This window comes from Egicoccus sp. AB-alg2, assembly GCF_041821065.1.
In the GTDB taxonomy this organism is placed as follows: domain Bacteria; phylum Actinomycetota; class Nitriliruptoria; order Nitriliruptorales; family Nitriliruptoraceae; genus Egicoccus.
The window spans coordinates 1-57,671 of sequence record NZ_JBGUAX010000010.1 but is presented as its reverse complement, the minus strand read 5'-3'; the positions used below and the strand labels follow the sequence as shown (position 1 = coordinate 57,671).

General features: G+C 71.3%; 48 protein-coding genes (1 of these 48 running past the window's edge). 28 read left to right on the top strand and 20 right to left on the bottom strand.

What is annotated here, in order from left to right:
* Both ACERM0_RS18990 and aceE read right to left on the bottom strand, forming a co-directional pair.
* On the bottom strand, window positions 1-1,163 hold the 5' portion of the coding sequence (locus ACERM0_RS18990) for a sulfotransferase (RefSeq protein WP_373680206.1). Its footprint begins 196 nt before the window's first position; 1,163 of the gene's 1,359 nt are visible here — the first part of the coding sequence; it begins with the start codon at window positions 1,161-1,163; its stop codon lies beyond the left edge, outside the window.
* Between the two features lie 55 nt (window positions 1,164-1,218).
* Window positions 1,219-3,984, bottom strand: a complete 2,766-nt coding sequence (aceE, locus tag ACERM0_RS18985; protein ID WP_373680299.1) for a pyruvate dehydrogenase (acetyl-transferring), homodimeric type — start codon at window positions 3,982-3,984, stop codon at window positions 1,219-1,221.
* A 328-nt stretch (window positions 3,985-4,312) separates the two neighbouring features.
* On the opposite strand from aceE, the gene ACERM0_RS18980 reads away from it, so the two are divergent.
* Genes ACERM0_RS18980 through ACERM0_RS18965 form a run of 4 tightly spaced genes read left to right on the top strand, consistent with a single transcriptional unit; the run spans window position 4,313 to window position 6,722 of the window.
* Window positions 4,313-4,639 (top strand): hypothetical protein, encoded by a 327-nt coding sequence (locus ACERM0_RS18980; protein ID WP_373680205.1) that lies wholly within the window; start codon window positions 4,313-4,315, stop codon window positions 4,637-4,639.
* 6 nt (window positions 4,640-4,645) lie between these two features.
* Window positions 4,646-5,221 (top strand): DUF1990 family protein, encoded by a 576-nt coding sequence (locus ACERM0_RS18975; RefSeq protein WP_373680204.1) that lies wholly within the window; start codon window positions 4,646-4,648, stop codon window positions 5,219-5,221.
* A 59-nt stretch (window positions 5,222-5,280) separates the two neighbouring features.
* Complete coding sequence (locus ACERM0_RS18970; RefSeq protein ID WP_373680203.1) at window positions 5,281-5,748, top strand: hypothetical protein; 468 nt, start codon at window positions 5,281-5,283, stop codon at window positions 5,746-5,748.
* Window positions 5,745-6,722 carry a pyridoxal-phosphate dependent enzyme gene (locus ACERM0_RS18965; RefSeq protein WP_373680202.1) on the top strand — a complete coding sequence of 326 codons (978 nt, stop codon included), beginning with the start codon at window positions 5,745-5,747 and terminating at the stop codon, window positions 6,720-6,722. Before ACERM0_RS18970 ends, ACERM0_RS18965 begins: the two co-directional genes overlap by 4 nt.
* Before the next feature lie 540 nt (window positions 6,723-7,262).
* Here the strand turns inward: ACERM0_RS18965 and ACERM0_RS18960 are convergent.
* The 4 genes from ACERM0_RS18960 to ACERM0_RS18945 all read right to left on the bottom strand — a co-directional run bounded on the left by ACERM0_RS18960 (window position 7,263) and on the right by ACERM0_RS18945 (window position 12,198).
* The gene (locus ACERM0_RS18960; RefSeq protein WP_373680201.1) at window positions 7,263-9,485 is read right to left on the bottom strand and encodes an S-layer homology domain-containing protein; all 2,223 of its coding nucleotides are present in this window, start codon (window positions 9,483-9,485) and stop codon (window positions 7,263-7,265) included.
* 340 nt (window positions 9,486-9,825) lie between these two features.
* A complete protein-coding gene (locus tag ACERM0_RS18955; RefSeq protein WP_373680200.1) occupies window positions 9,826-10,029 on the bottom strand; it encodes a BldC family transcriptional regulator in 204 nt (67 codons plus the stop codon).
* Window positions 10,030-10,172: 143 nt separating this feature from the next.
* Window positions 10,173-10,997 (bottom strand): hypothetical protein, encoded by an 825-nt coding sequence (locus ACERM0_RS18950; RefSeq protein ID WP_373680199.1) that lies wholly within the window; start codon window positions 10,995-10,997, stop codon window positions 10,173-10,175.
* 94 nt (window positions 10,998-11,091) lie between these two features.
* A complete protein-coding gene (locus ACERM0_RS18945; protein ID WP_373680198.1) occupies window positions 11,092-12,198 on the bottom strand; it encodes a hypothetical protein in 1,107 nt (368 codons plus the stop codon).
* A 239-nt stretch (window positions 12,199-12,437) separates the two neighbouring features.
* Between ACERM0_RS18945 and ACERM0_RS18940 the strand changes: the two genes are divergently transcribed.
* Window positions 12,438-13,508 (top strand): Glu/Leu/Phe/Val dehydrogenase, encoded by a 1,071-nt coding sequence (locus ACERM0_RS18940; RefSeq protein WP_373680197.1) that lies wholly within the window; start codon window positions 12,438-12,440, stop codon window positions 13,506-13,508.
* 22 nt (window positions 13,509-13,530) lie between these two features.
* Here ACERM0_RS18940 and purM read toward each other — a convergent pair whose 3' ends face one another.
* Window positions 13,531-14,571 (bottom strand): phosphoribosylformylglycinamidine cyclo-ligase, encoded by a 1,041-nt coding sequence (purM, locus tag ACERM0_RS18935; RefSeq protein ID WP_373680196.1) that lies wholly within the window; start codon window positions 14,569-14,571, stop codon window positions 13,531-13,533.
* Between the two features lie 204 nt (window positions 14,572-14,775).
* Window positions 14,776-15,195, bottom strand: coding sequence for a hypothetical protein (locus tag ACERM0_RS18930; protein ID WP_373680195.1), 420 nt, complete (start codon window positions 15,193-15,195; stop codon window positions 14,776-14,778).
* A 228-nt stretch (window positions 15,196-15,423) separates the two neighbouring features.
* Between ACERM0_RS18930 and ACERM0_RS18925 the strand changes: the two genes are divergently transcribed.
* Window positions 15,424-19,083, top strand: a complete 3,660-nt coding sequence (locus ACERM0_RS18925) for a homocysteine S-methyltransferase family protein (protein WP_373680194.1) — start codon at window positions 15,424-15,426, stop codon at window positions 19,081-19,083.
* A gap of 980 nt (window positions 19,084-20,063) precedes the next feature.
* Here the strand turns inward: ACERM0_RS18925 and ACERM0_RS18920 are convergent.
* Window positions 20,064-20,252, bottom strand: a complete 189-nt coding sequence (locus ACERM0_RS18920; RefSeq protein WP_373680193.1) for a hypothetical protein — start codon at window positions 20,250-20,252, stop codon at window positions 20,064-20,066.
* Window positions 20,253-20,474: 222 nt separating this feature from the next.
* A complete protein-coding gene (locus tag ACERM0_RS18915; protein ID WP_373680192.1) occupies window positions 20,475-20,597 on the bottom strand; it encodes a hypothetical protein in 123 nt (40 codons plus the stop codon).
* A 751-nt stretch (window positions 20,598-21,348) separates the two neighbouring features.
* Here ACERM0_RS18915 and ACERM0_RS18910 point away from each other — a divergent pair.
* The gene (locus ACERM0_RS18910) at window positions 21,349-21,561 is read left to right on the top strand and encodes a hypothetical protein (protein ID WP_373680191.1); all 213 of its coding nucleotides are present in this window, start codon (window positions 21,349-21,351) and stop codon (window positions 21,559-21,561) included.
* A 117-nt stretch (window positions 21,562-21,678) separates the two neighbouring features.
* On the opposite strand, the gene ACERM0_RS18905 is transcribed toward ACERM0_RS18910, so the two are convergent.
* Entirely contained in the window at window positions 21,679-21,885 is a 207-nt protein-coding gene (locus ACERM0_RS18905; RefSeq protein ID WP_373680190.1) for a CsbD family protein, read from the bottom strand.
* Between the two features lie 302 nt (window positions 21,886-22,187).
* Here ACERM0_RS18905 and ACERM0_RS18900 point away from each other — a divergent pair, with 302 nt between their 5' ends.
* Complete coding sequence (locus tag ACERM0_RS18900; RefSeq protein WP_373680189.1) at window positions 22,188-22,859, top strand: flavin reductase family protein; 672 nt, start codon at window positions 22,188-22,190, stop codon at window positions 22,857-22,859.
* Window positions 22,860-22,878: 19 nt separating this feature from the next.
* On the opposite strand, the gene ACERM0_RS18895 is transcribed toward ACERM0_RS18900, so the two are convergent.
* Complete coding sequence (locus ACERM0_RS18895; RefSeq protein WP_373680188.1) at window positions 22,879-23,514, bottom strand: hypothetical protein; 636 nt, start codon at window positions 23,512-23,514, stop codon at window positions 22,879-22,881.
* A 221-nt stretch (window positions 23,515-23,735) separates the two neighbouring features.
* Between ACERM0_RS18895 and ACERM0_RS18890 the strand changes: the two genes are divergently transcribed.
* Both ACERM0_RS18890 and ACERM0_RS18885 read left to right on the top strand, forming a co-directional pair.
* Window positions 23,736-26,417, top strand: a complete 2,682-nt coding sequence (locus ACERM0_RS18890) for a GNAT family N-acetyltransferase (protein WP_373680187.1) — start codon at window positions 23,736-23,738, stop codon at window positions 26,415-26,417.
* 124 nt (window positions 26,418-26,541) lie between these two features.
* On the top strand, window positions 26,542-27,408 hold the full coding sequence (locus ACERM0_RS18885) for a methylenetetrahydrofolate reductase (protein ID WP_373680186.1): 867 nt from the start codon (window positions 26,542-26,544) through the stop codon (window positions 27,406-27,408).
* A gap of 64 nt (window positions 27,409-27,472) precedes the next feature.
* Here ACERM0_RS18885 and ACERM0_RS18880 read toward each other — a convergent pair whose 3' ends face one another.
* Both ACERM0_RS18880 and ACERM0_RS18875 read right to left on the bottom strand, forming a co-directional pair.
* Window positions 27,473-28,933, bottom strand: a complete 1,461-nt coding sequence (locus tag ACERM0_RS18880; protein WP_373680185.1) for an aspartate aminotransferase family protein — start codon at window positions 28,931-28,933, stop codon at window positions 27,473-27,475.
* Window positions 28,934-29,023: 90 nt separating this feature from the next.
* Window positions 29,024-29,977 carry a UDP-glucuronic acid decarboxylase family protein gene (locus ACERM0_RS18875; RefSeq protein ID WP_373680184.1) on the bottom strand — a complete coding sequence of 318 codons (954 nt, stop codon included), beginning with the start codon at window positions 29,975-29,977 and terminating at the stop codon, window positions 29,024-29,026.
* 199 nt (window positions 29,978-30,176) lie between these two features.
* On the opposite strand from ACERM0_RS18875, the gene cysC reads away from it, so the two are divergent.
* Together cysC and ACERM0_RS18865 are read left to right on the top strand one after the other, a co-directional pair.
* Entirely contained in the window at window positions 30,177-31,538 is a 1,362-nt protein-coding gene (gene cysC, locus ACERM0_RS18870; protein WP_373680183.1) for an adenylyl-sulfate kinase, read from the top strand.
* Between the two features lie 110 nt (window positions 31,539-31,648).
* Window positions 31,649-32,074 carry a hypothetical protein gene (locus tag ACERM0_RS18865; RefSeq protein WP_373680182.1) on the top strand — a complete coding sequence of 142 codons (426 nt, stop codon included), beginning with the start codon at window positions 31,649-31,651 and terminating at the stop codon, window positions 32,072-32,074.
* On the opposite strand, the gene ACERM0_RS18860 is transcribed toward ACERM0_RS18865, so the two are convergent.
* Together ACERM0_RS18860 and ACERM0_RS18855 are read right to left on the bottom strand one after the other, a co-directional pair.
* Window positions 32,049-32,600 (bottom strand): GNAT family N-acetyltransferase, encoded by a 552-nt coding sequence (locus ACERM0_RS18860; RefSeq protein ID WP_373680181.1) that lies wholly within the window; start codon window positions 32,598-32,600, stop codon window positions 32,049-32,051. The genes ACERM0_RS18865 and ACERM0_RS18860 overlap by 26 nt on opposite strands.
* Window positions 32,601-32,677: 77 nt before the next feature.
* Window positions 32,678-33,016, bottom strand: coding sequence for a YciI family protein (locus ACERM0_RS18855; RefSeq protein ID WP_373680180.1), 339 nt, complete (start codon window positions 33,014-33,016; stop codon window positions 32,678-32,680).
* 242 nt (window positions 33,017-33,258) lie between these two features.
* Here ACERM0_RS18855 and ACERM0_RS18850 point away from each other — a divergent pair, with 242 nt between their 5' ends.
* Window positions 33,259-34,050 carry a hypothetical protein gene (locus ACERM0_RS18850; RefSeq protein WP_373680179.1) on the top strand — a complete coding sequence of 264 codons (792 nt, stop codon included), beginning with the start codon at window positions 33,259-33,261 and terminating at the stop codon, window positions 34,048-34,050.
* Window positions 34,051-34,093: 43 nt separating this feature from the next.
* Here the strand turns inward: ACERM0_RS18850 and ACERM0_RS18845 are convergent, their stop codons facing one another.
* Together ACERM0_RS18845 and ACERM0_RS18840 are read right to left on the bottom strand one after the other, a co-directional pair.
* A complete protein-coding gene (locus tag ACERM0_RS18845) occupies window positions 34,094-34,501 on the bottom strand; it encodes a hypothetical protein (protein ID WP_373680178.1) in 408 nt (135 codons plus the stop codon).
* Window positions 34,498-34,773 carry a hypothetical protein gene (locus ACERM0_RS18840; RefSeq protein WP_373680177.1) on the bottom strand — a complete coding sequence of 92 codons (276 nt, stop codon included), beginning with the start codon at window positions 34,771-34,773 and terminating at the stop codon, window positions 34,498-34,500. Before ACERM0_RS18840 ends, ACERM0_RS18845 begins: the two co-directional genes overlap by 4 nt.
* Window positions 34,774-34,936: 163 nt before the next feature.
* Between ACERM0_RS18840 and ACERM0_RS18835 the strand changes: the two genes are divergently transcribed.
* The 3 genes from ACERM0_RS18835 to ACERM0_RS18825 all read left to right on the top strand — a co-directional run bounded on the left by ACERM0_RS18835 (window position 34,937) and on the right by ACERM0_RS18825 (window position 35,864).
* Window positions 34,937-35,275 carry a nuclear transport factor 2 family protein gene (locus ACERM0_RS18835; protein ID WP_373680176.1) on the top strand — a complete coding sequence of 113 codons (339 nt, stop codon included), beginning with the start codon at window positions 34,937-34,939 and terminating at the stop codon, window positions 35,273-35,275.
* Window positions 35,227-35,361, top strand: coding sequence for a hypothetical protein (locus ACERM0_RS18830; protein WP_373680175.1), 135 nt, complete (start codon window positions 35,227-35,229; stop codon window positions 35,359-35,361). The genes ACERM0_RS18835 and ACERM0_RS18830 overlap by 49 nt, the downstream gene beginning before the upstream one ends.
* 74 nt (window positions 35,362-35,435) lie before the next feature.
* Window positions 35,436-35,864 carry a VOC family protein gene (locus ACERM0_RS18825; RefSeq protein ID WP_373680174.1) on the top strand — a complete coding sequence of 143 codons (429 nt, stop codon included), beginning with the start codon at window positions 35,436-35,438 and terminating at the stop codon, window positions 35,862-35,864.
* Between the two features lie 314 nt (window positions 35,865-36,178).
* Here the strand turns inward: ACERM0_RS18825 and ACERM0_RS18820 are convergent, their stop codons facing one another.
* Window positions 36,179-37,306: a diguanylate cyclase gene (locus ACERM0_RS18820; RefSeq protein ID WP_373680173.1), complete on the bottom strand. Its 1,128-nt coding sequence runs from the start codon at window positions 37,304-37,306 to the stop codon at window positions 36,179-36,181.
* 1,428 nt (window positions 37,307-38,734) lie between these two features.
* Here ACERM0_RS18820 and ACERM0_RS18815 point away from each other — a divergent pair.
* From ACERM0_RS18815 to ACERM0_RS18785, 7 genes are all read left to right on the top strand, one after another.
* Window positions 38,735-40,576, top strand: coding sequence for an NADPH-dependent assimilatory sulfite reductase hemoprotein subunit (locus ACERM0_RS18815; RefSeq protein WP_373680172.1), 1,842 nt, complete (start codon window positions 38,735-38,737; stop codon window positions 40,574-40,576).
* Window positions 40,573-41,427 carry a phosphoadenylyl-sulfate reductase gene (locus ACERM0_RS18810; RefSeq protein ID WP_373680171.1) on the top strand — a complete coding sequence of 285 codons (855 nt, stop codon included), beginning with the start codon at window positions 40,573-40,575 and terminating at the stop codon, window positions 41,425-41,427. The genes ACERM0_RS18815 and ACERM0_RS18810 overlap by 4 nt, the downstream gene beginning before the upstream one ends.
* A 10-nt stretch (window positions 41,428-41,437) precedes the next feature.
* Window positions 41,438-42,082: a bifunctional precorrin-2 dehydrogenase/sirohydrochlorin ferrochelatase gene (locus tag ACERM0_RS18805; protein ID WP_373680170.1), complete on the top strand. Its 645-nt coding sequence runs from the start codon at window positions 41,438-41,440 to the stop codon at window positions 42,080-42,082.
* Window positions 42,079-42,921: a uroporphyrinogen-III C-methyltransferase gene (cobA, locus tag ACERM0_RS18800; RefSeq protein ID WP_373680169.1), complete on the top strand. Its 843-nt coding sequence runs from the start codon at window positions 42,079-42,081 to the stop codon at window positions 42,919-42,921. The genes ACERM0_RS18805 and cobA overlap by 4 nt, the downstream gene beginning before the upstream one ends.
* A 219-nt stretch (window positions 42,922-43,140) precedes the next feature.
* The gene (locus ACERM0_RS18795; protein WP_373680168.1) at window positions 43,141-44,490 is read left to right on the top strand and encodes an S-layer homology domain-containing protein; all 1,350 of its coding nucleotides are present in this window, start codon (window positions 43,141-43,143) and stop codon (window positions 44,488-44,490) included.
* 282 nt (window positions 44,491-44,772) lie between these two features.
* Window positions 44,773-46,140: an S-layer homology domain-containing protein gene (locus ACERM0_RS18790; RefSeq protein ID WP_373680167.1), complete on the top strand. Its 1,368-nt coding sequence runs from the start codon at window positions 44,773-44,775 to the stop codon at window positions 46,138-46,140.
* A gap of 238 nt (window positions 46,141-46,378) precedes the next feature.
* Window positions 46,379-47,074 (top strand): low molecular weight phosphatase family protein, encoded by a 696-nt coding sequence (locus ACERM0_RS18785; RefSeq protein ID WP_373680166.1) that lies wholly within the window; start codon window positions 46,379-46,381, stop codon window positions 47,072-47,074.
* Here ACERM0_RS18785 and ACERM0_RS18780 read toward each other — a convergent pair.
* Window positions 46,974-48,752 (bottom strand): polysaccharide biosynthesis tyrosine autokinase, encoded by a 1,779-nt coding sequence (locus tag ACERM0_RS18780; protein ID WP_373680165.1) that lies wholly within the window; start codon window positions 48,750-48,752, stop codon window positions 46,974-46,976. The two genes, ACERM0_RS18785 and ACERM0_RS18780, sit on opposite strands and share 101 nt — an antisense overlap.
* 249 nt (window positions 48,753-49,001) lie before the next feature.
* Between ACERM0_RS18780 and ACERM0_RS18775 the strand changes: the two genes are divergently transcribed.
* The 5 genes from ACERM0_RS18775 to ACERM0_RS18755 all read left to right on the top strand — a co-directional run bounded on the left by ACERM0_RS18775 (window position 49,002) and on the right by ACERM0_RS18755 (window position 57,628).
* Complete coding sequence (locus ACERM0_RS18775) at window positions 49,002-50,873, top strand: polysaccharide biosynthesis protein (protein WP_373680164.1); 1,872 nt, start codon at window positions 49,002-49,004, stop codon at window positions 50,871-50,873.
* A 332-nt stretch (window positions 50,874-51,205) separates the two neighbouring features.
* Window positions 51,206-52,537: a polysaccharide pyruvyl transferase family protein gene (locus tag ACERM0_RS18770; protein ID WP_373680163.1), complete on the top strand. Its 1,332-nt coding sequence runs from the start codon at window positions 51,206-51,208 to the stop codon at window positions 52,535-52,537.
* Complete coding sequence (locus ACERM0_RS18765; RefSeq protein WP_373680162.1) at window positions 52,530-53,672, top strand: glycosyltransferase; 1,143 nt, start codon at window positions 52,530-52,532, stop codon at window positions 53,670-53,672. Before ACERM0_RS18770 ends, ACERM0_RS18765 begins: the two co-directional genes overlap by 8 nt.
* A gap of 1,456 nt (window positions 53,673-55,128) precedes the next feature.
* Window positions 55,129-56,199, top strand: coding sequence for a lipopolysaccharide biosynthesis protein (locus ACERM0_RS18760; protein WP_373680298.1), 1,071 nt, complete (start codon window positions 55,129-55,131; stop codon window positions 56,197-56,199).
* 196 nt (window positions 56,200-56,395) lie between these two features.
* Complete coding sequence (locus ACERM0_RS18755; protein ID WP_373680161.1) at window positions 56,396-57,628, top strand: IS256 family transposase; 1,233 nt, start codon at window positions 56,396-56,398, stop codon at window positions 57,626-57,628.
* The last annotated feature ends 43 nt before the right edge of the window (window positions 57,629-57,671 follow it).

The following is a 57,671-nucleotide window of genomic DNA, read 5'->3' as shown; positions in this document are numbered from 1 at the left end:
AAGTAGGCCCGCATCGGCTTGTCGTCCTCGAAGCCGGTGAAGGACACCAGCCGCTCGAGCTGCCGGTCGCGGTCGAGGTGGACGAGCTCCTCCAGCCGCACCCGCAGCAGGCGCGACTGGTCGGCGCCCACGGTGCCGAGGTGCCCGGCCCAGACCCGGCCGGCCCACCAGTCGAGGGCCCGCTCGATCGAGTTCGGCCCCCACGGCATCTTGGCCACAGAGGCCGCCACGTCGCGGCCATCGCGGATCGTGTGGATCAGCTTCGCCTTCGGCAGCACCGTCAGCAGCGCATCCGCGACCCGGACGTTGCCGGGCGTGGTCTCCGACCAGCCCAGGCCCTCACGGCCGCGCACGAACGGCTCCACGACCTCGAGCAGCAGTTGCCCGAGCGCGTCGGCGACGTCCGACTCCGCCCGCTGCACGAACCGCTGCAGCGCACGCCGTACCTCGCCGCCGCCCGCGACGACCTGCAGCCCCTTCGGCTTGCCGGACGGCCCGATGACGTCGAGGAACGTCGCGCTCACCCGCTCCGCGAACGCCTCCGGGGTCTCCCGGCCGGCGAGGACGTCGACGATCCCGGGCCCGTCCGCCTGGTAGCGCAGCTCGGTGTGGATCGTCACCCAGGCCGGGTGGGCGTGGAGCAGCCGGCCGATGACCCACGTGCCGCTCCGCCCGGTCCCCCCGACGAAGATGGGCCCGTCCGGCACGGCGCCGACGTCGCCGTGGTCGGTGGGGGTGATCTGTGGGCGCCGGCGGCTGACCGCCTGCTCGCCCGGGGCCGGGAAACTCGGTCGCTCGGTCACCTCGAAGGTGGGCAGCTCGGCGACGCCACGGGCAGCCGGCACCGCTGCGGTGGAAGGCTCCGGTGCGCCCGCCGTGCCGGCCGGCACCGCGGCGCCCGCGGGGCCCGCGGCGGGATCCGCGCCACCTGGACGGCGCGCCCGGATGCGGTCCACCACCGAGGTCGGCAGCACACGCTGCGCCGTGCCGACGATCGTCTCGCCGACCCGCAGTGCCGTGCTGGATCGCAGGGCATCGAGCTTGCGCTGCAGGCGCGCGTTCTGGCGCTCGAGCGCCGCGATCCGGTCTCGCTCCGACATGCCCACCACGCCACCTTCCACGCCGGGAGATCGGATGCGCACCGTGCCGGTGACCCCCGGCATGGCCCGGCACCGCCAGCCTAGGCGGTGCCGGGCGCGGGGTTCACCGTCGCACCCGCTAGCGGGTGATGTCGTCCGACTCGCCCGGCTGACCGAAGAACGGGACCCGGTCGAAGGACAGCTCGTACTGCTCGATCGCCTTGGTCAGCACCGCCGCGTCCAGCTTGCCCACCTTCACCAGCTCCGCCAGCACGCAGTAGGCGATCGAGTGGGCGTCCACGCGGTGGAACTTGCGCAGGGCGTCGCGGGTGTCGGAGCGTCCGAACCCGTCGGTGCCCAGTGCGGCGAAAGGACCCGGGATCCAGTCCGCGATCTGGAACGGCGTGGCGCGCATCCAGTCCGAGACCGCGACGTAGGGACCCTCGGTCTCCTCGAGGATGCGGGTGACCAGCGGCACGCGCGGCTCGGCCTCGGGGTTGGTGCGGTTCCAGGACTCGACCGCGGCGCCGTCGCGAAGCAGCCGGTTCCAGCCCGGCGCCGACCACACGTCGGTGCGCACGTCCCAGTCCTCGGCGAGCAGGTCCTGCGCCTTCAGCGCCTCGTGCATGATCGTGCCGGAGGCGAAGACGTGGGCGGTGTGCTCGCCCTTCTCGCCGGCCTTGAAGCGGTACAGCCCGTCGATGATCTGCTGGTCGTCGACGTGGTCGGGCATGGCGGGCTGGACGACCGGCTCGTTGTAGACGGTCAGGTAGTAGATGACGTCCTCGCCCGGCGTGCCGTCGCCACCGTGCGCCTCGGCCGAGTACATCCGCCGCAGGCCGTCCTCGACCAGCACCGCGATCTCGTAGGCGAACGAGGGGTCGTAGGCCTCCACCGCCGGGTTGGACTGCGCCATCAGCAACGAGTGGCGGTCCTGGTGCTGCAGGCCCTCGCCGTTGAGGGTGGTGCCGCCGGCGGTCGCCCCGATCAGGAACCCGCGCGAACGCTGGTCGGCCGCCGACCAGATCGAGTCCGCAGTGCGCTGGAAGCCGAACATCGAGTAGAAGATGTACAGCGGGATCATCGGCTCGCCGTGGGTGGCGTAGCTGCTCCCGGCGGCGTGGAAGGTGCCGACCGAACCGGCCTCGGTGATCCCCTCGTGGATGATCTGGCCGTCCTTGGCCTGCTTGTAGGTCAGCAGCAGGTCCCGGTCGACCGGCTCGTAGGTCTGGCCGAGCCGGTCGTAGATCTTGGCGGTCGGGAACCACGAGTCCATGCCGAAGGTGCGCGCCTCGTCCGGGATGATCGGCACGATGCGCTTGCCCCACTGCTTGTCGCGCAGCAGGTCCTTGAACAGGCGCACGAGCGCCATCGTGGTGGCGACCTCCTGCTTGCCCGAGCCCTTCTTCAGCGAGCCGTAGAGGTCCGACGACGGCAGCTCGGGCACCTGGAAGGCGACCCGCCGCTCCGGCACGAACCCGCCGAGCGCCTGGCGCCGCTCCTTGAGGTACTGCACCTCCTCGGAGTCCTCGCCGGGGTGCGAGTACGGGGGCAGGTCGCCCTCGAGTTCCTCGTCGGAGACGTCGAGGCCGAGCCGGTCGCGGAACGACTTCAGCGCGTCCGACGACAGCTTCTTCATCTGGTGCACGGCGTTGCGGGCCTCGAAGTCCGGCCCGAGCGTCCAGCCCTTGATGGTCTGGGCCAGGATGACGGTCGGGGCGCCGTTGGTCTCCGTCGCGGCCTTGAAGGCGGCGTACACCTTGCGGTAGTCGTGCCCGCCCCGCGAGAGCTTGGTCAGCTGGTCGTCGGAGAGGTGCTCGACGAGCTTGCGCAGCCGGGCGTCCTTGCCGAAGAAGTCCTCGCGGATGAAGTCGCCGGGCTTGGCGGTGTAGGTCTGGAACTGCCCGTCCGGGACCTCGTTCATCCGGTTGACGAGCACGCCGTCGACGTCGCGGGCGAGCAGTTCGTCCCAGTCGCGGCCCCACACGACCTTGATGACGTTCCAGCCGGCGCCGCGGAAGACGCCTTCGAGCTCCTGGATGATCTTGCCGTTGCCGCGCACCGGCCCGTCGAGCTGCTGCAGGTTGCAGTTGATGACGAACGTGAGGTTGTCCAGGCCCTCACGGCTGGCGACCGCCAGGGCGCCCAGGGTCTCGGGCTCGGCGGTCTCGCCGTCGCCACCGAAGAACCACACGCGCTGGTCGGAGGTGTCCTTGAACCCCCGGTCGTGCAGGTAGCGGTTGAAGCGGGCCTGGTAGATCGCGTTCAGGGGGCCGAGCCCCATCGAGACGGTCGGGAACTCCCAGAAGTCCGGCATCAGCCGCGGGTGGGGATAGCTCGACAGCCCGCCCGGCTCGACCTCCTGCCGGAAGCGGTCGAGGCGCGACTCGTCCATGCGCCCCTCGAGGTAGGCACGCGCATAGATCCCGGGCGAGGCGTGCCCCTGGAAGAAGACCTGGTCGCCACCGCCCGGGGCGTCCTTGCCACGGAAGAAGTGGTTGAACCCGACCTCGTAGAGCGACGCCGCCGACGCGTACGAGCCGATGTGCCCGCCGGTGCCGCGCTCCACGTTGGTGCGGTGCACCATCACGGCCGCGTTCCAGCGGATGTGGTGGCGGATGCGCCGCTCGATGGCCTCGTCGCCGGGGAACCGCGGCTCGCGCTCCGGCGGGATGGTGTTGAGGTAGTCGGTCGTCGTGAGCGACGGGACGCCTATGTTGCGCTGCCGGGCCCGCTCGAGGATCTTCAGCAGCAGGAAGCGGCCCCGGGCCTTGCCGGAGGCCTCCACGACGGCGTCGAAGGACTCGAGCCACTCCGTCGTCTCGGTCTCGTCGATGTCGGGGTACTGGGCCGGCAGGCCGTCGGTGATGATCGGGCTGGAGGCGAACTGCTGTTGCTCTCGCATCTCGGACACGACGTGGGCTCCCGCGAAAGAGGGTCGGGGACGAACCGGCGTCGGGGGCCGGCCCGTCGGTGTCGGACCGGACCGTCGGACTGGGAGGCGACAGGCACACCTGCCGGCGGGCGGACCCGACGCTGCTGTCAACACGGTAATGGCTCGGGCCACGTCCTGCCCTGCCCGGCCCGCCTCCGGGCCGTCCGACGACGTCCTGCCCGCGGTGGCGACCACCTCCGCACGGTCACCAACGGTCGTGAACCTGGCCGGTTCACCTCGATAGAGTCCGGGTGTGTTGCGGCGTCGTCTTTCAGCCACCCTGCTGGCCCTGCTCGTCATGAGCGGGGCCTGTTCGAGTCTGCAGGAACGCGTCGACGACGTCCGGTCCGGGGCCCAGGACCTGACCGAGCGGGGCCGCTTCTGCCTCAGCGTGGCGCGCGCCGCCAACGCCCTGGAGGGCGGCAACTACGAGACCGCCGCCGACGCCGCCCAGGAGGCGCTCGCGCAGGCGCCGGAGGACCTGCGCGGCGACGCCCGCCGACTCGCCGACGCCGCAGAGGCCGTCCGGGCCGGGGACCGCAGCGTGCTGCAGGATCCCGAGGTGGTCGCGGCGGCGGAGCGTCTGCGCGACGACACCCGCGCGATGTGCGATCCGACGGGCTGAGCCACCGTGCGTCTCACGACCCCGCGCCGACGTCAGGGCTGGCTGCGGCGGCTGGGATCGGCGACGTTCAACTACCCGGACGTGGGCGCGACCGGCGGACGCCTGCCGGACGGCTACCGCCACCTGCATCGTGACGTGCGGGTTGGGCGTGGACGGGCCGCGTTCGAACGTGCCGGCGAAGGGCTGCTGACCTGGGACCTGCACCGTCGGACCGGCCTGCACGTCGACACTGTCGGTCCGCGGGTCGTGCCGGGGCAGGACGTGCTGCTGACGCTCGGGCCGGCCGGGTACGGCGTCACGGTGCCGTGCCGGGTCATCGCCGTCACCGACGAGTCCGACCGCCGCGGCTTCGTCTACGGCAGCCTGCCGGGACACGTGGAGGCGGGCGAGGCCGGCTTCGAGGTGCGCCACGAGGTGGACGGCGACGTCCGCTTCCGGCTGGTGGCGTTCGCCCGCCCCGACACCCTCGCCCTGCGGCTGGCCGGCCCAGTCGGTGATGCCCTGTTGTCGCTGGTCGGCGACGGCTACGTGGCCGCCTGCCGACGGCTGGCCCTGGGCGTCGTCCCGCCCCGACGGGGCTAGGCTCGTCGGAAGAAGCGGACGACACGGACGTGGGGCACGTCCCCGGCGGGAGGTCGGTCATGGTCAACACGCAGTACAAACCGGTCGCACCCGACCAACGCGCACGTGACCTGACCAAGGAACTCACGCTGCTCGAGCGGGAGGAGGCGGGCCCGGATCGCGCGGCACGGCTCGCGACGTTCGTGCGCGCCGCCCACGTGGAGCGACAGCTCAACCTCGCCATGCACGCGGCCAACCTCTGCCTCGCCGAGGACCCGGATGCGCCGACGATGCTGATCGACGCCTACGCGACCGACACGGACCCGGAGGAGCGGCTGCGCACCCTGGGCGACCTGCGCGACCTCGCCCGCTACGTCGAGCGGCCGGACGTGGTCGAGTTCGCCGACCGCCAACTGCGGGCCGAGGCGATGGAGTGGGTACGGGCCGGCGAGGAACACGAGCGCCGCCACCGCCTGCGCACCGTCCAGAACGCGACCAACCGGACGGTCGCCGACCAGATCCGCGACGAGCTCGCCTTCCTGTCGTGAGCACGGCCACCGACGCCCTGCCCGTCGTGTTCGAGGACGTGCGGCGGGCGGCCGAGCGGCTGGCCGGCGTGGCCCACCGGACGCCGGTGCTGACCTCTCGGACGCTGGACGCGGCCACGGGCGCCACGGTGTTCTGCAAGGCCGAGCACCTACAGCGCATCGGCGCGTTCAAGTTCCGCGGCGCGTACAACGCGCTCGCCGCCCTCGACCCGCACGAGCGCGCCCGCGGCGTGGTCGCGTTCTCGTCGGGCAACCACGCCCAGGCGGTGGCGCTGGCCGCCCGCCTGCTGGCGGTGCCGGCCACGATCGTCATGCCGCTGGACGCCCCGCCCGTCAAGGTGGCCGCCACTCGCGACTACGGCGCCGAGGTCGTCACCTACGACCGCTACACCGAGGACCGGCGCGCCATCGGCGAGGCCATCGCCACCGAACGCGGCGCCACCGTCGTCCCGCCCTACGACCATCCCGACGTCATCGCCGGGCAGGGCACGGCCGCCCTCGAACTGCTGGAGGACGTGCCCGACCTCGACGCGCTGGTCGTGCCGATCGGTGGTGGTGGGCTACTCGCCGGCAGCGCCGTGTCCATGCGCGCCGTGCGGCCCGAGGCGACGGTGCTCGGCGTGGAACCTGCGGGCCGTCGCGCCGCCCGGGACGCCATGCAGCGCGGCGAGGTCGTCCAGGTCCCCGTCGGGCGCACCCTCCTCGACGGCCAGCAGACCCCCGAGGTCGGCGTCCGCAACCTCGCGCTCCTCCGCGCGCACGTCGACCGGGTCGAGGGGGTCGACGACGACGAGGCGCTCGCGGCCATGCGGCTGCTGGCCACCCGCATGAAGCAGGTCGTCGAGCCGTCCGGCGCCAGCGCCCTGGGCGCCCTGCTGGCCGGACGCTTCCCGGACCTGCGGGGCGCGCGGGTCGGGGTGCTGCTGTCCGGAGGCAACGTCACCCCCGAGGTGCTGGCCCGCGCCCTGGCCTGAGCGCCGGTCCGACCCTCGACCCGCCCGGCCTCGCCGCACCGCGGTGACCGGGGCCTGTCGAGCGCGAGGTCGGCCGGGTGACGCACGGTCGGCCCAGCGCCGCACCCATGCGTCACTGGCTCGACCAAGCGCCACCGCCTCGACCAAGCGGCGCCGGCTCGACCAAGCGCCACCGCCTCGACCAAGCGTCACTGGCTCGACCAAGCGCCGGCCCGACCCTCGCCCCGCCCGGCACGTCGCACCGCGGTGACCGATCCATCGCGCACGAGGTCGGCCGAGTGACGCACGGTCGGTCCAGCGCCGCACCGATGCGTCGCAGGCTCGACCGAGCATCAGTGCCTCGACCGTGCGTCGCAGGCTCGACCAAGCGCCTCCGCCTCGACCCTGCGCCGCAGACCCGACCAAGCGCCACCGCCTCGACCAAGCGTCGCAGGCTCGACCAAGCGCTCATCGGGCCGGGAACGAGGTGTGGCCCCGACCGCGGGTGCGGTCGGGGCCACGTGGCGTCGCATCCGCGCGCCGATCAGCCGGTCACGACGCTCACGCGTCGCCGGACGGCACGTCCTCGTCGGCCAGGTCGCTGGCCGGCAGCGCGCAGGACCAGCCGAAGACCGGGTCCGCGACGAGGTCCTCCTCGAAGGCCGCCTGCTGCGCGGTCATCGGCGGAGCCAGCACCTCGGTGCGGGTCGAGGCGGCGTGGGCCGCGTCCCCGTCCAGCGTCAGGATGTGGATCCCGTGACGCGTGTCGTTGGCGTAGATCACCTCGCCGATCCAGTGGACCGACCAGCCGCTGCCCTGGTTCGGGCGGTAGTAGGCGATCTGGATCGGGTCGGTCGGGTCGGTGACGTCCAGGAAGCGGAAGCCCTGGCCGTACCAACCGCCGGCGACGATCCCGTCCTTCATGTTGAAGTAGTGCGCCGAGCAGCTCGAGTTGGGATTGTTGGTCCCCTCCTTGCCCGCGACGCTCCACCGGCCGATCTCGTCGAGCTCGAACGGCCCCTCCTCGGCCACCTCGTCCGCGGTGCGCCAGGCCTGACCCTGGTCGGCGCCCTTGAGCGAGGCGATGTAGAACTTGCCCGAGTCGGTGCACGGCGCCGTGAAGTTCTCGTCGACGACGTAGACCAGCTCGCCCGGTGCGTAGTCGCCACCGGGGGTGGCGCCGTCGCCGGCGCCGGGCCGACGCGGACGCTCCGAGTCCAGCCAGGCCGAGTCGCCGTCGGGACCGTCGACCGGCCGCTCCAGGTTGTGGATCGCACCGTTCATGCGGCGCGCGTCGCCTGCCGGCAGGCCGGTGTACTCGCCGACCTCGCCGCCGGCGTAGGGCACCGGGTTGTGGGCGAAGGCGGTGCGCTCGCGGCCCAGGAGCGGGTCGAAGTGGCGTCCCTCGGTCCAGTAGCCGCGGATGCCGCCGCGCCCGGAGACCCAGGCGACACCCTGCTGGTCGACCTGGACGTCGTGGGCGTAGTCGGTGATCCCGCGGTAGCGGCCGATGTCGACCGGGTCCTTGTAGGTGAAGACGCTCTCCAGCCCGACGATCTCGCCGTCGACGCGCTCGACGCCCGAGACGTCGCTGACGAAGATCGGCCGCGCGATCCAGTCCTCGGGGTCGGTCGTCGCGCGCGACGGCCCACCACTCCACAGCTGCTGGCAGCTGTTGACGCAGGTGGTCGTGTGGCCGGCCCCGACCTGCTGGAAGTGCAGGACCTCGGGGGCGGTGGGGTCGGCGATGTCGATGATGTAGAAGCCCGACGGCCCGGAGGTCTGCGGGTTCGAGAAGGCACGCGGGTCACGCGAGAGGAACGCGAGCATCCGCTGCTTGTCGATGTTCATCGACTCGGACGAGTGGTAGTTGCGGGTCGGGTCGTCGCCCGGCAGCGCCAGCTCCGCGCGGGGCAGTTCGCCCAGCAGCTTCGGCGCGTACGGGTCGCGCACGTCGTAGATCCGCAGCCCGAACGAACCGCTGGTGACCAGCGCCTCGCCGTGCTCGTAGCGGACCGGGTTCACCCCCGAGGTGCCACCGGCGAGGTTGAGCGTCGCGTCGGGGTTCTCCGGGTTCGGGGCGCCGTGGTCGGGGTGCACGATCGTGCCGTGGTAGCTGACACCGGAGATGTCACCCTCCGGCATCTCGGTGCGCAGCGCGTCGCGGCCGATCTCGTCCCACGGGTTGGGGCCGGTCGGCTCGAGCGACTTCAGGTAGCGCAGGCCACGGAAGACCATCGACGCACTCTGGTCGCGTCGCACCTTGGCGGCCGGGTCGAAGGTGCGGTCGTTCTTGCCGTACACGACGTCGACCTCGGCCAGGGCGTTGATCGCGGCGGCGTGCGTGGTCAGGTGCAGGTCCGAGAACGCGGCGCGGTCGGCCGCGGGGGGGCGTAGCCACCGGTACAGCATCGCGGCGACCTGGTCGCGCTGGATGGTCGCGCCCGGCCGGAACTTGCCGTCCTTGTAGCCGAGGATGATGCCCGCGTCGGCGGCGGCGGCGATGTTCTTCGCGTGCGGCCCGCCGGTCACGTCCGGGAACGGCGTGGCGTCGGACGACTCCAGGCCGGCGGCGCGCGCGACGATCGACGCGAACTGGGCGCGGGTCAGCCGGCCGGACGGGTCGAAGCTGCCGTCGACGCGCCCCTCGATGATCTTCTGCTCGGCGAGGGCCGTGATGGCCTCGGCGTGCGGCGAGTCGTCGTAGTCGACGTCGTCGAAGATCGGGGCGGCGGCCGCCCCGACGGTCGTCGTCACGAGACTCGCGGCGGACAGCAGCGCCACCACCCGGGTCCGTCGTGCGACGCGGCCTCGGCGAGGCCGCACGTGGTCATGGACTGTCACAGGATTCTGCTCCCCTTCACGAAGCCGTCGAGCCTCCCTGGTCGACGGTCGTCGAACGCTAGAGCATGACCGTCCGAACAAAGGACGTTCGTCCATGGCGTCGTGCGGGAGACGTGATGCGGCCGGCCACTCGGCCGTTTCCGCCGCTCCGGCGATCTCTGGCGCGCGCACGGCGCCGGGCGGGCACGGCGAAACGGACCCCCGCGTGCTCGGCGAGGGTCCGTGGACGGGTGACCGGGACGCGGCTGCGGTTGCTCAGGCGCGCACGAGGACCCGCGCGTCAGGCCGGCTGAGGGCCGAACTCGCGCAGCAGCGCGTGCACCTCGTCGGCGCGGTAGCGCCGGTGGCCGCCCAGGGTCCGCTGCGGCGTCAGCTTGCCCGCCGATGCCCAGCGCGTGACCGTCTTCGGGTCGACCCCGAACAGGCGTGCGACCTCCCCGGGTGTCAGCCAGGCGTCCTGGTTGTCGGCGCCTTGCCCCTCCACGTTGCTCGTCCTTCCCCACCCCGTCGTCATGACCTTGTCCAGTACGACGCTAGTAGGTGACCGCGTCGCGTGCCCGCTCGGCGTGCACGCAGCGTCACGGAGCGTGTTTCGACCGGGATCGTCACACCGCGCCGGCGACGCCGTCAGCTCGCGTGCTGCTTGGCGCGACGGTGCGTCCACCGTGATCGCGCCACACCGTAGTAGGCGGCGGCGCCGAGCAGGTCCCCCGAGCTCAACGCGTCCACGGCCTGCCACAACTCGGCGCAGGTCTGGTCCGCATGCAGCTCGTCGCGACTCAGCAGCCGCGACACCCCGCCGTAGTCGAGCTCGAGCAGCGACCCCGGATCGAAGGCGTCGACCCAGGCCGCCACGCTGGCCAGCGCCCCGAGCACGTCGTCGCCGTCCTCGACCGTGGCCTCGACGACCTCGATCGCGCGCTCGAGCCGCTGGGCGGCCTGGTCGCAGGTCGTGAGGTAGGTCACCCGTGGGCCGGCGCCCTCCGGCGGGTCGGTGAACCGTCGCTCCTTGGGGTCGAAGCACACGAACCAGTGCAGCGGCACCGCCCACGGCTCGTCGAGGATGTGCGGCACCCGACCCGAGGCTGACAGGTCGTCGAGCCGGTCCAGAGCACGGTGGTCGGGGACGAACGCGTCGATGAGCAGGTCCGGCACCGTGCGGCGGAAGGCGGCCATGGCCATGGCGGCCCGCAGGTCGAGCTGCAACGGGCACAGCAGGATGCGGTTGCCGGCCCGCCGGACCAGTGCCGCGTCGTCGCCCAGGGCGGCCGCCCCGGTCAGCGTGGAACGGCCCGTCAGCAGCCGGGCGGCCGTCGCGCCTGCCTCGGCGTCGGCGACCTGGCGCCGGTTGAGTCCGTGGCCGGCGGCGACGTAGGCCGACCACCGCTCGCGTTCCCGCGGGGGGAACGCCTCCAGCGGCGTGAACACCCGTAGTTGTGCGACCGGGACCATGGGCGCGACCGTAGCGGACGACACGACCTCCGCGAGGCCGACGCGGCCCCCGACCGGCGTGGCCGTCGGACGGGGCACGGTCGGACCGGGGCGGTCACACCGGGGCCACGGGCAGGCCCACCCGTCCGAGTGCCGCCTCGACGACGTCACGCGGGAACGGCAGGTCCCGGTGCTCGCCGTGGAGGATCCAGTAGAAGTCGTTGACGACCGTGGCCACCTCGGCGTGGCGCTGCACGAACCGCCGGGTCGCAGGCGGCAACACCCCCGGTGCGTCACCGGCTGCCGCGCGGCGCACGATCGCGTTGCGGTCCGCGGGGCTGCGGACCCCCGTGTAGGTCCGGACCGCCCAGTTCACGAGTTGTGCGACGGTGTAGGCGACGTCGTGGGCACGGTTGCGGGCGAGGAACGCCACCTCGGCGTCGGTCAGGTCGAAGTCGCTCGCCAGGGCCAGACCGAAGTCGGCGAGGTGGATCCGCGCACCGTCGGTGAGAACGTTCTGCAGGTGGCTGTCGAAGTGCCACACCCCGGCTCGGTTCATGTGTGCGACGGCGTCCAGCAGGTCGCCGCCCAGGCCGGTGAACGCCGCGTCCGCGCCGTCGGGGTCCGCGTCGGCACGCGCCGTCAGCCAGTCGTGCAGGGTGTCCGGCACGTACTCCAGGAACAGCAGCAGACACCCGGTGGCGTCGGCGTTCGCCTCCAGGCGGGCCCGGACCGCGGCCGAGCCGTGCCAGAAGGCGACCAGCCCGTCGATGTCCTCGCGTGCCACCCGGTCGCGCGCGGGCGGCCCGACGGTCGGTGCCTCGGCGAGGAAGCGCCAGTGGTGGAGCAGCGGGAAGCCGGCACAGGTGTCGGTCAGGACCCAGGCGTTGGCGCGCTCGTGCACGGCCAGCTCCCGCCAGACGTTGAGCCCGGGCGAGCCGACGCCGTAGTGGCAGAACGCCGGCAGGCCGTAGGGGTTGCCCGTCGCACGGCGTAGGTCCGCACGCGACTCGCGCGCGTTGACCGGCACCTGCTTCACGAACACGGGCGCGTCCGCCACCGTCAGCCGCCGTGCGTGACCGCCGATGCCGGACCCGACCACCTGCGACGCCGACACCAGCTGCCGCAGTTGCCCGTCGGTCAGGGCGGTGAGCGCGGTCGCGACGCTCGCGTGCACGGCCGACCGCCGCGCGTGGACGGACATGGCCGCCGGATCGTCCACGTCGCCTCGCTGGTCGGCCCCGGGTCGCCACCCTAGGTGGCGTCGTCTCCGGCGGGTGCCGGCGCCCGTGATCGCCGCGACGCAGCACGCTCCGGGGGCGGACCCCGTTAGGCTGGCAGTCGGCGGAGCGCGCGACCCGTGCCTGCCGACCTTCGATAGGGAGCGCGTCCGGACAGCGGCACCGGACCGGGACCGACCGTCCCGGCGGCCGCGGGCGCACGACGTGAGAGGAGCACGCGGTGGAGGGACCCTTCGCCCGTTTCATGGGCCACGAACAGGTCGTCTTCGGCAGCGACGACGAGACCGGGCTGCGGTGCATCATCGCCCTGCACTCGACCCGGCTCGGCCCGGCGCTGGGCGGTACCCGCTTCTACCCCTACGCGACCGAGGACGAGGCCCTCACCGACGTGCTGCGCCTGTCACGCGCCATGTCCTACAAGGCCGCGTGCGCCGGGCTCGACCTCGGCGGTGGCAAGGCCGTCATCATCGGTGACCCGGCGCAGCTGCGCTCCGAGGCGCTGCTGCGCGCCTACGGCCGGCTCATCGAGTCGCTCGGCGGGCGCTACGTCACCGCCTGCGACGTCGGCACCACCCCGGCCGACATGGCCATCGTGCGCCGCGAGACCCGCTGGGCGACCGGCGCCGACGAGGTCCACGGCGGCTCCGGCGACTCCGGCGTGTTGACCGCCTACGGGGTCTACCTCGGCATGAAGGCCGCCGCGCGGGCCGCGTTCGGCACCGACGCGTTGGGCGGCCGTCACGTCGCCGTGCAGGGGCTCGGCAAGGTCGGCGCCCGGCTGGTCGGCCACCTCGTCGACGAAGGCGCCAAGGTCACGGCCGCCGACGTCGCCCCCGCGGCCACGGAGCGGGTCGCGTCGCTGCCCGGCGTGGAGATCGTCGACGTCGAGGACGTGCTGCTCGTCGACGCCGACATCGTCTCGCCCAACGCCCTCGGTGGCGTGCTGGACGCCGACACCATCGCCCAACTGCAGGCCAAGGTCGTCTGCGGCGGCGCCAACAACCAGCTGTGCACCGAGGAGGACGGCGACCGGCTCCAGGAGCGCGGCATCTTCTACGCCCCCGACTTCGTCGTGAACGCCGGCGGGCTGATCAACGTCTCCGACGAGCTCGAGCCCGGCGGCTACTCCGAGGCCCGCGCCCACCAGCGCGCCGACGCCATCCCGCGCACGCTGCTGGAGATCATCGCCGAGTCGCGCGAGCAGCGGGTGTCGACCGAGCACGCCGCGGTCACGGTCGCCGAGCGGCGCATCGCCGCGGTCGGCGGCCTGCGCCGCTTCTGGCTGCCCTGACCGACGGCGCGGCGCTCCGGCGTCACCCCGCGAGCGTCACGCGCGTCGCGCCACCGGCCGTCTCCTCGACGACGCCCATGACCCACGCCTCGACGGCGCGCTCCTCCAGCACGGCGAGCGCGTCGTCGGCGGCGTCCGGCGGGACGGCGGCCACCATGCCGACCCCGCAGTTGAACGCCCGCCACATCTCCTCGTCGGCGACCGGCCCCTCGTCGCGCAGCCAGCGGAAGATCTCGGGCCACTGCCAGGTCGCGGTGTCGACGGTGGCGCCGAGCGTGTCCGGCAGCACGCGCGGGAGGTTGCCCGGCAGCCCGCCGCCGGTGACGTGGCAGAAGGCGTGCACCTCGACGGCGTCGCGCAGGGCGAGGCAGTCCAGCGCGTAGATGCGCGTCGGCTCCAGCAGCTCCTCGCCCAGCGGGCGCGACAGGCCGTGGTTCGCGGTCAGGTTGCGGCCCCCGACGATGCGCCGTACGAGGCTGTAGCCGTTGCTGTGCAGGCCCGACGAGGCCATCGCGATCAGCCGGTCGCCGGGCCGGACACGCTCGGGGCCGAGCAGTTGGTCGCGTTCGACGACGCCGACGCCGAAGCCGGCGAGGTCGAACTCGTCCTCGCCCAGCAGCCCGGGATGCTCGGCGGTCTCGCCGCCGACGAGCGCGCAGTTCGCGAGGCTGCAGCCGTCGGCGATGCCGCGCACGATCGCGGCGACGCGGTCGGGATGGAGCTCGCCGACGGAGATGTAGTCGTTGAAGAACAACGGCTCGGCGCCCGGCACGACGAGGTCGTCGACGACCATCGCGACCAGGTCCTGCCCGATCGTGTCGAGGCGGTCCAGTCGCCGGGCGAAGTCGATCTTCGTCCCGACGCCGTCGGTCCCGGACACCAGCACCGGCTCGCGGTAGCGCGAGGGGTCGAAGGCGAACAGGCCCCCGAACCCGCCGATCCCGCTGAGCACCTCGGGGCGGTGGGTACGGCGGACCGCGTCACCGATCAACTCGACGCTGCGGTCCGCGGCATCGAGGTTCACACCGGCGTCGGCGTAGGAGATGGGCTCCGGTCCGGGCATCGTGGCGGCCTCGCGATGAGCGGCGTCGTCGCCCGCATCCTCGCACGCCCGGCCCCCGGGCGGAAGCCGAGGTCCCACCGCGCCGGCGAACCCGGCAGCGGCCGCCTCGGGGAGGACCACGACCCTCCGGCCGACTCGTCGTGATCGGGCGTGCTCCGCCGCGCTCAGCGGCGATCGGGGACGCTCAGCCGCGCGCGAGCACGCTCAGACGCGCTCGCGGGGCAGGCGCCACTGCCGCCGGAAGGCGCGTTCGGCGTCGGCGAAGCTGTCGAGCGGGTCGATGACCGACTGGCAGGCCTCGAGCAACTCCTCGAGCTCGCGCGTGGAGGCCGCCACCTCGTCCACTTCGTCGGCGCCCTCGACGGCCTCGTCGAGGGCGCGGGCGCAGTCCTGCCACTCCGGCTCGACCTCCGCGACCCGCCAGGCCGGCATCCAGGTGCGCGCATCCGCGATGGCCTGGCGTACCGCGTCGGTGCCGACCGCGATCGGTGCCGGCTCCACCCGGCCCGTCGGCAGGGTGCCCAGCAGCACGCGGCGGCCGCCCTCGATCACGTCCGCGCAGTCGAGGAACGCCCACCACGCGTCGCGGTGGGACTCGGGCAGGTCGGGCTTGCGTCGGAACATGGCGCGGAACGCTACCCGCTCCCCGCGGCGACCCGGGCCGCGGACGGGCCGCGGACAGGCCGCGGACGGGCCGCAGGCCCTGCGCTTCGAGGGCCCTTCCGCACCGGGAGCGGTTGCTTCCTGCACTGGATCGGTTCCGCCGCCGGCGGGTGAAGGAAGCAACCGGCTCTGCACCGTTGGCATTGGTGGGGTCGGAACCGGGCGACGACGAGCGTACGCTGGCGTGCCATGACTGCCGTGCCGCTCCCGCCCCTGTCCAAGCATCCCTTCCTCGACGCGCTGCGTGAGCGCGTCGTCGTCTTCGACGGCGCCATGGGCACCATGCTCCAGGACGCCGGGTTGACGGCCGACGACTTCGGCGGCGACGACCTCGAGGGCTGCAACGAGGTACTGGTCCGCAGCCGCCCCGACGTGGTCGCCGGTATCCACCGCGCCTTCCTCGAGGTGGGCGTCGACGCGGTCCAGACCAACACCTTCGGTGGGGCCCCGTGGGTCCTCGACGAGTACGGCCTCGGCGACGAGGCAGAAGCGCTCAACCGCCGCGCCGCCGAGATCGCCCGCGAGACCGCCGACGCGTACGCGACCTCCGACCGCCCGGCCTGGGTGGTCGGTTCGATCGGTCCCGGTACCCGCGCACCGACGCTGTCGCTGGGCAAGGACCCGGCGACGACCAAGGACTTCATCGACGTCGCCACGATGGAGGACGGCTACCGGCGCCAGGTGCGCGGCCTCCTCGACGGCGGCTGCGACGTGCTGCTGATCGAGACGTCGTTCGACCTGCTGCAGATCAAGGCGGCGGTGGCCGCCTGCAACGACGTGTTCGTCGAGCGCGGCGCCCGCGTCCCGCTCATGGTGCAGTTCACGGTCGAGAAGGACATCAACACGATGCTGCTGGGGACCGAGCCCCTGGCGGCCATCGCGGCGCTCGATCCGCTGCCCATCGACGTGCTGGGCATGAACTGCGCCACCGGTCCGGAGGACATGCGCGAGCACGTGCGCACGCTCGCGCGCCAGTCGCGGCTGCCGATCAGCGTGATCCCGAACGCCGGGATCCCCCATCTGGAGGACGGCCACACGGTCTACCCGCTTGGCCCCGCGGGGCTGGCGGAGGCGCAGCGCGAGTTCGTCACCGACTTCGGGGTCAACGTCGTCGGCGGCTGTTGCGGCACCACGCCGGCCCACCTCGCGGCGGTGGTCGAGGCGGTCGGCGGCCTGCGCCCCCGGCGGCGCGTGCTGGACCGCCCGAACTACGTCCGCGCCGGCGCCGCCGGCCGCGTCACCGACCCGGGAACCGACCAGGAACTCGGGATGGCGACCCCGCTGAACGTCGAGTTCCGGCCGGCCCTCGCGTCGCTCTACACGCCGGCGCCGCTGGAGCAGGACAACGCGTTCCTGGCGATCGGCGAGCGCGCCAACGCCAACGGCTCCAAGGCGTTCCGCCAACTCCTGCTCGCCCAGGACTGGGACGCGGCGGTGCAGCTCGCCAAGTCGCAGACCCGCGAGGGCGCCCACGTCCTGGACGTGTGCGTCGACTACGTCGGGCGCGACGGCGTGCCCGACGTGATCGAGATCGTCGACCGCTACGCGACGCAGTCGACGCTCCCGCTGGTGATCGACTCGACCGAGGTCGAGGTCATCGAGACCGCCCTGGTGCGCCTGGGCGGGCGCGCCGTCATCAACTCGGTGAACCTCGAGGACGGGCGCAGGAAGGCCGATCGGCTGCTGCCACTGGCCAAGCGCTACGGCGCCGCGGTGGTCGTGCTCGCCATCGACGAGCAGGGCCAGGCGCGGACCGCGGACTGGAAGGTCGAGGTGTGCGAGCGGGTGGCCCGCCTCGCCATCGAGGAGTTCGGCCTGGAGCCGCACGACCTGATCTTCGACTGTCTGACGTTCCCGCTGGGCTCCGGCCAGGAGGACCTGCGCCGGGACGCGCTGGAGACGATCGAGGCGATCGAGCGGGTCAAGCAGGCGGTGCCCGGCTGCTTCACGACGCTGGGCGTGTCCAACGTCTCGTTCGGGCTGTCCCCGGCGGCACGGCAGGTCCTCAACTCCGTCTTCCTGAAGGCGGCGATGGACCGGGGCCTGGACTCCGCGATCGTGCACCCCGGCAAGATCCTGCCGCTGCACCGCATCCCCGAGGAACAGGTGCAGGTCGCGCTGGACCTGATCCACGACCGGCGTGGCGCGGCCGGCCTGGGCGGCACCGCCCCCGCCGACTACGACCCGTTGCACCGCTTCATGGCGCTCTTCGAGGGTGCGACGGAGACGCGGGCGTCGGCCGAGGAGCTCGCGTCCCTGCCGGTCGAGCAGCGCCTGGAGCGGCGCATCGTCGACGGCGACCGCGACGGGCTCGAGGCCGACCTCGAGGAGGCCCTGGCGGCGCACCCGCCGCTGACCATCATCAACGAGTTCCTGCTCGCCGGCATGAAGACCGTCGGCGAGCTGTTCGGTTCCGGCCAGATGCAGCTGCCGTTCGTGCTGCAGTCGGCCGAGGCCATGAAGACCGCGGTGGCCTACCTCGAGCCGCACATCGAGGCGGCCGGCGGCGGATCGTCGTCCAAGGGCTCGATCGTGCTGGCCACCGTGCGCGGCGACGTGCACGACATCGGCAAGAACCTCGTCGACATCATCCTGCGCAACAACGGCTACGAGGTGCACAACCTCGGGATCAAGCAGCCCATCGACGCCATCCTGTCGGCCGCGGAGGAACGCGGCGTCGACGCGATCGGCATGTCCGGGCTGCTGGTGAAGTCGACGGTCGTGATGCGCGACAACCTCGAGGAGATGAACGTCCGCGGCGTGGCACACCTGCCGGTGCTGCTCGGCGGCGCGGCGCTGACCCGCGGCTACGTCGAGGACGACCTGCGCGACCTGTACGAGGGCAACGTCTTCTACTGCAAGGACGCCTTCGAGGGGCTGCGCGTGCTGGACGCGGTGCTGACGGCCCGCCGGCAGGGCGTGGAGGCACCCGAGGAGCTGACCGCCCGCCGGGAACGGCGCACGCCGAAGAAGACCCGCGCCGAAGAGGCCCCGCCCGTCGTCGACGCACGGGGGCGGCCCCGCTCGGCGGTCGCCACCGACGTCGAGGTACCGACGCCGCCGTTCTGGGGCCAGCGGGCCGTGCGCGGCATCGGCGTGGACGACGTGTGGCCGCTGCTGAACGAGGTGGCGCTGTTCCGCAACCAGTGGGGTTTCACCCCCGGCGAGCTGTCACCCGACGAGTACCAGCAGTTGCTGGACACCAAGGCACGACCGGTCGTGCGCGAGTGGCTGGCCCGAGCGAAGGCGGAGAAGGTCGTCACCCCCGAGGTGGTCTACGGCTACTACCCCGCCAACGGCGACGGTGACGACCTCGTGGTGTGGGACCCTGCGGCGCCCCTGGAGCGCGAACTCGTGCGCTTCACCTTCCCCCGCCAGACCCGCGGCCGGTTCCTGTGCATCGCCGACTTCTTCCGCCCGCTCGACAGCGGCGAGGTCGACGTGCTGCCGGTCCAGGTGGTCACGATGGGACGCCGCATCAGCGAGGTGGCGCAGCAGCTGTTCGCGGCCGACCGCTACCAGGACTACCTGTTCGCCCACGGTTTCGGCGTGGAGATGGCCGAAGCCCTGGCGGAGCGGTGGCACCGCCGTGTGCGCGAGGAGCTGGGCATCGCCGGCGAGGACGGGCCCACCAAGGAGGACTGGTTCCGGCAGGGCTACCGCGGGTCGCGCTACTCGTTCGGCTACGCGGCCTGTCCGGACCTGGAGGACCAGGCCACGCTGTTCCAGCTCATCGACCCAGGCCTGATCGACGTCGAGCTCACCGAGGAGTTCATGCTCCACCCCGAGCAGTCCACCTCCGCGATCATCGTGCACCACCCGGAAGCCAAGTACTTCAACGCCCGCTAGGGCTTTGAAGTACGCCCTGGAGGGTGGGCGGCGTCATCGGATCGTGCACCACCCGGAAGCCAAGTACTTCAACGCCCGCTAGGGCTTTGAAGTACGCCCTGGAGGGTGGGCGGCGTCATCGGATCGTGCACCACCCGGATTCCGGTATGCCAACGCCCGCTGCCCCGTGCGGAGGTGTGGGCAACACGCCGCCACTCGTGGCGACACGGCGATTGCCGCCCCGTCGGTCACGCGTCCGTGTACGTGACCCGCAAGAACGCGCCCGGATGCACACGCGCAGGCAGGAGCGACGGCGTTCGGTCCCGACGAGGGCTCGGCGTGCCGGAACCCGGGCCGGATGTCGAACAGGTGCCGCACGGTCGGCCCAGCGGCGCACCGGTGCGTCGCTGGCTCGACCAAGCGCACTGCAGCGACATCGAGGTTGCTCCGCCGCTCCCCGAGGGCCGTGTGACGCGAGCCTCGCTCGGTGACGCCAGCCACGCATCGATGCGAATCTGGCGTCACACCGACGCGTTGGCGTCACCTGCTCGACACGCCCGGAATCGCCATACCGCCTGCGGCGGTTCGTGCCAGGATCGAGAACCGCTCCCATCGGCGCTTCCGCGGAAGCGCCGTGCGAGGTGTCGCTGCACAGCGGGCCAGGTCAGTGCAGCGCGAGCACGTCCCGGAGGGCGTTGTCGATCGCGGCCATCGTGCTCGGGCTGAACATGCCGCGGCGCTCTCCGAGATCGACCTCGTGGACCAGCTCCAGCTCGTCGGTCATCGCCCCGGCGCGTGTGCGGAGCGTCCCGGTCGCGGTCGCCGAGCTCCACGATCGTCGGCAAGGGCCGTTTCGGTCGCGTCGTGATGCGTACCACGTGGACCCACTCGAACCGTGACCGGTTCCGCCCATCGTTGGAGACGATGACGACCGGCTTGGGTCCGTCATCGTCGAGGTAGCGGACGACCACACGCCGCCCGCAGCAGTTCGTTCGTGGCGCTCACGCGGAGGCGCGCCGACGTCGGCGGGCGCTGGTGGTCGGCTCGACCCACGTGCGGGTGTCGTCGAAGTCGCCAGCGTCCACGGCCTCGTTGTACGCGTCCTCCAGCAACGCCTTGCGGACGCGTCCCACCCCGAGCAGCACGAGCGCGCGGAGTTCGGCAGAGTCAGATGCGAGGCGTTCACCCATGATCCGCTCGAGCGCCGCATGCTCCGCCGAACCCTTATCCAGGACGGCGCGACCACCAGCGTGTCGGCGTGGTCGAAGTTGATGGTCTTGCGGCTCAAAGTGTCCATGCCACGCGGTGCAGCTCGAACTGCAGCACGGAAACCGGACCCTTGAACCGCCACTACGCCCGTTGCCGCGCGCCTCCTGGGCCCATCACGCTCGGTGATCAGCGGGCTCGACCGCTCAGCGAAGCAGCAGATTGAGGAGCACCGTCAGGACGACGGAGGCGAGGATCGAGATCAGGATCATCCCCAGGCACCCGGCGCCACCGCCAAGCGGCCTCACCTCGACGTTGCCGAACCTCATCTGGTCCTCCGTTCCTGCCTCCTGACGGGCGCACAGGCGAGGGACCCACCGTACGGGAGCTCCTCCCTGAGATGCGCAGGGACCTCGGCGGACGGGCACCACCGCTGGCCATGCCACCGAGCGCCGAACACAGCCGCGGTCGCGCCACGTCGCCGGCGGCCCTGTCGGCTTCGCACCGGCGAGCCACGGTGGCACTGGCGCGGCCGACGGCGTTCGGGACCGGCGTTCGGGGCCGACGAGGGCTCGGCGTGTCCGAACCCGGGCGCGAGGACGAACGAGTGCCGCACGGTCGGCCCAGCGTCGCACCGGTGCGTCGCTGGCTCGACCAAGCGCCACTGCCTCGACATCGAGGTTGCTCGGCCGCTCGATGGGGCCGTGTGACGCGCGCCTCGCTCGGTGACGCCAGCCCTGCACCGGTGCTGGTCTGGCGTCGCACCGGCGCGTTGACGTCACCATGCGACACGTCCGTCTCATCTGCCGCCGGTGGTGGCCGCCCGCCGGATCGGACCGCTCGCCGATCAACTCCCCGTGCATGCACGGGTTTGGCGTTGCGGAACGGCCCGCAACGCTCCGCCGAAGCCTCACGCGGTCTGGGCGACACCGATGAGGTTGCACCCGCACGCGGTGGCCTCCCTCGACGCGATCACGCGGGCCCCGCTGCGGCGTGTGCGGGGCGGACCCGTTCGGTCGGCCGCCCAGGACCGGCCCGCGCCCGCGCTACGTTCAGGGACGACGACGCCGAGGAGGGCGCATGGACCCCAGGATGATCATCAGCGCGATCCCGTGGCTGCGCCGCGCCTGGCGCATGCTGCCGCCGCCGCTGCGCATGCCGCTCATGCTGGTGGCTGCCGGCGTCGGTATCTACTTCGCCATCACCGGCCGCGACGAACTGAAGCACGCCATCGAGGAGATGCGTGCGGGCGCCGGCGAGCCGATCGACCAGCGCCAGCGCGGCGCGGCCTGACCAAGCCGGTCGGCCGCCGGCCCGGGCCAAGGGCCATCGGCGGTCGGCAGCCCCAGGCATCCCAGCACACGACGACGGGCCACCCGGTGGGTGGCCCGTCGTCGTGTTCCAGGTCGGTCAGGAGCGGCGCATCTCGTCGGCCTTCGCGTCGGCCGAGTCGGCGCGCTTCTCCGCGGCCTCCTGCTCGAGACGCTCGGCCTCGCGCTCCTTCTGGGCGCTCTCCTGGGCGGCCTCGCCCTCGCGTTCGAGGTCCTCGTCGCCGATGGCGCGGCCGGCGGTCTCCTTGGCCACACCCTTGATCTTGTCGCCCATCGAGTCGCTCACGGCCTGTCTCCTTGTCGGCGCTGGTCGGTCGCGGGGAGGGGGCATCAGCCGGGCTCGGCCCGCTTCCGCAGCCCCCACCGGGAAGCGGACCGCCCCCCGTGGACGCCCGGCTGATGACCCTTCGATCGAAGCGCAGCCGGGATGGCGCGCCCACGGTCTGAGTCCGTCCAATGGGGTGGTATTGGCTGGTCGACCGTCCCGGACGGACACCCGGGTGAGCACCTCCGGACGCCGGCCATCCGTACCTCGACACGGGATCCGTGGCAGCATGCGGCGCCAGAGCCCCCGACGAAGAGCCGCGCGTGAGCAGTTCGCATCCCGGACCGCCCGACCACCTCGACGGCCCGCTGGAGGTGGACCCGGCCGACTGGGAGCCGCGTCAGGTCTACTTCCTCATGACGGGGCTGGTGGTCCCGCGCCCGATCGCGTGGGTGTCGACGTACGGGCCCGACGGCGTGCGCAACGTCGCGCCGCACAGCTACTTCAACGTGGTCGCCCACGACCCGCCGCACGTGGTGTTCTCCTCCTCGGGGCAGAAGGACACGCTGCGCAACGTCCGCGAACGCGGCGCGTTCGTGGTCAACATCGTGACGATGGACGTCGTGGAGGCCATGAACTTCACGGCGACCGACTTCCCGCCCGACGAGGACGAGTTCGACTGGGCGCAGCTGACGGAGACGCCGGCCATGGCCGTGGACGCGCCACGTGTCGGCGAGGCCCGCGCCCACCTCGAGTGCCGGCTGGTCGAGGAGGTGCGCGCCGGCAACGGCCACCTCGTGGTCGGCGAGGTCGTGCACCTCCACGTCGACCCGTCGGCCTGGCGCGACGGGCGGATCGACCCGGTCCTGCTCGACCCCGTGTGCCGGCTCGCGGGCACCCGCTACGCGACGTTGGGCGAGGTGTTCCAGCTACCGCGGCCACGGTGGGCCGACGTACGGGGCACCGCCCCGGGCGAGGCCATCCCCCGCCGCTGACCGCCGCCGCCCGGGTCCGTCAGGCCTCCTCGCCGTCGGCGCCCTCGTCCCACTCGGCCCAGCGGGCGCCTTCCTCGAGGTCGTCGTCGGGCGGCTCGCACGTCACCTGCTCCAGCAGGGCGGTGTCGTCGCTGAACTCCAGTACTCCGACGCGGTCGTTGCGGACGTCGGCGACGTGGACCACGGCCACCCGCCACCAGCGGCTGCCGTCGTGCTCCCACAACACCCCGACGTCGTCCGCCGCGACCTGCCCGCGCGTCAGGCACGAGCTCGGACGTCGTGTCCACAGGTCCTCGATGGCGCCCGCGAGGTTCTCGCGGTCGCCGCCGAGCAGCCCGGGCGCCTCCCCGTCGCGGGCGACCACCTCCAGCAGCGCGTCGAGGTCGCGGGCGTTGAACGCCTCGGCGATGCCCTCCAGGGCGTCCACCACGTCGTCGTCGCGGACGCCGACCTCGAGCTCGTCCTCGTACAGCTCCGCGTCGGGCTCCTCGACGTGGAACCCGTACTCGTCCCCCGCGACGCCGCCGCGTTCGTCGGCGGCCGGTTCGGCGCCGTCGTCGGTGCCGTCGATCCGGTCGAGCTGAGCCTCGGCTCCAGCCGCCAGGCGGTCGAGGTCGGACACGAACCCTGCCTTCCAATCGGCGTTCACCCGCATGCTGCCGCTCCGCGGCCGTTCCCACAAGGGGCCGGCTGTTCCGGCGTCGGTGCCCGCCCGAACCGACGGACGGCTCGACGGCCACCGCTCGGCCCGCTTGGCTAAGGGCCCAACGGCCCCCGCCGTGCGGGACCGTCGCCCGGTGGTGGCCGGCGCACGGCGGACCAGACTCGCCAACCGACGAACTGCCCGACGACCGCATCCTTCCAGCGAGGTCACCGATGGAGTCCCACGACCGCGACCACGTCCTGCCCGACGGCACCACCGTCCGGATCCGGCCCATCAACCCGGACGACAAGGGGCTGCTGCTCGGTATGTGGGCGCGCACGTCGGCCGAGTCGCGGCGCCTGCGGTTCCTCGGTCCCTTCAACCTCGACGAGTCCAACGTGGCCCGGTTCACGGACCTGGACCCGAAGATGCAGTTCGCGCTGGTCGCCACGCGGGGCCGGCGCGGCAACGAGCAGATGATCGGCGTGGCCCGCTACGAGCGCGACCCCGACCGCATGGACTCGGCCGAGTTCGCCGCGCTGGTCGAGGATGCCCACCAGGGCCGCGGCGTGGGCACGGCGCTGGTCCGCGAGCTGGCGCTGGCCGCCGCGGACGCCGGCATCACGCACCTGTCGGGCGACATCCTCTCCGACAACACCCGGATGCTGAACCTGGTCCGCGAGCTCGGGCTGGAGTACCGCTCCGACCGCGACTTCGGCGGCGTGGTGCGCAGCGACCTCGAGGTGGCCATCTCGGAGCGGTTCCTCGGCGTCGTCGACGAGTCCGAGCGCGAGGCCGCCGCGGCCGGGCTGCGCCGGTTCTTCCGGCCGGAGAAGGTCGCGGTCGTCGGGGCGTCGCGCAACAAGCAGTCGATCGGCGGGCTGGTCTTCGACAACATCCTGCAGGGCCACTTCACCGGCGTCGTCTACCCGGTCAACCCCAACGCCCCCTACGTGCAGGGCGTCGCGGCCTACCCCAGCCTGGCGGACTGCCCGGAGACCCCCGACCTGGTCTTCGTGTGCGTCCCGTCGCGGTTCGTCAACGACATCGTCGACGAGGCCGGCGAGCTGGGCGTCAAGGCCGTCTGCGTCGTCTCGGCCGGCTTCTCCGAGGTCGGCGAGGAAGGCGAGGCACTGCAGGCCGACCTGATGGACCGCGCCCGCGGCCACGGCCTGCGCATCGTCGGGCCCAACTGCATGGGGCTGCTCAACGGCAACCCCGACATCCGCCTCAACGGCACCTTCTCGCAGATCTTCCCGGCCCCCGGGCGGGTGTCGATGTCGTCGCAGTCGGGTGCGCTGGGGCTGGCCGTGCTCGAGCACGTCCACAACCTCGGTCTGGGCATCTCCACGTTCGTGTCGGTCGGCAACAAGGCCGACATCTCCGGCAACGACCTGCTGCTGTACTGGGAGCAGGACCCGGACACCGACGTGATCCTGATGTACCTGGAGTCGTTCGGGAACCCGCGCAAGTTCTCGCGCGTCGCCCGGCGGGTGTCGCGCCGCAAGCCGATCGTGGCGGTGAAGTCGGGCCGCACCTCGGCCGGCGTGCGGGCCGCGTCGAGCCACACGGCCGCCATCTCGTCCGGCGACACGGCCGTGGAGGCGCTGTTCCGCCAGACCGGGGTGATCCGCACGGACACGCTGGAGGAGCTGTTCGACGTCGCCACGCTGCTGACCAGCCAGGGGCTGCCCAGCGGCAACAAGGTCGCGATCCTCACCAACGCGGGCGGCCCCGGCATCCTCGCCGCCGACGCGCTGGAGGCCAACGGCCTGGAGGTCCCGCCGCTGTCCGACCGCACCATCCAGCAGCTGCGGGAGTTCCTGCCCGCCGAGGCCGGCGTCGGCAATCCGGTCGACATGATCGCCTCCGCCTCGCCGGAGGCCTACCGGCGCGCGATGCAGGTGCTGGGCAACGCCGACGAGATCGACATGGTCTTCGTCATCTTCATCCCGACCGGGACCACGGCCACCACCGACGTGGCCGACGCGGTCGTGGCGGCCAAGGCCGAGCTGCCCGAGGACGTGCCCGTCGTCAGCGTGATCATGGGAGCCGAGGACCTGCCCGCCAAGCTCGCCGACGCCCGCATCCCGGCGTTCACCTTCCCCGAGGCGGCCGCGCGGGCCATGGGCCGGGTGGCGACCTACGCGGGCTGGCGCCGACGCCCGCTCGGTGACTTCGTCGAACCCGACGGGCTCGACCGTGACGCCGCCCGACGGATCGTCGAGGAGGCGCTGGCCGGCGCGTCCGAGGACGGCTCGACGTGGCTGGAGTCCACCCGCGCCGAGGACCTGCTGCGCGCTTACGGCGTGCCGCTGGCCCGCGCCCGGGTCGTCGACAGCGCCGAGGAAGGGGCGCGGACCCAGGCGGAGTTCGACACGCCCGTGGCGGTCAAGGTCGCGGCGCCGATCCACAAGACCGACGTCGGCGGCATCGAGCTGGGGCTGGACACGCCTGAGGCCGTCGCCGAGGCGATCGAGCGGATCCGGCAGGCACTGATCGACGCCGACCTGGCCGAGCACGCCGACGCGTTCCTGGTCCAGGAGATGGTCGGCGACGGGCTGGAGATGGTGGTCGGGGTCACCCACGACCCGTCGTTCGGTCCGATCGTGATGGCCGGGATGGGCGGCACGCTCGTCGAGTTGCTGCGCGACGTCAGCGTGCGCATCACCCCGCTGACCGACCAGGACGTCGAGGACATGCTGGCCGACCTGCGCATGGCGCCGCTGCTGACCGGCTACCGCGGCGCCCCGCCGGCCGACGTCGCGGCGCTCCAGGACCTGCTGTACCGGATCAACGCCATGGTCGAGGACCTGCCCGAGGTTGCCGAGCTGGACCTCAACCCGGTGTTCGTCCGCCCCGACGGGCAGGGCGTGGTCGCGGTCGACGTGCGGATGAAGCTCGCCCGCACCTGATCGCACCGGCGGGGTGTTTCGTCACCCGGTTTCCCCTGTCGCGCGCCAGGGGCCGCGCGGCCGGTCGTATCCTCGACCGCCGCCGTCCCGGCCAGACCACCCCGCCGCCCCTGGGAGTTCGCGTGTGCCACGGATCGATCAGCTGCTCGCCGCCGGCACGACCTACTCGTTCGAGTTCTTCCCGCCGCAGACGGACGCCGGCGAACGCAAGCTGCGCAACACGCTGAACGAGCTCGAGCCGCTGGGGCCGTCGTTCGTGTCGGTGACCTACGGCGCGGGCGGTTCCACGCGCGAGCGCACCCACCGGATCGTCGTGGACATGCTCGAGCGCACCACGATGACGCCCATGGCGCACCTGACCGCGGTCTGCCACACCCGCGACGAGCTGGCCGCGATCCTGGCCCGCTACCGGGACGCCGGCGTGCAGAACATCCTCGCCCTGCGTGGGGACGCGCCCCAGGACGTGCACCCGTTCTGGGAGCTCGAGCGCGCGGTCGACCTGGTCGAACTCGCCCGCGAGGTCGGCGGCGGGTCCTTCGCGGTCGGGGTGGCCGCGCATCCGGAGGGCCATCCGCTCTCACCCGACCTTGCTATGGACCGCCGCCACCTCGCCGCGAAGCTGCGCGTCGCCGACTTCGGGGTGACCCAGTTCTTCTTCGCGGTGGAGTCCTACCTCGCGATGGTCGAGGAGGTCGCGGCGCACGGGTGCGACACGCCGATCGTGCCCGGCGTGATGCCGGTCACCAACGTCCGCCAGATCGAACGGTTCGCGCAGCTGTCGGGCGCCGCGTTCCCCGTCGCGCTGGCCGACCGGCTGCACGCCGTGGAGGACCGGCCCGACGAGGTGCGGCGCATCGGTGTCGAGGTGGCCACCGAGCTGTGCCAGCGGCTGCTGGACGCCGGCGCGCCGGGCCTGCACTTCTACACGCTCAACAGCTCCACGGCGACGCGCGAGATCTACGCCAACCTCGGCCTGCCCGCCCTCGCCTGACCGGCGTCCGCGTGCGGTGGTCGACGGGCGGCGGGCGGCGGGCGGCGTGCCGTGATGGGCGCGATCAGCCGGCCGTGGTCGGCTCGCTCGCGGCGGTCGCGGCCGGCTCGGCCACGGCGATGGCGGCTCGCAGCATCGACGCGACCGTGCGGTCCACGTCGTGGCGGTCGGTGGCCCAGTTGGAGACCGAGATCCGCATCAGCCGCCGGCCGCGCCAGGTGGTGCCGGTGACGTAGGCGACCCCCTCGCGCTGCACGGCCGCGATCACGGCGTCGTTGTAGGCGTCGGGGTCGTGGTCGGCCGGCGGCAGCCAGCGCACGAGCACCTGGTTGAAGACCACGTCGTTGACGACCTCGGCGCGGCCGCTGCCGGCCAGCTCGGCGGCGAAGCGGCGGGCCAGCTCGCACGTGCGCTCGACCATCGCCGCCACGCCGCTGCGCCCGAGCGAGCGCAGGGTCGCGTACACGCCCATGCCGCGGGCCCGCCGCGAGAACTCCGGGTTCCAGTCCATCGCCTCGCGGACCTCGCCGTCGCCCTGCACCAGGTAGCTGGCCCGCACGCTCATCGCCGCCCGGTGCGCGGCCGGGTGTCGGCAGATGGTGACGCCGCAGTCGTAGGCGACGTTGAGCAGCTTGTGCCCGTCGGTCGACCACGAGTCCAGCCGCGCGAGGCCCTCGGTGAGGTGGGCGTGCGCCGGTGAGGCGGCCGCCAGCAGCCCGACCGCCCCGTCGACGTGGACCCAGGTCGGGTTGCTGCGACCGCGGTGGTCGTCGGCCAGGTCGGCGAGCACGGTGAAGCGGTCGAACGCGCCGGTGTTCACGTTGCCCGCCTCGGCGCAGACGATGGTCGGGCCCTCCAGTCGGGCCAGGGTGGCGCGCAGCTCGTCGAGGAGGTAGCGGTCCTGGTCGTCGCAGGCCACCTCGACGACGTTGCGCTCGCCCAGCCCGAGGTAGCGCAGGGACCGTCCGATCGTGACGTGCCGGCCCTCCTTGACGACCACGTGGATCCGGGGCGCGCCGGGCAGGCCGTCGGCCTCGACGTCCCAGCCGACCTCGCGCAGGACCTGGTCGCGGGCCGCGGCCAGGGCGGTGAAGTTGGCCATCTGCCCGCCGGTGACCAGCCCGACGGAGCAGTCGGCCGGCAGCCCCAGCAGCTCCACCAGCCAGCGGGTCGCCACCTCCTCGACGACGGCCGCGCCCGGGGTCGGGGCGTACAGTCCGGCGTTCTGGTCCCAGGTGGCGACCAGCAGTTCGGCGCCGTAGGCGGCCGGGTGGAGCCCGCCGATCACGAACCCGAAGTAGCGGCCCGAGCCGTGGGCGGCCACGAACGGCGACAGGTCGCGGGCGAGGTCGCCGACGACCTGCTCGGCGGGTGCGCCGGTCTCGGGCAGCGGCCGGTCGACGACGGCACGGATCTCGTCGGGCGAGGTGTCGGGATACACCCGGCGGTCGGGCAGCGAGGCGAGGTAGTCCCGCGCGGTGGGCAGGACCGCGTCCAGGACCGCGTCCCAGTCGGAAACGTGCACGGCGGTCTCCAGTCTCGATGAGGGCGTCAGCCGCAGTGTCCCACCGCGACCGGTCGACGTCCCCGCCCCCGCCGAACCCGGCTGGTCGGCTCAGAGTTGGTCGCGGAACCAGGCGATGGTGCGCTGCAGCCCCTCGCGCAGATCGACTTTGGGCTCCCAACCGAGCTCGCGGCGGGCGACGGTGATGTCGGGCCGGCGCACCTCGGGGTCGTCGACGGGCCGTTCGGTGTCGACCAGCTCGCTGCCACCGCCGACGATGTCGAGGATGAGCTCGGCCAACTCGCGGATCGACACCTCGTGCGGGTTGCCGATGTTGACGGGCTCGGAGTAGTCGGCCACCAGCAGGCGCAGGATCCCGTCGATGAGGTCGTCGACGTAGACCAGCGACCGGGTCTGGGCGCCGCCGCCGTGCAGCGTGATCGGCTCGCCGCGCAGCGCCTGGCCGATGAACGTGGGGACCGCCCGGCCGTCGGCCATCCGCAGGCGTTCGCCATAGGTGTTGAAGATCCGCACGACCCGCACGTCGACCTCGTGGGTGCGGTGGTAGGCGTAGGTCATCGCCTCGGCGAAGCGCTTGGCCTCGTCGTAGACGCCCCGCGGCCCGATCGGGTTGACGTGTCCCCAGTACGTCTCCGGCTGCGGATGGATCTGCGGGTCGCCGTACACCTCCGAGGTCGAGGCGAGCAGGAACCTCGCGCCCTTCTCCTTCGCCATGCCCAGCGCGTTGTGGGTGCCCAACGAGCCGACCTTCAGGGTCTGGATCGGCAGCTGCAGGTAGTCGACCGGCGACGCGGGCGAGGCGAAGTGCAGGATCGCGTCGACCGGGCCCGGCACGTGCAGGTAGTTGGTGACGTCGTAGTTGACGAACGTGAACCCGGGCCGGCCGAACAGGTCGTCGACGTTGTCGAGCCGGCCGGTCACCAGGTTGTCGACCGCGGTGACCCGCGCTCCAACGTCGAGCAGGGCCGCGCACAGGTGGGAGCCGAGGAAGCCCGCACCGCCGGTGACGACGACGTGCCGGCCTGACAGCGAGTCGAAGTGCACCGCAGGACCCCCTCCTACCGACCGGATGCCACGCTAACTGGTCGTCCGGGCCGGATCGGCCGGGCCGGAGACGTCCCTGCGGACAGTACGCTCCCCCGCTGCCTTCGCGGCCGGCGTCCGTATGCGATCGCGGACGACGCCACGCCCGGCAGGCCCACCCGCCGCCGCGGGCAACCCTGCCGCCGACGACGGAGGACACGTGAGCGACACCCATCTCGAGGCCGGCCGCACGTCAGGCTCGGGCTGGTCCGACGCGGACCGCGTGCAGGCGTTGCGCGCGGCCTCGACGTCGTGGCCCTCGTACGACCTCGCGGCGACACAGGTCGACGACCTGGAGCTGGTGCTCGACGGCCTCCTCGATCCCCACGTCATCGAAGTCCCCACGGACGTCGCCGACGGCTGGGAGCCGGGCGACCGGGTCGCCCTGCGCGACCCGGAAGGCACCATGGTCGCCGCACTGGAGGTCACGGCGGTCGCCCCGGGCGCCGCGGGTGCGGTGCGTGTCGACGGGCACCTCGAAGGGGTCGCCCGTCCGCAGCGGTGGACGTTCCGTGACCTGCGTCCGACCCCGGCCGACCTGCGCGAGCAGCTGGCCGTCCACGACACGGTGCTGGCTGTCGTGACCGACCGGGCCCTGCACCTCGACGACGTCGAGCACCTGCGCGCCGAGGTGGGCAGCAACCGCGCCCACCTGCTGCTCGTGCAGCTGGAGCGCAGCGAGCTGGGCGCCGACGCGACTGCCGCGGTCACCCGCGCGCTGGGGGCGGTCCTGCCCGAGCTGCGGGTACCGACCACGCTGGCGTTGCTGCCGTCCTCGCCGCGTCTGCACGCCGACGACATGGAGGAGCGCCTGGACGCGGTGGCCCGGGCGCTGGGGGCCCACCAGCGGATCCGGCTCGGCCGTCTGGGCGCCGACGTCGACGCCGCCATCCGTGCCGGCGACACGGTCGCCACCGACGCGACCTACCCGGCGGTGGAGGCGCAGCTGCGTGCCGCGCACCCGCCCCGCCACGACCGCGGCCTGGTCGTGCTGTTCACCGGCCTGTCCGGCTCCGGCAAGTCCACGGTCGCCAACGCGCTGCGCGGCCGGTTGCTCGAGCGCGGCGATCACCGGGTGACGCTGCTGGACGGCGACCTGGTCCGCAAGCACCTGTCGAAGGGGCTCGGGTTCTCCCGCGACGACCGGGCCACCAACGTGCGCCGGATCGGGTTCGTGGCGGCGGAGATCGCCCGGCACGGTGGCGTCGCGATCTGCGCGCCGATCGCCCCGGAGGCGGGCGTCCGCGACGACGTCGCCGCCATGGTGCGCGAGGCAGGGGCCGGGTTCGTGCTGGTGCACGTCGCCACGCCGCTGGAGGTGTGCGAGGCCCGCGACCGCAAGGGCCTGTACGCCAAGGCGCGCGCCGGACTGGTCAAGGGCTTCACCGGGATCGACGACCCCTACGACGAGCCCACGTCACCGGACGTGCGGCTGGACACGACCAGCGCCGACGTGCAGAGCTGCGCGAAGCAGGTGCTCGACCACCTCGTCGACGAGGGCTGGCTGACCGCCGACCGCTGACGGCCCTCCGCGGGGAGGCGGGCCGCGGCGGTCGCGACCGCTCGTGCGAGATCGGAATGGACATGGGGCACCGGGGTCGTACGTCGCGGTGGCGGCGTACCGGCGTGATGGTGGCCGCCACGGTCGTGCTGGCGGCCTGTGGGAGCGGGCCACAGGAGCGCGCGTCGCTGGACGACGAGCTGGCCGACGCCGCAGAGGCCGCCGCCGCTGGCGATGGGCGCCTGGACCTGCACGACGCCACCGGCTTCGACTGGGACCAGCTGGGGGTGTTCCCGCCCTACACGTCCGCCGACGAGGTCGAGCGGCAGCTCGGTGTGCAGATGCCGGCGGCCGCCGAACGGCAGATGAACGCGGACAGCGACGTGTTCCTCGCGTTCGTCGACGACGGCGAGCTGGTCGCCTGGTCCGTGCTCGGTCGCGGGCGCATCGCGGTGCCGCCTCCCGCGGGCGTCTACGAACCGGCCGAGGCCGTCTTCGCCGTGGAACCTCGCGACGATGGCGAGTTCGCGCTCACCGCGATGGACCCCGCTTCGTAGCGGCTGGGCTGGCGGTCGGGCGAGCCAGCGCGTACACGTCGACGTCCACACCGTCGAGGTTCAGGCGGTGGTCGAGCGAGGCACCGAGCTTCTGCGCGATCCGGACCGAGGCGAGGTTGTCGGGCTGGATCAGGTGGATCAGCCGATCGAGCTCCAGCGTCTCCCACGCCCACGCGGCGGCCAGACGGGCCGCCTCCGTCGCCAGGCCCTCGCCCCACCGGGATCGGTCGAGCAGCCACCCGAGCTCGATGCCCGGCCACCCTTCCGGGTGGTAGAGGCCGACCCGTCCGAGCACCTCGCCGGTCGAGCGCTCGGTGACGGCCCACATGCCGTAGCCCCGCAGCTCCCAGTGCCCGAGCAGCGCCGCCACGGCGTGCCAGGCGCGGTCGGGCGGCATCGTGGAGCCGTCCCCGATGAAGCGCATCGTCTGCGGATCGCCGTAGATCCGGCGGAGCGCCTCGACGTCGCTCGGCCTCCAGCCACGTAGCCGCAGCCGCTCGGAGAGGAGTTCCGGGATCTTCGACATACGGGCACCGTAGGCGACGTTCGTCGTCCCGCCGCCGGCGGTGCCAGGACGGGCGCGCCGCGCGGGACCCGCGGCGATCAGACGAGCGGGTCGTACATGATCTCGCGGACCTCCTGGGTGCAGCGGCAGGCCTCGGCGAACCTGGCGGCCCATTCGAGCGCCTCCTTGCGCGAGGGCACGTCGACGACCACGAAGCCGCCGATGACCGCCTTGGTCTCCGGATACGGGCCGTCGGTGATCGTCCCGTCGGTGGCCACCAGGCTCGCGCGCTGCCGTTCCACGCCGCCGCCGAAGATCCACACGCCGGCCTTCTGGGCCGCTTCCACCACCGCGTGGGCGGCCTCGCCCACTTCGGCCAGCTCGTCGTGGAGGTGCTCCATCGCGCCGTCGTCGAACGAGATCAGGTACCGCGCCATCCAAGACCCCCTGGGTCACAGCCACCGCTCACGGGCAGCCTCGCACTCTGACGAGGCTGACGACGGCGGAGGCGGTTCCTCATCGGTCTGGCCGTTCGCGGAGGCTTCACCGGCCCGGTCGAGCGCGAGCGCGACGTCTTCCACCCCGCGGAACTGCAGCTGGCCGGACTCTCCCCGCGGGTAGGGTCGCTGCCATCGGAGGGGGCAGTTTGCGCGTGACGGGTGTGCCGCCGTTGCCACGGGTGCCTGCCGAGCTCCGGCGCCGCCACCGCGTCCTCGACGTAGCGGGATGGTTCGCGGTGATCGGGATCCTGGCCCTGGTGGGCGCGATGTGGGGTCCGGACGAGCTGTCTGCGCTCCTCGGGGTGATCGTTCCGGTCACGGCTGCCGCCGCGAGCCTCCACGCCCTCGCACGCCCGGCGCTGCTGCGGTGGGCGAACCCGTCGCAGGATCTCGAGTTGCCGGCGGCGACGCAGGCGCTCCTCGACGGGACGGTCGTCCGCTGCCTCGGGGTGGCGACGGGCACGGTCAGCGAGGGCGGCGCGGAGTCGGACGATCTGCGGCTGCGGGTCGGATCGCGTGTGCTGCTCGCGCCCGTGGTCGCCGATCTCGACCCGCGAAGGCTGGCGGCGTTGGCGCTGACGGCGCGGACGGCTGACCGCGGCGTCACGACACCGACGGTGCTGTGGGCCGGGGTCGCCGTGCTCGCCGGCGTCGACGGGTGGTGGACCGGCGCCACGGTGGCGGGGCTTCTCGCCGTTGGGTTCGTCGGGATCGGCGCGTGGCATGCCTGGCGTAGTCGTTGGCCCGGCGAGGCCGTCCTGGAACGGACGGGGATGGACGCGGTCCTGTTCAGCCACCTGCTGCTCGGCTGGACGACTGCCGCCCGCAGCGCCCGCGAGGACCCCGAGCACGCCGAGTACGTGTGGAAGCTGTGGTTCACGACGGCGCGCGACCCCGCAGAGCGGGCCGACGGGCTCACCGCCGACAACGTCGACGCCGAACTCGCCCGCCTGCCGAGGTGGGAGGGCTGACCTCGACGACCACGACCGGACCGTGACCCCCCGTCATGCAGGGTCAGCGGCCACGCAGCTGCCGGATACGGGCAACGCGCCGTTGCGCATCGGACCTACGGACCGGGTCCTCGAGCCGGCCCAAGCGGAGACCGGCCAACAAGTACGGGAGGTCGTCGGTGCGGTCTTCGACGGCGATGACCTCACAGATCTCGAACGCTCCCCCGCCGAGATCCCGGACCACGATCCGATGCTCGGCCTCACCATCGATGGCGACCACGATCTTGCCGCAGTCCGTCAGGTCTCCGGTCTTGGCGTAGTCGTGCAGGGGCGTCGGCACGAGCTCGCCGGCGTCGAGCGCCTTGAGAAGGCGGAAGACCTCGATGAGGATGGCTCGGGATCGTTCGGCGAGGCGACGGAGGTCTTGCATCGCATCGTCGCGGAAGCTGACGCGCGCGAACCGCAGGGTCACAGGGCTTCGAGATCGATACCGAACTCCGCGGCCGCCTCCCCGAGCGAGGTCCGGTTGCCGTCGTCCGTGGCGTCACGCTCTCGGATGCGCTGCGCGATCGCGACGTCCTCGGCGACATCGAGCAGCAGTCGGAAGGTCTCGTAGGGCAGGAGAGCGGCGTCTGGATGACGCCGGTCACCCAGGATGACCGGCTCGGCGTCCAGCCCCTGCTCGCGAAATCGACGTACGTGCGCGGGCAGGCGCGTGCGAGCTTCGCTGATGGTCTCAGGCATCGCGACTCCTGTACGTCATCCTGTACACACAGTACGGGACCGGACCGGCAGGTGCCAGTGCCGTCGTGGAGGCGGACCCGCCCCCGGCACCCCACGCACTGCGGCGTTGACAGCGACGCAGCGCACCGGAGACTCACGACGTCGGTACTGATCGGTCCTCGCGATGACACCATCCAGCGAGCGCAGCGGTTCCGCGCTCCATCGCGCCTACCAGCGTGCTTTCGAGGAGCGAGACCGGGACGCGCTCCTGAGTTTGATCACCGAGGATGCGCAGTGGCACGTCTTCGGTGACTCCGCAATGGCCGGCACCGTGCGCGGCCGCGACGAGATCTGGGAGACGTTCTTCGACCCACAGTGGGATGCGCCCAGGCAGATGGAGATCCACGACGTCCTCGACAACGGCGAGCACGTCGTCGCGCTGGGCGAGCTCGCGTTCCACGACGAGATGACGAGGTGCGGATCAAGACGGTCGAGGTCTACCACCACCGGGACGGTCAGCTGACGGAGCGCTGGTTCTTCGTCGACCGCCGGCAGGAACTCGATCGGCTGCTCGATGCGAGCGTCACCGAGGAGTCACCGACCACCTGACGAGGGCATGACGCTCGGACCGGTCCGCTCTGGTAGCTCTCCTCCCTCCATTCGTCGAAGAACGGGAGTCCGGCATGGCGGCGCGCGTCTCGCACACCACGATCAACTGCCTCGACGCCTACGAGGTTTCGGAGTGGTGGAAGCGCCTCCTCGACTACACCGACGTCCCTGGTGATCCCAACTTGCCCGGTGACCCGGAGTGCATGATCGTGGACCCTCGAACGGGCCATCGTCTGCTCTTCATCGAGGTCGCCGAACTCCAGGATCCGGTCGGCCGGGTGCACCTCGACCTCGCCCCCACGGACCTGACTCGGGACGAGGAGATCGAACGCGTCCTCGCTCTGGGTGCGCGCATGGTCGCCGATCGCCGCCGGCCCGACGGGTCGGGATGGGCCGTCCTCGAGGATCCGGCCGGGAACCGCTTCTGCATCGTTCGCAGCGACGCCGAGCGTGCGGCCAGATCGCCGGCAACACCGCCTGAGCGGTCGAAGTCGGCCTCGTAAAAACATCGTCGGCGTACCTCGACGTCGAGGTAGCGGCGCACGGTCGAGGCGACGGCGCACCGGTGCGTCACTGGGCCGACCATGCATCGCTCGCTCGACATGACGCCCGTCCGCGGCCCCGAGTCGAGGCAGCAGCGCAACGTCGATGCAGCGGCGCGCGGTCGAGCCGATGACGCACCGGTGCGCTTTCTGGCCGACCGTGCGTCACTGGGCCGACCGTGCGGCGGTACTCCGACATCACGGCCGCCCGTCGCCCCCGGCCGCGTCCGGGCGCAGGGCTGACGCGACGCCCGCCGCGACCGCGGCGCGGGGGGTCAGACGCCGGTGAGGAGGGTCTGGCCGTCGACGTCGGTGGTGACGACCCGGTCGCCGCCGGCTGCCTTGGCGGCGTACATGCTGCGGTCGGCACGCAGCAGGAGGCTGTCGGCCGTGTCGGCCGGCTCGGCCGCGGCCACCCCGATCGAGCCGGTGACGAACCGCTCCGGGCCAGCGGCCAGCGCCAGCGCCGACAGGCGTGCGCGAATCCGTTCCGCGATGGTGGCGGCCGCCGTCAGGGTCGTCTCCGGCAGCACGATCAGCAGCTCGTCGCCGCCCCAGCGCCCGACGGTGTCGGTGTCGCGCAGCTCGGCGCCCAGGCCCGCGACGATGATGCACAGCGCGTCGTCGCCGGCCGCGTGCCCGTGGTGGTCGTTGCGTTCCTTGAACGCGTCCAGGTCGATCATCGCGACGGACAGGGGCCGCTCGTAGCGGCGGCAGCGGGCCAGCTCCTCGCCCAGCACGGCCTGCACGCGTCGGCGGTTGGCCGCCCCGGTCAGCGGATCGGTGTGGGCCAGCTCCTCCAGCGCCCGGTTGCGGGCCATCTGCTCGGCGACCTGCTCCTTGAGATGCGCAAGCCCGTAGGCGAGTGCGGCCGTGCAGGTGACGTACACCCACTGGCGCACCACCGCCGTCGCGGCCGGCAGCGCTGCGTCCGCGTCCGCCAGCAGCGCCCCGATCAGCGCGGGCAGGCACACCAGCACGAACGCGCCGACGAGCAGGACGGAGCGCCGCATCCCGACCCGCACCGGCGAGGCCAGGTAGAGCAGCAGCACCAGCACGGTGAGCCCCGGACCGATCGACTCCGTGACCACGTCGCGGGCGCGGGTGAGCGACTCCACCCGGTCGCCGCTGCCGTAGAGCGCGGCGCCCAGACGCGCGAGCCACAGCCCGCCCACGGCCACCAGCACCAGCGACTCCGCACGGGCGACGGCCAGGCGCCGGGTCGCCAGCCCCAGCCCGAGCGCGACCAGCACGACGAACAACGCCGGGTAGGCCAACCGCACCGCCGGCTCGAGTTGCCAGCGGAGGACGGCGACCCCGGGGATGAGCGGCAGGGACAGGCCGAGCATGGCGAGATAGACCCGCCGCTTGACCTCGTCCTGCCGCCGCAGAACCACGTCCACGACAGTCCTTCAGGTCCCCCGGGGACGTCCCCTCCCCGGCGGCACACCAGAGCCTAGGAAGCGGCTGCGACACGCGAGCCGGGAACGCGACTCGGGTCGCCGGCGCGCAGCCGATGGCGCAGCCACCGCGCGTTTCCCCGCCGGTCAGCCGTCCGAGACCCTCGCCGGTTCGACGCCCTGCGCCGCTGCCTCGTCCTTGGGCAGTTCTTCGGCGTCGCGCGCTGCTTCGACATCGCCCTACCGGGCGCGGCCGCCGCCGCCCGGGATGTCGAGGTAACGACGCATGGTCGGCCCAGTGACGCACCGGTGCGCCGTCAGCTCGACCGTGCGCGGCTGCCTCGACGTTGCGCTGCTGGCTCGACGTCGCGCCGCTCCGTCGACCGTGCGTCGCGCGCTGCTTCGACGTCGCCCTACCGGGCGCGGCCGCCGCGGCCAGGGATGTCGAGGTAGCGACGCATGGTCGGCCCAGTGACGCACCGGTGCGCCGTCGGCTCGACCGTGCGCGGCTGCCTCGACGTTGCGCCGCTCACCCGACCCTGCGCGGCTGCCTCGACGTTGCGTCGCTCACCCGACTCCGCGCGGTGCCTCGACGCTCACCCGACGGCGCCGGAACGGGGTCTAGGTGGCCAGGGATGTCGAGGTAGCGACGCACGGTCGGCCCAGTGACGCACAGATGCGCCATCAGCTCGACCGTGCGCGGCTGCCTCGACGTTGCGTCGCTCACCCGACACCGCGCCGCTGCCTCGACGTTGCGTCGCTCACCCGACACGGCGCCGGAACGGGGTCTAGGTGGCCAGGGATGTCGAGGTAGCGACGCATGGTCGGCCCAGTGACGCACCGGTGCGCCGTCAGCTCAACCGTGCGCTGCTGGCTCGACGTCGCGCCGCTCCGTCGACCGTGCGTCGCGCGCTGCTTCGACATCGCCCACCGGGCGCGGCCGCCGCGGCCAGCGATGTCGAGGTAGCGACGCATGGTCGGCCCAGTGACGCACCGATGCGCCGTCAGCTCGACCGTGCGCGGCTGCCTCGACGTTGCGTCGCTCACCCGACACCGCGCCGCTCCGTCGACCGTGCGCCACTCACCCGACACGGCGCCGGAACGGGGTCCAGGCGACCAGCGATGTCGAGGTAGCGACGCATGGTCGGCCCAGTGACGCACCGATGCGCCGTCAGCTCGACCGTGCGCGGCTGCCTCGACGTTGCGCCGCTCACCCGACACCGCGCCGCTCCGTCGACCGTGCGCCGCTCACCCGACGCGGCGGACAGGGCACCAACTGATCCCCGGATTCGGCCACAGAACCACGATTTGTCCGTACTTCTCGACCGTTGCGTTCTCACGGTTGGCACCGCCCGGGATCGCGGTCTGCGCGCCGCCCGCCGAACCTGCAGGCCGTCCGACTCCCGTTCCCCACCCCGTCCGGAGCCACCCGTGGCCGACGTCGAACGCATCAAGGCGACCAGCGACTGGCTCGCCGGCGACCTCGCCGCCGAACTCGCCGACACCTCGACGCCCGGGGTGTCCAAGGACTCGACGCAGCTGATCAAGTTCCACGGCATGTACCAGCAAGACGACCGCGACGTGCGTCGCGAGCGACTGCAGGCCGGCCTGGGCAAGGCCATCACCATGATGGTGCGCGCGTCGATCCCCGGCGGGGTCACCACCGCCGAGCAGTACCTCGCCTGCGACCGGCTGGCCGACGAGGTCGCCGACGGCACGCTGCGGATCACCACCCGGCAGGGGCTGCAGTGGCACAAGGTCGGCAAGCTCGACGTCCGCCAGCTCATCCAGACCCTCAACGCCTCCGAGCTGACCACCATCGCGGCGTGCGGTGACGTCAGCCGCAACGTGATGGCCTGCCCGGCGCCGCTGCCGGGCCGTGACGACCTCGCGCCCTACGCCCGCGAGCTGGCCCGCGCGGTGCGGCCGCGCACGCAGTCGTACTGGGACCTGTGGCTGGACGGGGAACGCTCCGCGTCGCTGGTCGAGGAGGCCGTCGACCCGGCCGAGGCCGAGGACGGTGACCTCGACCCGCTGTACGGGCCGACCTACCTGCCGCGCAAGTTCAAGATCGGCTTCGCCCACACCGGCGACAACTGCGTCGACGCCTACACCAACGACGTCGGCATCGTCCCGGTCCGCGACGCCACGGGCACGATCGTGGCGTTCACGCTGCTGGTCGGCGGCGGGCTGGGCATGACCCACAACAAGCCGGCCACCTTCCCGCGGCTGGCCGACCCGCTCGGCGACGTCGCGTCGGACCGGCTGGTCGACGCGGTGAAGGCGATCATCGCGGTCCAGCGCGACCACGGCGACCGTGCGGACCGCAAGCACGCCCGCATGAAGTACCTCGTGCACGAGTGGGGCGTGGACAAGTTCCGGGCCGCGGTCGAGGACCGGCTCGACTTCACGTTCGCGCCCGCCAGCCCGCAAACCTGGGAGGACACCTCCGACCATCTCGGCTGGCACGAGCAGGGCGACGGCCGCTGGTTCCTCGGCGTGCACGTGTTGTCCGGCCGCATCCAGGACACCGAGGAGGTCCGGCTGCGCACGGCGCTGCGCACGCTCGTGGAGCGCCACCACCTCGGCGTGCGCTTCACCCCGGCGCAGAACCTGCTGCTGACCGACGTCGACCCGGCCGTCCGCGACGAGGTGGCCGCGACCCTGCGCGACCACGGCGTGACGCTGCCCGGCGACCTGCCGACGCTGACCCGCAAGGCGCTGGCCTGCCCCGCGCTGCCCACCTGCGGGCTGGCGCTGGCGGAGGCGGAGCGGGCCATGCCCGACTTCCTCGCCGGCTTCGAGGCACGGTTGTCGGAACTCGGCATCGACGGCGAGGCACCACAGCTGCGGGTGACCGGCTGCCCGAATGGCTGCGCGCGGCCGTACTCGACCGAGATCGGCGTGGTCGGGCGCGGCAAGGACCACTACACGGTCCACCTCGGCGGCGATGACGCCGGCACCCGGCTCAACGAGGTGTTCGCCGACCGGGTCAGCCTCGAGGGGGTCGTGGACCTGCTCGAGCCGGCGCTGGCGGCCTGGCGCGACGAGCGCCACGACGGCGAGACGTTCGGCGACTGGGCCGACCGGCTGGGTGTCGACGCGCTGCGGGCCCGCTTCGACGCGGCCGCGTTCGAGCACCAGCGGCTGGCGGGCGCGCGGGCCGGCGCCAGCGCCGGCACCGGCAACAGCGCCGGCTCCCGCAACAGCGCCGGCACCGGAGCCCGCGCCAGCGCCGGTGCCCGCGCCGGCGGGGAGGCGGCGTCGCCATGACGGCCCTGCGACCCGACGATCGGGCCGCGGTCGGTGCGTCGGTCGCCACGGCGCTCGACGGCGATCTGCCCCGGCCCGACGACCGCTTCCGCGCGATCGGTCCCGACGACGACTCGGCGTTCATCCGGCTGCTGGCCGTCGAGGCCGCCGACAAGCTCGAGGACAAGCCGGCCGACCGGATCCTCGCGTGGGCGGCGGGCGTGCTGCCCCGGTTCGTGGTGACCTCGTCGTTCGGGGCCGAGTCGGCGGTGCTGCTGCACCTGCTGGCCCAGGTCGCGCCCGAGGTGCCGGTGCTGTTCCTCGACACCGGCCTGCACTTCGACGCCACCATCGCGTTCCGCCGCCAACTGGCCCGCGACCTGGGCCTGTCGGTGGTCGACCTGCGCCCGGAGCTGTCGGTCGCCCAGCAGGCCACCCGCTACGGCGACGAGCTGTGGGCACGTGACCCCGACGCCTGCTGCGCGCTGCGCAAGACCACCCCGCTGCGCACGGCGCTGCGCTCGTTCGACGGCTGGGCGACCGGCGTGCGCCGGGTCCAGACCCCCGAGCGGGCCGCCACCCCGATCGTCGAGGCCCGCCAGCACGACGAGCGGTGGCTGGTGAAGGTCGCCCCGCTGGCGCGCTGGACCGACGCCGACGTGGACGCCTACCTGCGCGCCCACGACCTGCCGCGCCACCCGATGGTCGCCGACGGCTACCCGTCGGTCGGCTGCGCGCCGTGCACCGCCCGGGTCGCGCCCGGCCAGGACCCGCGGGCGGGGCGCTGGTCGGCGTTCGACGGCAAGACCGAGTGCGGCATCCACCTCGCCGACGACGGCAGCGTCGTGCGCACCACCACCACGCCGGGCTGAGGAGCGAGACGTGTTCGACCTCACCATCTCCCTCGACGTCACCGGCCGCCGGTGCGTGGTCGTCGGCGGCGGCCCGGAGGCCGACGCCCGCGTCGAGGCACTGCTGCACGCGGGCGCCGAGGTGGTCGTGATCACCCCGACCCCGTCGCCCGCGATCGAGGCGGCCGCCGCCGACGGGCGCGTCTCCCTCGAACGGCGTGGCTGGCGGGGCGGCGACCTGGCCGGCGCGTTCGTGGCCTACAACACCCGCGAGGACGACACCCCGGTCGCGCAGATCTGGGCCGAGTCGCGCGAGCAGCACGTGCTGCTGTCCACGCTGGACGACAAGCCGCGCTGCGACTTCGCCACCCCGGCGATCGTGCGCCGCGGCGACCTCGCCGTCACGATCGCGACCGCCGGCCGCGCCCCCGCGCTGGCCAAGCGGCTGCGCCAGCACCTCGAGGCAGAACTCGGCGAGGAGTACGCGACGCTGGTCGACGTGCTCGACGAGGCGCGAGCCCAGGTGCTGCCCCGCGAGGTGCCGTTCGCCGAGTGGGCGGCGAAGTGGTCGCAGGCGCTGGCGGACCTGGACGGGCTGGCCCGGCTGGTCGCCGACGGCCACGTCGAGGAGGCCCGCGACAAGGTCGTGGCCGCGGTCGGGAAGGGTGGGCGATGACGCTGCCGTTCGAGCTGCCGGCCGCCACGCCGGGCACGGTGCACCTGGTCGGGGCCGGCCCCGGCGATCCCGGCCTGCTGACGCTGCGGGCGGTGCGGCTGCTGCAGACCTGCGACCTGGTCGCCTACGACCGGTTGGCGCCGCCGGAGGCGCTGGCGCTGGTCCCGCCGGGCGCGGAGCGGATCGCGGTCGGCAAGGCCGACCCGGCCGAGCTGGGCGCCCGCGACGGCGTCGCCGGCGAACGCTGCCGCCAGGGCTGGCGGCAGGACGAGATCTCCACGCTGCTGGTGCTGGCCGCCCAGGAGGGCCGGGCGGTCGTGCGCCTGAAGGGCGGCGACCCGTTCGTGTTCGGCCGCGGCGGCGAGGAGGCCATCCGCTGCCACGAGGCCGGCGTGCCCGTCGAGGTGGTGGCCGGCGTGACCAGCGCCGTGGCCGCCCCCGGCGCGGCCGGCATCCCGGTCACCCACCGCGGCGTCGCCCCGGCCGTGGCGTTCGTGACCGGCCACGAGGACCCGACCAAGCCCGGCAGCCAGCTCGACTGGGCGGCGCTGGCCCGCTTCCCCGGCACGCTCGTGTTCCTGATGGGCGTGTCCACGCTGCCGGCAATCTGCGCGCAGCTGCAGGCCCACGGGCTGCCGGCCACCACGCCGCTGGGGGTGGTCCGCTGGGGCACGACCGACCGGCAGCAGGAGCTGGTCAGCGACCTCGCCAACGCGCCGGCCGACGTCGCGGTGTCCGGCATCGGCTCACCCGCCACGATCGTGGTGGGCGACGTCGTGGCCCTGCGCGAGCGGATGGGCATCGGGACGGCTGCGGCGGTGGCGGCGGCACTGCCGTAGCCGACCGCTGCGCCGACCGACGGGCTAGCCGAGGAGCGGCGGCCGCTGGCGGTGAGCCGGTGGTCTTCAACCACCGCCGGCAAATCTGAAGCACTTTCCTGGAATCGTGCTAGAAGTGCGCGGGGCTGGCAGAACGGCCACTGGCCGGGTTCTCTCGCCGCGCCATCTTCCCGCACGTTTCTATCTCGGGGGCATCTCCTGATGACAGCTGTTACTCGCATGCGCCTGCGCCGTCCGGCCGTGGCGCTTGCCGTGGCCGGCCTGCTGGCCGCCGCCCTGCCGACACCGGCCGCCCTGGCCGCGCAGCCGCGCTACGACATCGACCGGGCCTGCCCGGCCAACACCGTCCCGGTCGCGGGCTTCACCGACATCAGCGAGCCGCACGACCGCGGCATCGACTGCCTGGCCTGGTTCCGGATCGCCAACGGCGTCACGGAGACGACGTTCGACCAGACCCGTCCCGTCAACCGCGGCGAGGCGGCCTCGTTCCTGGTCCGCCTGCTGCGCTCGGTCGACGGCGTCCAGCTGCCGGCGCCCAAGGACGGCGCGTTCCGGGACGTCCGCTCCGGCCCGCACAAGACCAACATCGAGATCCTGGCCGCGATGCGCAACCCCGTCCTGCGCGGGTTCCAGGACGGCGGCTTCCGCCCGACCCAGCCGATCCAGCGCGACCAGTTCGCCTCGATCGTCGTCCGCGCGATGGACGAGGTCGCCCGCCAGAGCTCGTCCGTGTCGCCGCTGCCGACGACCTCGCGCCGGCCGTTCTCCGACGTGCGCACCGGCCCCCACGCGGAAAACGTCAACCGGCTCGCCCAGGCCAACATCCTGCAGGGCACCCGGCCCGGCACATTCGCGCCGACCAGCGCGATCCAGCGCGGTCAGACCGCCTCGGTCCTGGCCCGCACGCTCGGCGGGCTCGTCGACGCCGGCGTGAGCGCCCGCCCGGTGCTGGTCTCCGGCACCGTCCACGACGCCAGCGACGTCCAGCCCGGCACCTACGGCCGCGCGCTGACCAACGCCACCGTCACCATCACCGGCACCGCGGACCTGACCACCCGTACCAACACCCAGGGCCGCTACCAGGTGTGGCTGCGCCCCGGCCAGTACGAGATCACGGTCGCGCCGTCCGGCCACGTCCCGTTCCGCCGCGCCGTCGAGGTGGTGCGCGCCACTCCGGTCACGGTCGACTTCGGGGTCTATCGCACCGCGACCGCGCCGGCGCAGGCCACGCCGACCACGTCGGGCGCGCAGGACGTGACCGTCTCCGCCGACGGCAACTTCTGGGTCGTCGCCCCGTACCGCGGGGCAGAGCGCACCCGTTTCCTGCCGACCGACGCCAGCGAGATCGTGCTCGTGCGCCCCGACGGCGTGCGGGTGGCGCTGGGGGCCGCCGGGACCAGCCACGCCTGGTTCTCGCGCAACGCGGACGGCACCAGCGAGCGGGTCGGCGCGCAGGTCGGCGTCCACCGCGTCTACTACCTCGTGGACGGCGAGTGGGTGCGCCTCGACGCCACCTTCGACGCGCAGGGCCGGCTGACGCACGTCAACGGTCAGGCCTACAACGGCTGAGGCTGACCGCCACCGTCGGGTCCGTGACGGAAGGGCCGACGGCTCACACCGCACCACCCCGAAGGGGCCGCGCCACCCGGCGCGGCCCCTTCGCGTGTCCTCGCCCGGCGCCGGCGCGTCCGGAAGACATAGGACACCTGCCCCGGACGGCGCTGTTCGACGCGCGGACGATCGGCGCTGGCGAGCCGACTAGTCGGGTGCACCCCGATCGAGCCGTTCGCTAGCCAAGGGGCGACGGGCGGGGGTGTGCGCATGCGTACGTCTGGATTTCGGGTCAGGGTCGTGCGGGCGGTGGTCGGGGGCGGCCTGATCATCGCCATGACCGCGCCGGCCGCGGCAGCGACCGAAACCGCCGCGGCGGCGGCCACGGAGGCCTTCACCGTGACGGCGGCGTGTCCGGCCGACGTGGTACCCGCCAGCGGGTTCACCGACATCCGCGGGGCGCACCGGGCGGCGATCGAGTGCCTGCGCTGGTTCGGACTGACGGAAGGCGTCACGGCCACGACGTTCGTGCCCGGCAAGGCGATCACGCGCGGCCAGGCGGCCTCGTTCGTGGTGCGCCTGCTCCGCGCCGCGGACGACGTGCGCCTGCCGGCGCCACGACGCGGTGCGTTCCGCGACGTCTCGACCGGCGAGCACGCCGCCGCCATCGAGACGCTGGCGGCCGTCCGGACCCCGATCCTGCGCGGCTTCGACGACGGCACCTTCCGGCCGAAACGGGCGATCCGGCGCGACCAGTTCGCCACCATCGTGGCGCGCACCCTCGACGAGGTGGTGCGCCAGACCGGCGCTGCGCGTCTGCCGGCCGTCGACGACCATCCCTTCGTCGACGTCCGCGGCGAGGAGCACCGGGTCGCGATCGCACGGCTGACGGCCGCCGGCATCGTCGCCGGCACGACGCCGACGACGTTCGCGCCCGGCGACAAGGTGACCCGCGGACAGAGCGCCAGCATGCTGGCCCGCACGCTCGGGGGGCTGGTCGACGCCGGCGTGGTAGCCCGCCCGGTGCGCGTACGCGGTGTGGTGCACGACGCCGCCGACGCCGCCCCCGGCGAGGTCGGCAAGCCGATCCGCGGCGCGACGGTCACCATCACGCACCCGTCGCTGACGCCCGGCGTCACGGTCCTGACCGTGGCCAGGACCAACAGCGAGGGGCGCTTCGCCCTGTGGCTGCGTCACGGCGAGTACCGGATCACCGTCGCCGCCGACGGATACCTGGCCCTGCAGCGCAACGTCACGGTGGAACGCGACACCGCGCCGACGCTCGACCTGCGGATGTTCAAGCCGGGGGCGACGCCCGACACCTCGATCGTGACGACGTCGCGTCCCGGGGACGTGAGCGTCAGCGCCGACGGCCGCTGGTGGCTGGTGGCGCTGTACAAGGGCCCCAGCCGCACTCGCTTCCTGCCGTCCGACGCCACCGCCATCGTGCTCGAGCGGCCCGACGGCAAGCGGTTCGACCTGGGCCCGGCCGGCACGGAGCATGCGTGGTTCTCCCGCAACCCGGACGGGACCAGCACGCGGGTCGGCGCGCAGACCGGCGTGCACCGCCTCTACTACCGGCTCGCTGACGGGTGGGTGCACCTCGACGCCCGCTTCGACGACCGCGGCCGGCTCACGGCGATCAACGGCCAGCCGTACCGCGACTGAGCGCGCTACACCGTGCGCCGGCACCGACCGGCCGTTCGGTCGCCGCGGACTAGTGCAGCAAAATGGTCAGGCCGTCCCTTTCCACATCAGCGCCGCCGTGGTTTCATAGGCGCCGCGGTTGCCGTGCGAACATTCGCACCTTCCGCGTGGAGCCCCCGGCGGTCCCCCCGTCTGTCGGGGGCTCTTCCAATGCCTGGGAACCTCCTACGCTCGCGCCGCCCGCCGTCAGAGGTCGCCCGTGCACGTCCTGGTCGTCTGCACCGCCAACATCGCCCGCAGCCCGCTCGCGGAGGCGATGCTGGCCGCCTCGCTGGCACCACACGGCGTGGACGTCTCCAGCGCCGGCACCCGCGCCAGCGACGGACACCCGGCGGCCTCGGCCTCCCAGGAACTGGCGCGGCTACGCGGCCTGGACCTGACCGGCCACCGTTCACGCCCGGTCACGGAGCGCCTGGTGCAGGCGGCGGACCTGGTGCTGACGATGTCCGAGCGGCACCGCGACGCGTGCGGTCCGCTGGTGCCCGGCGCCGGCCGCCGCACCTTCACCGTGCGGGAGCTGGTGCGCCTGCTGACGGCCGCGGACGTCGCCGACGGGCCGGACGCGGTGGCCGAGCGGCTGCCGTGGCTGGTCGAGCAGGCGCAGCTCGCCCGGCCGGTCGCCCCGCCGCCGCGCGGCAAGGAGGACGTCCACGACCCGATCCGCGACCCGTGGCCGGCATGGACGGTGATGGGCGCGACGCTGGACGACCTGTTGACCACCGTGGTGCGGGCGGCCGGCGCGGAGCCGGCGTGGCAGCCGCAGGCGGCGGTCCGCGCTGAGGTCGGTGCGGAGGTCAGTCGCGACGACTCGGGAACAGCGGCTCGTCCAGCGACGGATCCTGCTCCTCGAACGGGCTGGTTTCGACGTCGTCGAGCCTCGGCGCGGAAGCCGTAGGGGCCGCGTCGCCGTTGCTCGGGCGAACGGCCGGGCGCGCCGGCGGGGGCGGCGTCTTGTCGCCCCGCCGCAGCAGCGGGCCGCGCTTGGTCTCGGCGGGCTGTTCCGGCACGTCCCGGTAGTAGTAGCTGTAGTAGTAGCCGTCCGACTTGCTGTCGATGCCGTTGAGGACGCTGCCGGCCACCTCGGTCCCGACCTGCTCGAGACGTTCGATGGCGGCGGTGAGCTGGCGCCGTCCGGTCGTGCCGGCGCGAGCGACCAGGATGGCCAGGTCGACGTGGCGGCCCAGCTCGAGCGCGTCGGGAACCGCCAGCACCGCCGGCGTGTCGTAGATGACCAGGTCGGCGCGCCCGAGCAGTTCGTGTTCCAGGGCACGCATGGCGGGTGAGGCCAGCAGCTCGGTCGGGTTGGGCGGGATGGTGCCGGCCGGCAGGACCCGCAGGTTGTCCACGCCGACGGCGACGACGTGGTCCTTGATCCGCCCGCCGCTGAGCAGCACGTCGCTGAGCCCGGTGGTCTTGCCCAGCCCGAACCGGCGGCCAACGGTGGCGCGCCGCAGGTCGGCGTCGACCAGCACGGTGCGCAGGCCGACCCGGGCCGCGGCGACGGCGAGGTTGGCGGCGGTGGAGGTCTTGCCGTCACCGGCCGTCGCGGAGGCGAGCATGATGGACCGCCCCAGCGGGCGCTGGTCGCCGGCGGCCTCGCAGGCGACCTTCTCTTCGTGGGCGACCAGGAGGAACCGCACGCCGGCGGACAGTTCCCGGTAGGCCTCGCTGGCGAACGACGTGGGCTCGATCATCGTCGCGAGCCGGTCGCCGCCTTCCGGGTCGTTCCAGTTCGGGATGCGGCCCAGGATCGGCCGGCCGCCCGTGGCCCGCCGGAAGTCCGGCTCGTCGCGGATGACGTCGTCGATGTGGTCGCGCAGGAACGCGAGCCCGACGCCCAGCAGCACGCCCAGCACCAGCGCCAGCGCACCGGTGCGCAGCGGTCGCGGCGACACGGGACCTTCCGGCAGCTCCGCCGGCGTGAGGACGGAACCGCCGCCGATGATGGCCGCGCCACCGCCGCCGACCTCGGCGCCCTGGCCGACCAGCTGGGCGAGTTGGGCGAGGAGCGCGTCGCGCTGGACCTCGTCGAGCTCGCCGGCCTCCTCCTCCAGCGCGGCGATCTCCTCACGAAGTTCGTTGGCGCGCTGGTCGAGGCTGGCACGAGCGGCCAGCAGGTTGTCCAGTGCCTCGTCGCGGCGGTAGTCGAGGTAGGCGTCCGCGAACGCGTTGGCGCGCTCCACGGCGGCGGCCGGGTCGGTGTCCGCAGCCACGATCCGCACGACCCGGGTGTCGCCGACCGCCTCGACGCGCAGGTCCTCCAGTGCGGTCGAGGTGTCCGGCAGACCCAGCTCCTCGACGACCCGTTCCGCGACGGGCCGCGAGGTGACGACCAGGCGCTCGGTCTGCACGAGGTCGCGCTGCGGCTGCAGCAGCTGCTCCAGCCCGAAGTCCTGGCTGCGGCGCACCGGCTCCACGGCGACCTCGGCCTCGGCCTCGTAGACAGGCGTCTGCGCGAAGGACGCTGCCAGCGCCGCGACCACGACCAGCACCACGACGGTCAGGATCAGCCATCGCTGCCGTCGCAGGACGACGAGATAGTCCTGCAACGAGATCGTGTCGTCGCGTTCCAAAGCAGCTCCATACGCCCGTTGCAGCGGCCGCGCAGTCTACTCGTCGATTTCGGGAGGAGGACCAGCCCGTCAGTGCCAGGGACGAAGTAGTCCATGCGGACGTTTTCGCTGCAGCGTAGGGACTATCCTCCCCGACTGTTCGTCCGGACGCTGACCAAGCGGTGACATGACGACCAACGGGGTGCAGTGAGCAGACAGGAGAACGGGGCAATGCGGGCGCGCATACCAGCGCGCTCGCATGTGCGACTGATGCTCGTCATCGGGATCGTTGCCTTCGCGTGGGTGGTGGCCTTCCTCATCCGCTTCGACGGGCTGGTGCCGGCGCCGCGGGTCGGGCAGCTGGCCGCCAGCCTGCCGCTGGTCGTCCTGGTGCAGCTGGGCGCGCTCCAACTGGCAGGCGCCAACCGGCACTCCTGGCGCTACACGACCATCGACGACCTGTTGCCGCTGGTGAGTGCGGTCGGCGCCACGGCGCTCGCGCTGGCCTGGATCCGCGCGACGGCGCCCGGGCTCATCGCGGAGTGGCCGACGCTGGACTGGCTGCTGATCCCCTTTGGGGCGATCGGCGTCTACGGGCTGCTGGCAACCACGCTGCTGGCCGGCGCCCGGGTGCTGCGGCGCGTGCTGGCGGAGCGGGCCGAGGCCGACGCGGTGTCCCAGGACGAGGCGCCGCGGCGCGTGCTGCTGGTCGGCGCCGGACGCGCCGGAGTGGCCGTGGCGCGCGACCTGCAGTCGCGCCCGGACGTCGGACGGATCGCCGTGGGGTTCGTCGATGACGACCCACTCAAGCGTGGCCGCCGCATCGTGGGGCTGGATGTGCTGGGCGGCTCGGAGGACCTGCCCGACCTGGTCGAGCGCTACCGCATCGATGACGTCGTGATCTCGATCGCTTCCGCCTCCGGGCCGGTGATGCGCGAGCTGATCGAGCGGTGCGAGCGGGCGGGCCGCCGCCCGCTGATCGTCCCGGGCCTGTACGAGATCGTCGGGGGAAAGGTGAGCCTCAACCGCTTCCGGCCCGTCGCGGTGGAGGACCTGCTCGGTCGCGACCCGATCGAGCTGGACCTGTCCGCGCTGGACGACCTGCTGCACGGCGAGGTGGTGCTGGTCACCGGTGCCGGCGGCTCGATCGGCTCCGAGTTGGCCCGCCAGGTGGCGAGCTTCGCACCCAAGCGCATCGTGCTGGTGGAGCGGTCGGAACCGGCACTGTGGGCGATCCACCGTGAACTCGTGGCGGAGCACTCCCTGCTTGACGTGGTACCGGCGATGGCGGACGTCGGCGACGAGCCGCGCATGCGGTCGCTGATCCAGGAGCACCGTCCAGCACTGATCCTGCACGCGGCCGCCCACAAGCACGTGCCGATGATGGAGGAGAACCCAGGCGAGGCCATCAAGAACAACGTGCTGGCCACGAAGGTGCTGGTCGACGCGGCCGCCGATCTGGGTGTCCGCCACCTGGTGCAGATCTCGACCGACAAGGCCGTCAACCCGACGTCGGTGATGGGTGCAACGAAGCGACTGGCGGAGCGCTACGTCCAGCACGTCGCGCACCGCACCGGGCTCCCCTACGTGAGCGTGCGGTTCGGCAACGTGCTGGGCTCCGTTGGCAGCGTCGTGCCGATCTTCGAGGAGCAGATCGCCAACGGCGGTCCGGTGACGGTGACGCACCCGGACATGCGCCGCTACTTCATGACCATCCCTGAGGCGTCGCAACTGGTGCTGCAGGCAGCCACGCTGGGCCACGGCGGCGAGGTCCTGGTCCTGGACATGGGCGAACCCATCAAGATCGCCGACCTCGCCGAATCGATGATCCGCCTCTCCGGCTTCGAGCCAGGTGTCGACATCCAGATCGAGTTCACCGGTCTCCGCCCCGGCGAGAAGCTCTTCGAAGAACTCTCACTGACCGAAGAGCGCGCCGAACGGACCCGCCACCCGAAAATCCTAACCGGCATCACGCGAACTCCGACCTGGCTCGGAGTCGAGGCTGCCCTGCGTGACTTGGCTGCCGCCGCTGTAGCCAACGATGTCGGGAAAACGAGAAATCTCTTGCAGAGCTTCATACCAGAATTCGCGCAAGGGTCTGCACCGCTCGCCAACGGGTCTCGCTCTCGGCCTGGCTCATAGAATCATCGGGAAGGCCGACGCCGGCAAATCCTCGACCTGCGGTGCGACGGCGAAAGGCGAAAACACAGGAGCCCCCAGCAGGACACGCTGACAATTCGCTGTCTCACCGCCGATCTCCGTGATGCGGACGTGCAGTGAGAGCGCCAACGCACGCTGAGCCACCGGACTCCTACAGCAAGCTGGCGAAGCTAAGCTCCTTAAGTCTATTTTGAGCCGTCTCGACCTTAGGCGCGTACGCGGCAAGGCCGTTGGCACGATACCAGGACTACTTCGCCACTTAGGCGTGCGAACTCGATCTCGATCCCCACGACTCGGCAACGCTCGGAGCGCTCATGCCCTCCAACACAAAAATACCGGCCCGTCTCGATCAAGTACTGATCGCCCCCTACTCGGCCAACACCAACATGGGCGACGAGCAGCTAACAGAAGCAGCGGTGGACGTTGCCTACCGACTGGGCTTCGACCGCATAGCAGTTCTTCACGAGCCAACTTCGAAGCCATATATGCCCCAACGCCGACAGGTGGAACCAAGGAACGGGTTCATGAAGCACCCCTTCTCGGAACCCCGAACTACCGGCACGGACCGCCTAGGAGCGGTGAGGTTCGTACTGGAAATCCTAGCGCTGGCTATAGCCTGGCTGGCCGGACCAAGATCCGCACAGCTACCTGCATTTGGAATGAAGAGGCGGAGAGCAATATCAGACATCAGGGCTAGCACCTGCGTGATCTTCAAGGGCGGCGGTTACTGCCATGCGTACGGTCCGGCCCGGGACATAGCCGCCCTCATCTATCTAGTGCATGTGGCCATCCTCGCAAGGCGCCTCAAAGTTCCGTATATTTTCCTGCCAAACTCTATGGGGCCATTCAAGGGATTTCTGGCCAAACAAATCATGCGATACGTCCTGAGCGGGGCTCTTGCAATCTACTTGAGGGAGTCTACGTCTCGCGAGTACCTGCATGCGCACTTCCCAAATCTTCAAGCTTGCGTGGTGGCCGATATGGCTTATGCCATCCGCCCGAACCCTACTGAGAGGGTCGAGCGGGTCATGAGAGATGCCGGCCTTACGCAGGCGCACGCACTGCTGGGCATCACTGCGCGACCTATCCGCCCCTCTGAGGTATCGGATGCCGAATGGAGCGAAGAGCGCTACCTCGAAAGCCTAAAGGGTGTCATTCGATGGGGGGTTAGCGAGGGTCTCCAACCGGTCCTGATCACCCATGTCGCAGGGCCCAGACGAAGCGAGGACGACAGGCAAGTGCTTCGCAAATTGTGTAACGTCGACGGTAGAACTGTACCGTGGATCAATTCCCCCGACTTGTCTGCCGAAGAACTGGCGGCGGTTTATGGGCGCCTAACTATACTAGTGGCGACGAGGTTTCATTCGGCCATTTTCGCGAGTGCGTCGGGGGTACCTAGCGTCGTCGTTGCCTACGGGGGTTTCAAAGGCCGAGGGACGATGAAGGATATGTCGCTTGATGAGTTCTGCGTTGACGCCGACGCCGTGACCCCAGCTGATTTGGTGGCACGAACCGAGCGCCTGATTTCGCAGCGAGCGTACGCGGCTCGCACCCTCGCCGAATGGGTGCGCACGACTCAGGATAAACACTGCGCGATGCGAGCCGAAGTTGCTGCGCTGCTAGAGCGAAAGCTCCGAGATGCCTGAGAAAGACATGCCGTCAATGCATGTAGTCATCGCGGCTACGAGTGCAAATACCATCGCGGCGTTCCTCTTGCCTTACATCCGGTGGCACCGCAGGCGTGGGCACTACGTGACTACGGTGGCTGGCGCAGGGCTGATACCACCGGGCGCTTTGGAATCGGACAGTCACCTGCCCATCCACCTGAACAGGTCGCCAAAGTCGGCCCTGCGCGGCGGGATGCATCTATTTTGTGAGTTGCGGCGGGTGTCCAAGCCGGCCGACTTGGTCGTCACCCACACGCCAATCGTCTCCGCGCTATTACGTCTGGCCGTCCGCAGCCTCCCAGCTAGGGAACGTCCGAAGGTCATCTACATCGCACACGGTTTTCACTTTCACACTAACGGTAGGCCGGTCGCCAATCTGATATTCAAGCTAATTGAAGGCACTTGGTCAAGGTTTACTGATGCTGTCGTAACAATAAATCGAGAGGACTATCACTTAGCAACAACCTCGAGGCTATTCGCACGAGAGCGCGTGCACTACATGCCAGGCATCGGCATTAGTGTGGCTGACTACAGCAACGTAGCCCGCGATCGCAGCAGTGCCTTCGCACGCAGTCTGAGTGTGAACCAAGACGCTTCCCTTGTTGGGGTAATAGGCAACTTCGATCCGGGGAAGCGCCAGCTCGACGTCCTGACGGCGCTGAACTTGGTATCCAAGGAACGACGGCCCACTGTCATCTTCGCAGGGGACGGTCGCCTACATGATGTCTGTATAGGCAGGGCTTCCGACTTGGGGTTGCTACCCTGGGTTCGCTTTATAGGACGGACTGACAGGGTCCCCGAGCTTCTTTCCGTGATTGATGTGCTTCTAATGCCGAGCGAGCGCGAAGGCCTTCCTCGATCCGTCCTTGAGGCGCTTGCCTCGGGAACACCGATAATAGGGGCGCGAGCCAGGGGCACTGCTGAGCTTCTCGAGGGACACGGCTGGCTATTCGATGTAGGGGATACAGCCGAATTGGCTCAACTTCTAGAGCGCGTGGGGTCTCGGGCGAGTCTCCCGCCTCTGCCGGCCGCCACGTTCATCAATAGGTACTCGATAACCGAGTCGCTATCTGCATATAGCCAAATAGTTTGCCGCGTCACCTCATCTTTTTAGGTCATACAGTGCAGGAGAAGTTTGTCTGGCGAACTCGTTCGACTATTTTCGCAGTGGGCACGGGTTGTCTAGTCGGCGTATTAGCCGGTTCCGCACGTACTCAACCGGCGATGGTGCCAGTCACAGCAGTCTTGCTAACCCTCGTACTTAGTATGCGACTTGCAGCTCCTCTTGTGCGGGCGAATCGCAGTTTGGTTGTTTTGCTCGCCGGCTCGATCGCACTGCGAGCGATCGTTTCCCATAGTAGATATACGGCTGCACGTGACGCTTTGGATTCACGCGGATTGAGTACTGCCCCGGATTCAGTTCGGTTATATGTATGGGCCCGCGACGGTCTCCGCGGATCGCATAACCTCATTGCGACTATTGCCGATACCCCTTTAGACGGGAACGCGCTGCTCTCGTCGGCGTTCGGACCCCTCATACGCATATCCGGCCTTACGATGGCAGGCGCATACTACATCGCAGCGAGTGCCGGAATACTCGGATGCGTCCTCCTACTCCGCGGTCTGTTTTGCCTTGGTTATCCGGTCGACCGCACGTTCGGTTCTGCATCGGTCCTCTTTTTTCCGGGACTTGTGTATTGGCCCTCTGCCGTTTCTAAGGAATCTGTAATTCTGGTCGGCTTGGGCCTGGTCATCTGGGGCTCGACGGAAATGTTTAGAGGTGCGTCAAGTGCGGCATTGCTTCGGGCTCTTGGCTTGCTAATTATTTACCTCGCTCGACCTGAAATTGGTCTCGTACTCAGCGTCGTCATGGTCGGCGTTTCTGCCGCCAGACGCTGCCTAAAGTTGGACATAGACGTCTCACCCAGGTCACTCCGTGGACTACAGCTATTGGGACTGACCTTGCTTACCGCCGTAGTTCTCCTCCGCGCCAGTGGCGTAAACGGTATTGGTGACGGAGCTGGCCTCAGCACTCAATTTGGCACCACGGCCTTCTCTCCACCCGATTGGCGAGCTAACCCGGCCTTGCTACCGGTTGCATTCTTGTCAGCGGCTGCGCGACCGCTTCCGTGGGAGGTGCCCAGTACTTTCGAGGGCATCGTTCTAGGACTTGACAGCTTGGGTGCCCTTGTGATTCTGGCTATCGCTTCTCGGTTGATCGTTCGACCGTATGCAGCGAAACCGTGGCCAGCGGTCCTCTTGCTTCTCATGGGGGTTACTATGACCGCAGCCGTTATCGACGTGGCCAATTTCGGCCTACTTGCGCGGCTGCGCTTACAAGCAATAGTCCCGCTGCTCCCGCTCGCCCTTGTTGTCATCGCACGGGCTCGCGGACAGCTCCGTGAGGACCCCGCCGCCGACGGTCGTTCGTAGTGCGTGGCTCGGCTGTAGTAGCGGCCCGTCTGCTGAATAAGCTCGGATACGGCATTGCGGCTTTACTTGTCGCGCGGTTGCTAGGTCCGAGCGGCAATGGGGTTTACACCTATCTCGCGTCAATCTGTTCGTTTATTATGCTCATTATCGGGGCGGGGGCGAATGTGGCCGGCCGCTTTGAGATCGCTTCCACTGATCAGCGCGGCCTACACCTAGCGCTACAGCTTAATGCATACTTAGCTCTATTGCTGGGCCTCGCCTGCCTCGTCTTGACTCCCCCAGTAGCATTCGCGGCCCAACTCGTTGCGGGGCAATCGTCCTCGTTGGTGACCGCATTAGCTTGTTCGGTTTATTCTTTTTCCCTGGTCGTCGTGCGTCAGTGGCGCGACGCGAGTCTAGCTCTGGGCGCCACGGTAGCGACCCTGAAAACCGGTGCCGCTGCGCTAGTCTTTGCCGCGGTCGTCGGCTTTAGCGCAGCCGCAACTCGGGAGGTTCCTGCCGTTCTTCTTGCCGCGTCCGCGGTCTTCACTATCGAGGCTCTAACCCTTGCCAGCCCCCTACGGAGATTGGGGGGGGGCTCACATAGTCGCCCTGGAATCTCTCAGATGTGGCGCGTCTACAGGGCAGGTTGGCGGGCGGCTCCAGCAACGCTCGGTCAGGCGGCGGCGCTTCGGCTTGATCGGCTTATCCTCGGCGTTCTCGGCACGCCCAGGCAGCTCGGTGTGTACGCAGCTGCCGTGGCAGTTTCCGAGGTCGTGTGGGCGGTATCGGTTGGGCTCGCGCAGTATGGATTCTCAAAAGAGTCCCTCACTGAACCTCGAACCCTCTTGCGCAGGAGCTTTGCCGTTAGCGCGATAATGGCGGCGGGGGTCGGCGCCGCAGCCCCGATTGGCATTCCACTTCTTTTCGGTCCGGCCTACGCGCCGGCAGTTCCGCTTCTCTGGCTGCTCCTGCCCGCCTCGGTGCTACTCGGCCTCTATCACGTCGTGAGTCACCAGATGTGGAATCGAGGGGACTTCCGTATGCCGTCGCGCATTTCTGCCGTTGGAGCCGCTGGATTGCTCGTGGGGTCTATAACGCTAATTCCAGTTTGGGGAATGTGGGGAGCGGCCGCTGCTACAACCGCAAGTTACGGCCTCATGGGCCTGTGGAGTTTTCGTCACTTCAGGATGCATTCGTCTGCCGGGTCCGGCGGCATTCCTGAATGAGCTCGACGGGAGCTGACAACGAGCCGATGCTATTGGGACGGAGCACATGCGTTCGGCGTTCTGTTCCGTGCTCATATCAACGTCCGTGATGGGTGAGTCCCACCTAGTGGTGTAGGAGCAGGCCCGCCACGTCTTCCGGGATGTAGGCGGGCCACCGTGCGAATCTCCAAGCTCTCACACGAAGAGGTTCGCCACGATGGCCCACTACGAGTCTGCCCTATCCGATCTTGCTCAGCAGCTGACCGGCACCGACGCGTCGCTGGCCAGCTCGCTGTCCGACATCCTCACCGCGGCGATGCAGGAGCTGATCGAGGCCGAGCTCACGGCCAGGATCGGTGCCGAGCCGGGCGAGCGGTCACCGACCCGGTTGGCGCAGCGCAACGGGCATCGGCCCAAGCTGCTGTCGACCCCGGCTGGGGATGTCGAGGTCGGCATCCCGAAGCTGCGCAAGGGCAGCTTCTTCCCGGAACTGCTCGAGCCGCGCCGGCGGATCGACAAGGCGCTGTGGGCGGTGATCATGACCGCCTATATCACGGGCACCTCGACCCGGAAGGTCGACGACCTGGTCAAGGCGCTGGGCTGCGACACCGGCATCTCCAAGTCCACGGTGTCGCGGATCTGCAAGCTGATTGATGACGACGTCACCGTGCTGCGTACCCGTCGGCTGGATCATCAGCCGTTCGTGTACGTGTGGCTGGACGCGACCTACCTGCATGTGCGTGAGCACGGCCAGGTCGTGTCCAAAGCGGTCGTGATCGCCACCGGGCTGCGTGCTGACGGGCACCGCGAAGTCCTCGGCGTGGATGTCGGCGACAGCGAGAACGAGACGTTTTGGACCGAGTTCCTCCGCGACCTCAAAGAGCGCGGTTTGGCCGGCGTGAAGCTGGTCATCTCCGACGCGCACGCGGGGTTGAAGGCCGCCATCCGCAAGGTCCTGCAAGGCTCTGGCTGGCAGCGCTGCCGGGTACATGCGATGCGCAACCTGCTCGCGGTCGCCCGCTCCCAGCAGCGGGCGGTGATCTCGGCACTGATCCGCACCATCTTCGCCCAACCCGACCGCGACGCCGCAATCGGCCAGCTGCGCTCGGTCGTCGACCAGCTGACACGGATCGCCCCCAACGTGGCCGAGCGGCTGCAGGCAATGGAAGACGACCTGCTGGCCTACACCGGCTTCCCGCCCTCGCACTGGCCCAAGATCTGGTCCAACAACCCGATCGAACGGCTCAACCGTGAACTCAAGCGCCGCACCGACGTCGTGCAGATCTTCCCCAACGTCGAGTCCGTCATCCGCCTCGTCGGCGCACTGCTGGTCGAGATCAACGACGAAATGATCGCCGCCGACCGCCGCTACATCGCGGCCGGATCCGTCGCCGCGCTCCTCGACGACAAAGACCGTCTACCGTCCCTGCCCGCAGCACCCCGCACCTGACAACCGAGACGCACGGTCCTACACCACCCCGCGGGACGCGATC

Bases quoted from the DNA above. Each gene is read 5' to 3' on its own strand.
- ACERM0_RS18855 (WP_373680180.1), bottom strand. From the start codon at position 33,016: ATGGCGCGGTACCTGATCTCGTTCGACGACGGCGCGATGGAGCACCTC.
- ACERM0_RS18950 (WP_373680199.1), bottom strand. From the start codon at position 10,997: ATGGTCCCGGTCGCACAACTACGGGTGTTCACGCCGCTGGAGGCGTTC.
- aceE (WP_373680299.1), bottom strand. From the start codon at position 3,984: ATGCGAGAGCAACAGCAGTTCGCCTCCAGCCCGATCATCACCGACGGC.
- ACERM0_RS18895 (WP_373680188.1), bottom strand. From the start codon at position 23,514: ATGCGGGTGAACGCCGATTGGAAGGCAGGGTTCGTGTCCGACCTCGAC.
- ACERM0_RS18915 (WP_373680192.1), bottom strand. From the start codon at position 20,597: ATGAGGTTCGGCAACGTCGAGGTGAGGCCGCTTGGCGGTGGCGCCGGG.
- ACERM0_RS18835 (WP_373680176.1), top strand. From the start codon at position 34,937: ATGACACCATCCAGCGAGCGCAGCGGTTCCGCGCTCCATCGCGCCTAC.
- ACERM0_RS18760 (WP_373680298.1), top strand. From the start codon at position 55,129: ATGCTCATTATCGGGGCGGGGGCGAATGTGGCCGGCCGCTTTGAGATC.
- ACERM0_RS18890 (WP_373680187.1), top strand. From the start codon at position 23,736: ATGGAGTCCCACGACCGCGACCACGTCCTGCCCGACGGCACCACCGTC.
- ACERM0_RS18920 (WP_373680193.1), bottom strand. From the start codon at position 20,252: ATGGGTGAACGCCTCGCATCTGACTCTGCCGAACTCCGCGCGCTCGTG.
- ACERM0_RS18860 (WP_373680181.1), bottom strand. From the start codon at position 32,600: ATGTCGAAGATCCCGGAACTCCTCTCCGAGCGGCTGCGGCTACGTGGC.
- ACERM0_RS18770 (WP_373680163.1), top strand. From the start codon at position 51,206: ATGCCCTCCAACACAAAAATACCGGCCCGTCTCGATCAAGTACTGATC.
- ACERM0_RS18925 (WP_373680194.1), top strand. From the start codon at position 15,424: ATGACTGCCGTGCCGCTCCCGCCCCTGTCCAAGCATCCCTTCCTCGAC.
- ACERM0_RS18970 (WP_373680203.1), top strand. From the start codon at position 5,281: ATGGTCAACACGCAGTACAAACCGGTCGCACCCGACCAACGCGCACGT.
- ACERM0_RS18795 (WP_373680168.1), top strand. From the start codon at position 43,141: ATGCGCCTGCGCCGTCCGGCCGTGGCGCTTGCCGTGGCCGGCCTGCTG.
- ACERM0_RS18910 (WP_373680191.1), top strand. From the start codon at position 21,349: ATGGACCCCAGGATGATCATCAGCGCGATCCCGTGGCTGCGCCGCGCC.
- ACERM0_RS18775 (WP_373680164.1), top strand. From the start codon at position 49,002: ATGCTCGTCATCGGGATCGTTGCCTTCGCGTGGGTGGTGGCCTTCCTC.
- ACERM0_RS18930 (WP_373680195.1), bottom strand. From the start codon at position 15,195: ATGTTCCGACGCAAGCCCGACCTGCCCGAGTCCCACCGCGACGCGTGG.
- ACERM0_RS18765 (WP_373680162.1), top strand. From the start codon at position 52,530: ATGCCTGAGAAAGACATGCCGTCAATGCATGTAGTCATCGCGGCTACG.
- ACERM0_RS18825 (WP_373680174.1), top strand. From the start codon at position 35,436: ATGGCGGCGCGCGTCTCGCACACCACGATCAACTGCCTCGACGCCTAC.
- purM (WP_373680196.1), bottom strand. From the start codon at position 14,571: ATGCCCGGACCGGAGCCCATCTCCTACGCCGACGCCGGTGTGAACCTC.
- ACERM0_RS18980 (WP_373680205.1), top strand. From the start codon at position 4,313: ATGAGCGGGGCCTGTTCGAGTCTGCAGGAACGCGTCGACGACGTCCGG.
- ACERM0_RS18755 (WP_373680161.1), top strand. From the start codon at position 56,396: ATGGCCCACTACGAGTCTGCCCTATCCGATCTTGCTCAGCAGCTGACC.
- ACERM0_RS18840 (WP_373680177.1), bottom strand. From the start codon at position 34,773: ATGCCTGAGACCATCAGCGAAGCTCGCACGCGCCTGCCCGCGCACGTA.
- ACERM0_RS18810 (WP_373680171.1), top strand. From the start codon at position 40,573: ATGACGGCCCTGCGACCCGACGATCGGGCCGCGGTCGGTGCGTCGGTC.
- cobA (WP_373680169.1), top strand. From the start codon at position 42,079: ATGACGCTGCCGTTCGAGCTGCCGGCCGCCACGCCGGGCACGGTGCAC.